This window comes from Alteromonas sp. RW2A1, assembly GCF_001886475.1.
Lineage (GTDB): Bacteria > Pseudomonadota > Gammaproteobacteria > Enterobacterales > Alteromonadaceae > Alteromonas > Alteromonas hispanica.
In genome coordinates this window covers 2,286,683-2,344,353 of sequence record NZ_CP018031.1, presented here as the reverse complement: position 1 = coordinate 2,344,353, position 57,671 = coordinate 2,286,683, and the positions used below count along the sequence as shown (strand labels likewise).

The window sequence follows — 57,671 nt, the reverse complement described above, 5'->3', positions numbered from 1 at the left end:
TTGAATCTATCGATTATGTTTTTCACACCCACAAAGATAACGATCACGCCGGGGGAAAGGCCACTGTAGCAAATTCAGATCTGGCTAGTCGTGCTCTTTGGTTTTCTCCTACTGAAGGCTGTGAACAAGGCAAAACAGAAAAGTGGCAAGGCTTACGCATCGATATTTTATGGCCATTACCGGGTAATTCCACAAACGATAATAATCATTCCTGCGTGATTAAAATAAGCGACGCATTTAATAGTATTTTATTGCCAGGCGATATTGAGCGAAGCACTGAATATGCTCTGTTAAATACAGTGAACGCAGCAACCACAAATCAGTCAGCAGAAGATGCGAATGCATCATTTAAGTCAGTTGCACCAACGTTAACTGTAGATGCAGATATCCTTATTGCTCCACATCACGGAAGCAACACCTCATCTACGTCAGTATTTGTCAGACAGGTTAACCCTAAAGCCATAATCATTACACAGGGGTTTGAGAACCGCTGGAAGTTTCCGGCACTTCCTGTAATACAGCGTTATGAAGCACTTGGTGTCCCTTACTATATGTCGAGTTACCATGGGTATATGAAAATAACGTTAGGGAGTTCCAAAGTTTGTATGTTGTCTAAATGGTTGAATAGTAGGTTTGAAAACGATTACTGTAACCACAATGTAGTTATTCAGTCTCAGCGTTTCGACTTAAACGAGCGTTGGTATTTGAAAGCAATCTATCCGTCCCATTTGTAGGCCATGCCAGACATTCAACTGTGTCAGCAAAAATGAAACCTTGTGAATATTAAAGCGCTGGAAGGTGAGATTTTAATCGAATTACCTGTGAAATTAGGGAATTATTATAATACCGAGTACAATATATCGCAGTAAAAACACAACAAAGTCTTGTGAGTTTATCAACGAATTTTAAGACGGGTGAACATAATTCATGCAGCAAACCGAAGCCTCGGATTTTCAAATTAAACGCTTTTTAAACTATCTAAAAGCATACAAAGTGCCTTTCGTTTTCGCCATCATAGGAATGATAGGTTACTCGGCAGTTGATACGTTTGTGTTTGCACAACTTCAGCCTATGATTGATGAATCGCTAGGCAAAAACGACCACGAATATTTAAGACTAGCAGCGTATGCCATAGTTCCGCTGTTTCTACTTAGAGGTATATTCAACTTTTTAGGTACCTACACGCTAAGTTGGATTGGTGCTCAAGTTGTTATGCGTATGCGACAGCAATTGTTCGACAAATATATTCATTTACCCGTTGAGTTTCACGACAATCATGCCGTAGGTGGTTTGATTAGTAAGGTCACTTACGATACGGAGCAAGTGGCTAACGCGTCGGGTAAAGCCTTACTTACGCTTATACGAGAGGGAGCTCTCGTTATTGGCCTATTAGGTGTTATGTTTTACTACTCGTGGCAGCTCTCGCTTATTTTTCTTCTCATTGGACCATTAGTTGCCGTTATAGTCGCGTTTGTTAGCAAGCGTTTTAGAGTGGTGAGTAAAAACATTCAGCATTCTATGGGCAATTTGACATCGTCAGTCGAGCAAGCAGTAAGAGGACACAAAGTGGTTCTCATGTTTGGTGGTCAAAAAATAGAGCAGGACAGATTTAAGCAAAAAAACAATCATAATCGCCAGCAAACCATGAAGCTGTCGGTAACGCAAATTCTCAGTGTGTCCTCTATTCAGGTAATTGCTTCAATTGCACTGGCGGTAGTTTTGTTTATTGCCAGCACCCCGGGCATGTTAGAGCAACTTACTGCCGGCGTATTTATTAACGTTGTGTTCTGTATGGTTATGTTGCTAAAGCCTTTGAAACAGCTCACCACCATCAACAATCAATTTCAGAAAGGAATGGCTGCATGTGCGAGTATTTTTGAGATACTCGACCAGCAAGATGAAGACGATTCAGGCTCGGAAAAGCTTGATCGTGCAGCAGGTAAATTAGAGTTTGATGATGTCACTTTTTATTACCCAGGCAAACAAACGCCAGCCTTATCGAACGTGTCATTCACTGCCAACCCTGGTCAGTCTATTGCCTTGGTAGGCCGTTCAGGCAGTGGGAAATCTACAATTTCTTCTCTGCTTACACGTTTTTACGTGCCTCAAGAAGGAGAAATTCGTCTTGATGATAAAGCGCTCAATAGTATTGACCTTAAATCTCTACGCGCCCAGTTTGCAGTGGTTTCTCAAAATGTCACACTATTTAACGACAGTATTGCCAATAATATTGCCTACGGCGCACAGGAAAGTGTTTCTCGCAAAGATATAGAGCATGCCGCCCAAATGGCACATGTAGACGAGTTCTTAGCGAATTTACCCGATGGCATGGACACGGTGATAGGTGAGAATGGCCTTATGCTCTCGGGTGGGCAACGACAGCGCATTGCCATTGCCAGAGCTATTTTGGCCGAGGCACCTATTCTTATTCTGGACGAGGCAACGTCTGCACTTGATACGGAGTCTGAGAAACTCATTCAAGATGCATTGGAAACACTGCAAAAACGTTGTACCAGTATTGTGGTGGCCCATAGATTATCAACCATTGAAAATGCTGATGCTATTATGGTGGTCGAACAAGGCAAAATTATTGAAAAGGGCAGTCATAGTGAGTTGCTGGCTAAAACGGGGCACTACGCCCAACTACATGCTTTGCAATTTGGTGATAGTAAGTGAGTGATATTGCAAAAAAGTGGTATCGCGGCCATCCCTTAGTGTGGTTGCTATCTCCGCTTGCCCTGCTTTTTTATCTGATTTCTGCGCTTCGCCGTTGGCTGTATGCTATTGGCGTTAAACAATCGGTAAAAGTAGACGTTCCCGTTATTGTCGTTGGAAATATATCAGTAGGGGGTAATGGCAAAACTCCCGTAGTGTTGGCACTCGCCGAATATTACAAAAATAAAGGTGTAAAGGTTGGTATTTTAAGTCGAGGTTATGGCGGTAAATCAGATTTTTATCCGCGAAAAGTAAGTGAAAACGACGAAGCGAAACACGTTGGTGATGAGCCCCGATTATTGGCCGGTCGCAGTGGTTGCGATGTGGTCATCGACCCTAACCGCGTGCGCGGAGCAACCTATCTTGTCGAACAATGTGAGAGCGACCTCATCATTTGCGATGATGGTCTACAGCACTATGCGTTATCACGAGACGTTGAATTAATAGTAATGGATGATAGGTTAGTGGGTAGCGGTTTTTTATTACCTATGGGACCTTTGCGTGAGGGGAAATGGCGTCTAGGAACTGTAGATGCAATTATACACAACAGCGCAGTTATGCCACAGTTATCTCAACCGTGTGCAGCGCAGTTTCTAATGTCCTTAGAACCAGGCAATTTGGTCAATGTTACAGATAGGCAGCGACAGATAACTTTAGACAGTTTTCGTGATAGCGCAGTGAGTGCACTTGCGGGAATAGGCTCGCCACAGCGCTTTTTTTCTCAGCTAGAGAATTTGGGTTTAAAGCTCGATTCTGCCCGTGCGTTTCCCGACCATCATGACTTTACTGTTGACGATATACCCACTGAAACAGTCATAATGACAGAGAAAGATGCGGTAAAGGTGTCGGCTTTTGCACATAAATACTGCTGGTTTTTGCCTGTAACAGCAAACATCGACAATCAATTTTTCAATCTGATTACAAATAAGCTGTTGAACTGCGGATTGACGGTTCAAAGCAATGAAAAGGAAAATGAGAATGGCATTTGATAAAAAGCTATTAGACGTTTTAGCATGCCCCGTGTGTAAGGGAAAGCTGGTATTAGATGAGTCTAATGCAAGGTTAGTCTGCCGTTTCGATCGCTTAGCGTACGACATTAAAGAAGGCATCCCCGTGCTTATTGAGAGCAAGGCTACAACCCTGTCATTAGAACAAGTAGACGAGACTCGCTAAGGTAAAACAATTATGGCTTTTACAGTAATTATTCCGGCAAGATATGGATCTAGTCGCTTTCCCGGTAAGCCATTAGCATTAATTAACGGTAAGCCTATGATTCAGCATGTCGTTGAGAGAGCCACAGAAGCAGGTGCAGAAAACGTTATCGTGGCAACTGACGATACTCGTATTGAAGAAGTGGCTAAAGCCTTCAGTACAGTATGCATGACATCAAGCGATCACCAATCAGGCACAGAAAGAATTGCCGAAGTGGTAGAGAAAATGGCGCTGAATGATGATGCCATTGTGGTGAACGTTCAAGGCGATGAGCCCTTTATACCCGCTGAAAATATTCGTCAGGTTGCCCTTAATCTTACAAACGCAACTCAGTGTGACATGGCTACACTGACAACGCCCGTAACCGCAACAGATGATGTGTTTAACCCCAATATTGTGAAAGTTGTAGTTAACACAAACGATGAAGCAATCTACTTCTCCCGCTCGCCTATACCTTTTGAGCGAGACAGAATGATGGCAAATAAAAACGATGCTAATACTTCGCTTTATCATCGTCATATCGGTATTTATGCTTACCGGGCACGATATATTCAGCAATACGTAAATTATAAACCAAGCGCGTTAGAGCAAATAGAGTCGTTAGAGCAACTGCGAGCCTTGTGGTATGGCGACAGCATCCACTGTCAACAGGCTGTCGCATCGCCACCCATTGGCATCGATACCCCAGAAGATCTCGAACGTTTACTTACAACATTAAACTGATGAGAAATAAGGGGGCGGCTTTTTAGTAACAATGTTTTACTTAAATTTACTTACGAGCACAGAGAAAAGCATACACCCAGCATTGATGAAATAAACATAAACAAATCACTGATATAAAACACATACACATTTAAGGAGCTATTATGAATGTTGTCATTACTGGCGGTAACAGAGGGATAGGGCTAGCGCTTGCAAAGCAGTACAAAGCTCAGGGTGCAAAAGTGTATGCGACATGTCGTAACAGTTGTGATGATCTGAACAGCGCAGGCGTGAACGTTATAAGTGGCGTTGACGTATCGCAACCAGACACGCTTGCGGAACAACTAGCGCCTCTTGCTGATGTGAACATTGATCTATTAATCAATAACGCAGGCGTTTTAGGTAGAGAGTCCATAGAAGACTGGGACCCAAATACCATCGATTATCAATTCAGAGTTAATGCTCTTGGCCCGCTTCTCGTTACTCAAACTCTACTTCCAAACCTAGCATCAGGTAGCAAGGTTGCGCTTATCACCAGCAGAATGGGGTCGATGGCTGACAATACCTCAGGCAACTACTATGGGTATAGAATGTCGAAAGCAGCGTTAAATGCCGCTGGCGTCTCCTTGGCTAACGACCTTAAGCCGAAAGGAATAGCGGTAGCGCTTTTACACCCAGGGTTTGTGCAAACTGAAATGGTGGGTGGTGCGGGCGATATAGACACCACCACTTGCGCCGAGCGACTTGTTGAAAGAATAGCAGAACTGTCGATTGAGACAACTGGACAGTTTGTGCATTCCAACGGTGAAATTTTACCCTGGTAGTTATCTTTGCTAGCTAGCTACACCCTTGGTGTGAGATAAACTGATATTAATAAGGCGCTTAAAAGCGCCTTATTTTTGTTTCTGTGTTAAGCAAGCTCTATTCAGTGTGCTCTTCATCTTGGTCTTCAGAGAGTACAGCCCAAACATCGTGTTCGTTTGCATGAATGACTTCTGCCCAGACTCTCTCGCCCGGTTTAACATCGTAAACGCCGTTAAGGTGCACTAATCCGTCAACTTCAGGCGCATCGGCATAGGTTCGTCCCACGGCTCCTTCGCTGTCTACAGAATCGATAACAACCTGATATTCATTGCCAATGCGTGCTTGTAAACGGGCAGCACTTATTTCGCCCTGAACTTCCATAAAACGAGCCAAACGCTGTTGTTTGATGTCTTCTGGAACTGGGTCGGGAAGATCATTGGCTCTTGCACCCTCGACAGGGGAGTATGCAAAAGCGCCCACGCGATCTAGCTGCGCTTCTCTTAGAAATTCGAGTAGTTCCTCAAACTCTTCTTCCGTTTCACCCGGGAACCCGACAATAAACGTGGAACGTATTACCAATGAAGGGCACTGTTCACGCCACTTTTTAACTCTTTCAAGTACACGTTCGGCACTGCCAGGACGCTTCATGAGGCGAAGAATACGCTTGTTTGCATGCTGAAACGGAATGTCGAGATAAGGAAGAATTTTTCCCTCATTCATTAGCGGGATAAGCTCATCGACATGAGGGTAGGGATATACGTAATGTAACCGTACCCAAATACCAATTTCGCCCAGCTTTTCGCAGAGTTGCTGCATGTGTGTTTTTACCGGCATTCCGTTCCAAAAGCCAGTTCTGTGCTTCACATCCACACCGTATGCACTGGTATCTTGCGAGATAACCAGCAACTCTTTTACACCGGCATCTTTCAAGCGCTTTGCTTCGTCAAGTACATTACCTACAGGACGGCTCACAAGGTCGCCGCGCATTGAAGGAATAATACAAAACGTGCATCTGTGATTGCAGCCTTCAGATATTTTCAGGTACGCATAATGACGTGGGGTCAGTTTCACACCGTGATCGGGTACAAGGTCTGCAAAAGGATTATGGGATGGCTTTGGTAGGTGTTCGTGTACTTGTTCCACCACAGTTTCATAAGCGTGTGGACCAGTGATAGCCAAAACATTAGGATGAACCTCACGTATTTCATCTTCTTTAATGCCTAAGCAACCGGTTACAATAACTTTACCATTTTCCTTAAGCGCCTCACCAATGGTATCGAGTGATTCTTCAACCGCAGCATCGATAAAGCCGCAGGTATTTACAATCACTAAGTCAGCATCGTTGTATGTGGGCACAACATCATAACCTTCAGTACGAAGTTGTGTAAGAATACGCTCTGAGTCAACTAGGTTCTTCGGACAACCTAACGAGACGAAACCGATGCGACTTCCATTACTGGTATTTTTTGGCGTTGATTCTTGCAACACCTTAACAGGCGTTTCAAGCGTTGTAGTGCTGTTGGTCACTTTATTCGGATTAAACGTTTCTACTGTCATCTAAAATTTCACCTAGCCAATGACTGTGCTCAAAATGGGCGCGAATTATACAGCAAGTCTTTTCATAACACAGTACAGAATGCCTCATTATTTAATTAATTTAGTAAACTGAGGTTAAGCATTAACGACAGTTTTACTGCTGAAAACAGATTCTCACAGATTTGTGCTTTGTTTTTGAGAAAATAACCCCACCTTGGCTTATCAAACGCGATTAAACACGGGCAAGCGGAAAAGCTCATCACGGGCAATAAAATGGAAATATTCGAGTATGTAACCACAACCTTTCGGTGATGCTATTACTTCTCAAATAAACACAACACTTTATAAGCCATAAGACATAAATCATATATCAAAAATAAAAAGGCCCGGACGAAAAATGCTAAAACTACCGCTTAAACACTACGATGAATCGGGACGCATTCTCGCTCCATCATGGTTATATTTTCTATTGTTACTGCTGTGCGTAGATTGGCTGGTGTTTATCTTCTCCGTGGTATCACGGTCACAAACCACAGAGTTGCTGGCATTTTTCTATCCACAAAAAGAAGCGCTTGGTCTTAACCTAGTAGCCAGTTTACCTGTACTAACAAGTTTAGTGCTAATAAGCCAACGAGAGCGTCTCTGGAAGCGGAATTGGCTAAGCTGGCGACATTTTGTGCTGCCTTTTATACAAGTTGGGGTTCTTGTGTTGCTGACAGGTCAGATGTATTACCTAATGCATCATCACTGGGGGTTTGAGTTGGTGACCGCATTAAAGATATTGCTTTATACAATAACACTTTATGTCGTTACCCGTAGTAGACATCTTAAGTGGATGATCGAAGATTGGGCCACACCTGAAGTGGGAAAAGATGAAAAGGATACACACAGTAAAGGTGAGGATAACAGTAGCGACGATGCACTAAAATAGACTAGCTGTAATTCTTGAATTAATGCTAGCTAGATCACACCAGCTAAATAAAAATCGCTAACTCACAATCTGAAAACTTACCAGCACGCCCTTGTAAGGAACTCACTAATAAGTTTTCATTAACGCTGCGTTAGTGCATGTGGTTTTCTAGCGCTTGCTCATAGTATGAATGGACACTCACTTGACTATCATTCACTAAGCGCTCGTAACAAATACCTGCAAGGGCGTACGTATTTGTTCCAACGCGTAAAAATACCGCCGGCGCTTGTGGATTTGATTGGTCATATATCCATTCGCCATCGAGCTGCGCTTTTAGGATCTCACCTACATAGGCCCCAAAGATATTACAGATAGTAAACACCGCCTCATCTTCCAGCGCCTGATCGTGAAATTTGTCTATAAAACTAAGTAAGATATCATCGACTGCCGAAATACTTTCTGGTGTGTCATCAAGCGTAACGTCAAACTCTGTTGATGCGACTACTTTAGCGTCGGCTGCACAATCAGCCATGAGTTTCTCGAGTTCTTCAGGTGACAAAGCTTTCTCCTTATTAACGATACAGCTAGTGGATGTATCATGTTCTTATCATTTGAAGCATATAATAGAAAAATATATCAGGTTGTGCGTAGTAACGTAACTTGATAATTCGTATTTATTTTTGACCTGTTAATCGATTAACCACGCTAGCAGCCGCAAACATACCAAACGTAGCGGTTACCGTTACCACCGCACCGAAGCCGCCTGCACAATCAAGACGGGTGCCGCCTTCCATTGCAGATTTACTGAAACATACCGAGCCGTCTGGCTGGGGGTAACGAAGCTGCTCTGTAGAATATATACATTCGACACCAAAACGACGTTTTGGGTTTTTACTGAAATTATAATTTCGCCGTAGCTCACTGCGTAACTTTGCGGCCAGAGGATCCTGCGTAGTTTTTGCTAAATCGCCGCGAGTAACTTGCGTTGGATCTATCTGCCCGCCAGCTCCACCAACAGTAACGATAGGAATTTTATTGCGTTTACAATGCGCTATCATCGCCGCTTTGGCGCGAATACTATCTGTAGCGTCTACCACCATGTGCATGTTCTTCGTGATCAGCTCTGGCGTATTATCTGGGGTAACAAAATCTTCGATGATATTTACACGGCACGATGGGTTTATTTGCTTAATTCGCGCTGCCATAACCTCCACTTTGGGCTCGCCAACTGTATTGTCTAATGCGTGAATCTGGCGATTAGTATTGGTGACACATACGTCATCTAAATCCACAAGTGTAATTGTGCCAATGCCCGAGCGGGCCAGTGCTTCTGCAGTCCAGCTGCCCACACCGCCAATGCCGACAACGGCAACGTGACTGTTAGCGAGAACATTTGTGTTTTCTGCACCATATAGACGAACAATGCCGCCAAGGCGAGGATCTTCAGACATGTTATTTCCAATAATAAAGATTAGTCGTGAAAGTGTTTTTAGCGCAAACCAAACGTGTTAATTACAATTAAAGACAATATGATTGGCCCCACCCACTTTTAAAGCCGAGCAAAATAAGCAAAACGACGTAAATTTGCAAGTTGCGTAGAATATTAACCAACGCTACAAACAAAAAAGTTGCGCCTTATAATATTGCAATACGCTTGGTTTTTACCTTTCTATTTTAGCTTTTTTCGAATAATAAATCCGTATTAAGTCAACATACGTTCTACTTAATACATGTAAAAATATGCGCTGTTAAGAATTGAAATCACAGAAAGGTATTGCAATGGGACTTTTAGTAGACGGTAAATGGCAAGACAAATGGTACGACACGGATAAAAGCGGCGGTAAATTTGAGCGTCAGGCGAGTAAATTTCGCGACCGTATTAGCGAAGACCATGACAAATTCCAACCTGAGAGTGGTCGTTATCATCTTTATGTATCTTTGGCGTGTCCGTGGGCACATAGAACGCTTATATTTCGCAAGCTAAAAGGGCTGGAATCCCATATAGACGTGTCTGTCGTACATCCTGAAATGTTGGATAAGGGCTGGGAGTTTGGCAACTACCCAGGCTCGACAAAAGACAAGCTGTTTGATTTCGACTTTGCTCACCAACTCTATACCCATGTTGATTCTACTATCACTACGCGAGTTACGGTTCCAATTCTTTGGGATACTAAGCACAACACCATTGTTAACAATGAGTCGGCAGATATCATCCGAATTTTAAACAGTGATTTTAATTCTCTGACGGGGAACACAGATGACTATTATCCAGAATCTCTCCGTACTGAAATTGATACCGTTAACGAGTTGGTTTACCACAATATCAACAACGGAGTGTATAAAACTGGCTTTGCGACCACGCAAGAGGCATACGAAGAAGCATTTAACGCGGTTTTCAATGCACTTGATGTGGTTGAAACTCGCTTAGCTGATTCACGTTACCTCGTAGGAGAGGCGATTACGGAAGCGGACTGGCGGCTGTTTACTACCCTGATTCGTTTCGATCCTGTCTATCACGGTCACTTTAAATGTAATAAAAAGCAGATAGCCGACTATCCCAATTTGTACGGTTATATGAAAGAGCTTTACCAAATACCCGGCATAGCTGAAACCGTAAACTTTGACCATATCAAACGTCACTATTATTACAGCCATACAATGATCAACCCAACTCAGGTTATTCCTGTAGGACCTTCGCAGGATTTGATGTCTGCCCACGGCAGAGAGAACGTTGGCAAATAAATAAGGGTGTATACGATATGAAATCAGATATTGAATCTCAAAGTGCTTCTGATATGCAACAAACTGATAATGTCCAACGGTCAATTGAGAAGAGGGTAAAGGGTGTGGCAACCAGCGATGGTGCCGGAGTTTCACTAACCCGTATTATCGGTCAGCCTATACTCCCCAGGCTCGATCCTTTTCTGATGTTAGATTTTTTTGGCTCTGATAAACCCTCTGAATACTTATCAGGGTTTCCCGCACACCCCCATAGAGGATTTCAGACTGTAACTTACATGCTGGCTGGCAAAATGCGTCACAAAGACTCGGTAGGTAATGAGGGGGTTATAGAGGCAGGCGGTATTCAATGGATGAATGCCGGTAAAGGAATAATTCACGAAGAAATGCCCGAGCAGGAAGAGGGGCTTCTGAAAGGTTTTCAGCTTTGGGTTAACTTGCCGTCGCATGAGAAAATGTCACCGCCAAATTACCAGGATATACCGCCATCAGATGTGCCTGAGGTAGAAAAGCCTGGGGTAAAAGTAAAAGTACTTGCAGGTGAGTTCGAAGGTATTAAAGGGCCCGTAAAAACCACTGCTGTTGCTCCTTCGTTTTATGATGTAGCGCTTGCGCCTGAAACTTCTAAATCGGCAACGGTATCTATAGATATAGAAAGTAACCACGAAGGCTTTATTTATGTTTATGAGGGTACCTTAACCGTGAATTGCGAGGCACCAAATACTAATAATGAACTTGGTAAAGGCGAGCTCGGAGTATTATCGCCAGCCCCTCTTGGTGACTCCACGTTAACATTAGAGGCCAAGAGAGGATGCAAATGTATTGTTGTTTTGGGAGAGCCTATTAAGGAGCCTGTAGTTCAGTATGGACCGTTTGTGATGAACACACAGCAGGAGATAATGGACGCCTTCGAAGCGTATAAAAACGGCTCGCTGACTAAATAAGCTGAATCCTGTTTAAATAAGCTTTTAGGGTAACAAAATTAAAGAACAGGGCGGCTAGCTTTCAAGTTAAAGCATGATCGCCTATAAGAAAAATACCGCTTCTGCATTGTGCAGGAGCGGTACTACTCATTAGGTTGCTATTTTTGTTATTAGTTGCCACTGACTAGGAAAGTAAAAGTATCATCCAAGCATGGCTTATTACCGCTACGGTAGTTAAACCCATTCGTAGTCCTATATAACTTACAATTTGGTCTTTTGGTAAACTTAGGGTGAATTTGTCGTATAGCAACACGGCTACATAGCTTATTGACAGTACGCCAAGCACTTTTACATCACTTGCAAACACTAGGCATAGCCATCCAACAATAGTGGGCAGCATGGCTATGTACATTTGTTTATCATATCGCTGATTGCTAATCGCATCCCACCAGTGGACACCACCAAAAAAAGAGAGCAACACAGCGGAATACTGAACAAAATATGTTGCGCTTTCTGATATTGAAAGAAGGTTAAGTTGATAGGCTAGCGGCATAGCTATAAACGGTATTAAACCTGCTATACCTAAGCCAAGGGCAGAATAGGGCATGGATACTCCTCTCGAAAGATACGCCGTAAACAAAAATAGCGCCAGACATGGCGCTATTTTTACAATCTAAAAAGACAGTTAGTTCAAACTACTTAATAGGTGTGTATTTTCTTTGGCTGTGACCAGTGTAAAGCTGACGAGGACGACCAATCTTTTGCTTGGGGTCGCTCATCATTTCATGCCAATGTGAAATCCAACCTACTGTGCGAGAAAGTGCAAAGATACACGTAAACATGTTAGTTGGAATACCAATAGCTTTAAGCACGATACCAGAGTAGAAATCTACGTTAGGGAACAATTTCTTTTCTGCGAAGTACGGGTCGCTCAACGCTATTTTTTCTAATTCCATTGCTACTTCTAACAAAGGATCTTTAACGTTCAACTCACTAAGAACTTCATGACAGCTCTCACGCATAACGGTAGCTCGAGGATCGTGATTTTTATAAACACGATGACCAAAGCCCATTAAACGGAACGGGTCAGACTTGTCTTTCGCTCGTGCGATAAACTCAGGAATGCGATCAACAGTACCAATTTCTTCTAGCATGTTAAGGCATGCTTCATTAGCACCACCGTGCGCAGGTCCCCAGAGTGATGCAACACCAGCTGCGATGCATGCATAAGGGTTAGCACCAGAAGAACCGGCTAAGCGAACTGTAGACGTAGAAGCATTTTGCTCGTGGTCAGCATGAAGCGTAAAGATACGGTCCATTGCACGTTCAACAGCAGGACTGATTTGGTACTCTTCAGCTGGTACAGAGAACATCATGTTTAAGAAGTTAGCTGCATAGCTTAAATCGTTACGAGGGTAAACGAATGGTTGACCAACGTTGTACTTGTAACACATTGCAACAAGTGTTGGCATTTTCGCAATTAAACGATGTGCACTGCGTACACGTTGTTCTTCGTTAGAAACGTCAAGGTCGCTATGGTAGAACGATGACATTGCACCAACGGTACCGCATAACATTGCCATAGGGTGGGCATCGTTACGGAAACCGTGGAAGAACATGTTAATTTGCTCGTGAACCATTGTATGACGAGTAATTGTTTCTTTAAATTCTTGGTATTGCTCTTTAGACGGTGCATCGCCATGTAGAAGCATATAGCACACTTCTAGATAGTCAGCATCACGTGCAAGTTCTTCAATGGGAAAACCACGGTGTAATAAAACACCTGCGGCACCGTCGATGTACGTAATGCTTGACTCGCAAGATCCTGTCGCCATAAAACCAGGGTCGTAAGTAAAATAACCGTGTTGTCCAACTGAACGGACATCGATTACGTCTTGTCCTTCTGTGCCAGACAAAATAGGAAGCTCTATTTCCTTGTCGCCGGCTTTAAGAATGGCTTTTTGATCTGCCATATAATGCTCTCCTCAGAATGGTTCTGTTTGCAGCAAAACGGACGAAAATGTCCGCTTTATTGGGAAAAGTGGGCGTATTTGTACTTTATAATGCACCAACAAGTCAATTTTATTGCATATATGTACAATAAATATTCTTTATCACTCATATTTCTGTTAGCAATTTTCTCACTCGAATTTTACCAAATGAATACAACCCTTTCTAATAGCATCAACATTTTTAATGACTTTTATTGAAAGGTAAATTGTTAAAACAGATTTTTTGTGTCGCTACTGGTTTAACAAATAAGCGCTTGATGTTGAATAATTAATCTACCACATTAAAAGAGCTTAATTTGCTGTTAGTTCACATAGTCATATAAGTGGGGTACTGATACCCTTAACACGCTACTACTACGCAGATACTAGCGGGTTAGGAGCAATTGTGATCTCTTTTTATTTAAAATAATTACCAATTGTGTGTAATTTCAGACTAAAGTCTTACTACGTCACAAAAAATTGTAATTATATACTACGCTGGATATACTCAGCGGTGCTTGAAATACAGAATAATTATTGCTTGAAATACAGAATAATTATTCTGTTACAAGCATTAAAGAATAGTTCACAAATTGTTAACAACTCAATGGATGAGGCAATTAACAGGTTAAAAGCGAATTCACTTGTACAGGACATAATAAATACAAGTAATTCTTATCCCTACGGATTAAACAGGCATACATTGTGAAAAAGCAAAGACCAGTAAATTTAGAACTCAATACTATTAAATTTCCGCCCTCTGCTATTTCGTCAATTCTCCATCGTGTAACCGGTGTTGCCATGTTCTTCGCGCTACTTTTCGTTATTTGGGCATGGGCAGTTTCTGTTCAATCGCCTGAAGGCTTTGCGAATGTTCAGGCAATCATGGACGGATTCTTTGGGAAATTTGTCGCAATTGGCACAGCTTCAGCGCTGACGTATCACATTCTAGGCGGCCTAAGACATGTCGTAATGGACTTGGGTCACTGGGAAGAATTAGAGTCGGGCAACACAAGTGCGAAAGCAACAATCGCTTTGTGGATTGTACTGACCGTAGTATTGGGAGTTGCATTATGGTAACCAACCAAGCAAGTATGAAGCGCGATGGTGTACAAGATTATGTATCACTTCGTGCGACAGCAGCAATTATTTTCGCGTACTCGATTTTCATGGCGTGGTACTTTATAACCAGCGGTAGCTTAAGTTACGTCGAATGGCGTGGGTTATTTTCTGGTTTAGCTATGAAAGTTTTCACATTGGCAGCACTAATCGCAGTGATGATCCACGTACGTATCGGCCTTTGGCAGGTGCTATCAGACTATGTTAAGTCATCAAGTCTGCGCGCGGGATTACAATATATACTAAATATCATCGCTTTTGGCTACGTAGCTGTCGGCCTATTTGTATTGTGGGGAGTGTAAGATGAGTTTACCCGTACACGAGTTTGATGCAGTAGTAATTGGTGCTGGTGGCGCAGGTATGCGTGCCGCGCTACAGATTTCACAGTCTGGTAAGTCATGTGCACTGTTATCAAAAGTTTTTCCAACCCGTTCTCATACTGTGTCTGCACAGGGTGGTATTACCGTTGCGCTAGGTAATTCACACGAAGACAACTGGGAATGGCACATGTATGACACTGTTAAAGGGTCAGATTACATCGGCGACCAAGATGCAATCGAGTATATGTGTAAGGAAGGTCCTGAAGCCATTATTGAAATGGAAAACATGGGTCTGCCGTTCTCACGTTTTGAAAACGGAAAAGTATACCAGCGTCCTTTTGGTGGGCAATCAAAAAACTTTGGTGGCGAACAGGCAGCACGTACAGCTGCGGCGGCTGACCGTACTGGTCACGCGCTTCTTCACCTTCTTTACCAACAGAACGTAAAAAACAAAACAAAAGTATTCTCTGAGTGGTACGCACTAGATTTAGTGAAAAACCAAGACGGCGACGTAGTAGGTTGTACAGCAATCGACATCGAATCTGGTGAGGTAGTTTACTTCAAGTCACGTGCCGTAGTTCTTGCCACTGGTGGTGCAGGTCGTATTTATGCGTCAACTACCAACGCGCACATCAATACCGGTGACGGTGTAGGTATGGCACTTCGCGCTGGTGTTGCAGTTCAAGACATGGAAATGTGGCAGTTCCACCCAACAGGTATCGCTGGTGCAGGAACATTGGTTACCGAAGGTTGTCGTGGTGAGGGTGGTTATCTACTCAACAAAGACGGCGAGCGATTCATGGAACGCTACGCACCAAATGCGAAAGACTTAGCAGGTCGTGACGTTGTTGCTCGTTCAATGATGACCGAAATTCGTGAAGGTCGTGGTTGTGAAGGCCCTTGGGGCACGCACATCAAACTTAAGCTAGATCACCTCGGTAAAGACGTACTTGAATCACGTTTGCCTGGTATTCTAGAGCTTTCTCGTACCTTTGCTCACGTTGACCCTGTAAAAGAGCCAATTCCAGTAATACCAACGTGTCACTACATGATGGGCGGTATTCCTACTAACGTAGACGGTCAGTGCTTAGCAGTAGACGAGAACGGCAACGATAAAGTTGTGAACGGTTTATTTGCTTGTGGTGAGATTGCTTGTGTATCTGTACACGGTGCAAACCGCCTAGGTGGTAACTCACTACTTGATTTGGTTGTGTTTGGTCGCGCAACGGGTATGCACCTTGGCAAGACTCTATCTGATATGGCGCCAAGTCGTGATGCGTCGGAGTCTGACCTTGAAGCAGCGATGGCACGATTCAATCGTTGGGAAAGTTCAGAAGCGGGTAAGGGCGAAGACCCGGTTCAAATCAAAAAAGACATGCAAGAATGCATGCAGCTTAACTTCTCAGTATTCCGTGAGGGTGAAGCAATGGCTGACGGCCTGAAAGAGCTTAGCGAAATTCGCGAACGCCTACAGAACGCACGCCTTGATGACAAGAGCTCAGACTTCAATACTCAACGTATCGAATGTTTAGAACTTGATAACCTAATGGAAACAGCGTACAGCACAGCAGTAGCAGCGAATTTCAGAACGGAAAGCCGTGGCGCGCACAGCCGCTTCGATTTCCCAGATCGTGATGATGACAACTGGCTATGCCACAGCATTTACGATCCGAACACTGAAAAAATGCTCAAACGTGATGTCAATATGGCGCCGAAAATTAGAGAGGCATTCCCTCCTAAAGCGCGTACGTATTAAGAGAGGTAACGATTATGAAATTAGAATTTTCGATATACCGTTATAACCCTGATGTTGATGCAAAGCCACGCATGCAAGACTATTCTCTAGAAGTAGAGGAAGGTCAGGACATGATGGTTCTAGATGCATTAATAGCACTGAAAGAAAAAGATCCATCGTTGTCTTTCCGCCGTTCATGTCGTGAAGGTGTATGTGGGTCTGATGGCGTTAATATGAATGGTAAGAATGGTCTTGCTTGTATTACACCGCTTTCAGCTTTAGGCAAAGGTAAAATTGTAGTTCGTCCACTTCCAGGTCTACCGGTAGTTCGAGACCTGGTTGTTGATATGACACAATTCTATACACAGTACGAAAAGATCAAGCCGTTCTTAATCAACGATGGCAAACAGCCGCCAGCGCGCGAGCATTTGCAGTCGCCTGAAGAACGTGCGAAGTTAGATGGTCTTTATGAGTGTATCCTGTGTGCATGTTGCTCAACATCGTGTCCGTCTTTCTGGTGGAATCCAGATAAGTTCATCGGACCAGCTGGTTTGCTTCACGCTTATCGCTTCTTAATTGATAGCCGAGATACTGCGACAGACGAGCGTTTGAATGAACTTGACGACGCGTTCAGCGTGTTCCGTTGTCACGGTATAATGAACTGTGTAAGCGTGTGCCCTAAAGGGCTAAACCCAACAAAAGCAATTGGTCAAATTAAGTCCATGCTTCTGTCTCGGGCTGTTTAGTTCGAATCTTACTAACCAAGTTAGTCACAGATTTTGATGTCTAAATAGCCATCCCCTAAGGATGGCTATTTTTTTATGTAATCATAGTGATAACACTTGGTTCTGTTGAGAATAGCCTTATAATAGTACTTGATTGTTAACTAGATTTTATAAAACGTAGCAAGGCAAATTAAATGCAAGAAAGCGTGATGAAAGCGTGGTGGGATTCCTCGCACATGGCAGGTGCCAACGCTGCCTATGTTGAAGAGTTGTATGAAGCTTATTTGGATGACCCGCAAAGTGTCTCTGATACATGGCGACAAATCTTCGATAACCTCCCCAATCTTGATGGCGTAGCGTTAGAAACTAATCATACAGCAATTAAAAATCAATTTAGGCAACTTGCTGCGTTAGGACCGACTGCGAGAATGTCCAGTTCATCGGCTCCTGCGTCAAGTGGCTCGGACGATAAGCAAGTTAAAGTTCTTCAACTTATCAACGCATTCCGTTTCCGTGGTCACCAACACGCTAATTTAGACCCACTCGGTCTTTGGAAGCAGCCAAGAGTTCGCGACCTAGAATTATCTCACCACAATCTCTCCGAAGACGATTTTGACTCGGTTTACAACGTCGGTTCTTATGCTATCGGCAAAGAGTCGCTTCCGTTAGGTGAGTTGTTTAAATCGTTGAACAGGACGTATTGTGGTTCTATCGGTGCCGAATATATGCACATCACCGATACTGACCAAAAGCGTTGGCTACAGCAAAAATTCGAATCTGTGCAAGCGAAGCCAGAAATCTCTCGCGATGAAAAGCTTAGTATCCTTAAAGGGCTTACTGCTGCAGATGGCATGGAAAAGTACCTTGGGTCAAAGTTCCCAGGTGCCAAGCGTTTCTCCCTTGAGGGTGGTGATGCTCTAGTTCCAATGCTTAAGGGACTGATCACAAAAGCTGGTACAGCGGGCACAAAAGAAGTTGTTATCGGAATGGCCCACCGCGGTCGTCTCAACGTGCTTGTAAACGTATTAGGTAAAAACCCGTCAGTATTATTTGACGAGTTTTCCGGTAAACATGACGACTCACTAGGTGCTGGTGATGTAAAATACCACGCAGGTTTCTCTTCAGATTTCGCTACACCAGGCGGAAATGTTCACCTTGCACTAGCGTTTAACCCTTCGCATTTGGAAATTGTGAACCCAGTTGTTATCGGCTCGGTTCGCGCCCGTTTATCTCGCCGAGATAACGACACGAATTCAGTGTTACCAATTACAATACACGGCGATTCTGCTATTGCGGGTCAGGGCGTTGTTCAAGAAACGTTCAATATGTCACAAACCCGCGGTTTTGCCGTTGGCGGGACAGTGCGCATTGTGGTTAATAACCAAGTTGGTTTTACGACATCGAAGACGGAAGACACTCGTTCAACGCAATATTGTACTGATATTGCAAAAATGGTTCAGGCTCCTATCTTCCACGTTAACTCTGACGACCCGGAAGCTGTTGCATTTGTCACCCAGCTTGCCTTGGAATATCGCCAGAAGTTTAAGCGTGATGTGGTTATTGACCTAGTTTGTTACCGTCGTCATGGCCACAACGAAGCTGACGAGCCAAACGCAACGCAGCCGTTAATGTATCAAAAAATCAAGAAGCATCCGGTTCCACGTGCTATTTATGCAGACCAGCTCATTGCTGAAGGCGTGATTGAGCAGCGTGATGCAGATCGCTATCTACAAGAGTATCGCGAAGCACTCGATCACGGCGCTTGTGTGGTAGAAGAATGGCGTCCTATGACAGAGCACAGCGTAGACTGGTCTCCGTATCTTGGTCACGATTGGGATACACCGTACGACGGTAGCGTAAGTGTAGAGAAGCTTAAAGAACTGGGTGAGTCTATTACGTCTTTCCCTGAAGAGCACAAGCTTCAGTCTCGTGTAAATAAACTTTACCAAGATAGAAAAGCAATGGTTGCTGGCGAAAAACCACTCGACTGGGGTATGGCAGAAAACTTAGCCTACGCAACACTCGTCGATGCTGGTGAAGATATCCGTATTACCGGTCAAGACAGTGGTCGCGGTACCTTCTTCCATCGCCACGCTGTACTTCATAATCAGACAGACGGCTCTACCTACCTTCCTCTGCAGCACATCAGAGAGGGTCAAGGTCAAATCGAAATTTACGACTCAGTTCTTTCAGAAGAAGCTGTTATGGCGTTTGAATATGGTTATGCCACTGCCGAACCAACATGTTTAACGATTTGGGAAGCGCAGTTTGGTGATTTTGCCAATGGTGCACAGGTTGTCTTCGACCAGTTCTTAAGTTCTGGTGAGGCAAAATGGGGTCGCCTTTGCGGTTTAACCGTTCTACTTCCACATGGCTATGAAGGTCAAGGCCCAGAGCACAGCTCTGCGCGTCTAGAGCGCTTCTTGCAGATGTGTGCAGACCATAACTGGCAAGTATGTGTGCCATCTACTCCAGCGCAAGTATTCAACATGCTTCGCCGCCAGGTAGTTCGCCCAATGCGCAAGCCACTAATTGTTATGTCGCCTAAGTCACTATTGCGTCACCCACTCGCTGTATCTTCACTAGAAGAATTAAGCGAAGGGAAGTTTCATAATGTTATTGGTGAAATAGATGACATTGATCCGAAAGACGTGAAGCGCGTGGTTATGTGCTCTGGTAAGGTTTACTACGACCTGTTAGATCAACGTCGTAAGAATGAACAAAATGATGTAGCAATTGTGCGTTTAGAGCAGCTTTACCCGTTCCCGCAAGAAGAATGTGCTAAAGTTGTTGCACAGTACAGCCATGTAAAAGATTGGGTTTGGTGCCAAGAAGAGCCGCAAAATCAGGGCGCTTGGTATTGTAGCCAGCATCACTTCTGGCAAGCAATTCCAGAAGGTGCAAAATTAACATATGCGGGTCGTGAAGCATCCTCGTCGCCTGCAGTAGGTTATGTATCCGTTCACAATCAGCAGCAGAAAGCACTGATTGAAGACGCACTCACTATTAAATAAGGAACAGAAATGACAATTGAGATAAAAGTTCCGGTTCTACCTGAGTCAGTTGCCGATGCCTCCATTGCAACCTGGCACGTTAAAGCCGGTGACGCAGTTAAACGAGACCAAAACCTGGTTGATATTGAAACTGATAAAGTAGTTCTAGAAGTTGTAGCTCCAGCGGACGGTACAATCGGTGAGATCTTGAACGAAGAGGGTGCGACGGTTTTAGGTGAGCAAGTTATTGCTAAGTTAGAAGAGGGCGGTGCTGCTGCGCCGGCTAAATCTGACGATTCTGATTCGAAAAAAGAATCAAAGCCAGCCGAAGCTGCTAAGTCTGACGACGCGCCAGCGGGCAAGTCGTCTGATGTTAAGGTACCTGTATTACCAGAGTCTGTTGCTGACGCTACTATTGCAACTTGGCACGTGGCTGTTGGCGAAGCAGTATCACGGGATCAGAACCTAGTCGATATCGAAACGGACAAAGTGGTTCTTGAAGTTGTTGCACCAGCAGACGGTTCACTGTCTGAGATTATCGCTGAAGAAGGCGCTACGGTAACAGCAGAAGAAGTCATCGCTAAATTCGTGGAAGGCGCCTCTGGCGGTGCATCTGCATCAACTTCAGCAAGCGAAAGTGAAGAAGCGGATGATAGCGGCAGCGATGCGTTAAGCCCATCGGTTCGTCGTTTACTCGCAGAGAAGGGTGTTGAAGCGTCTAGCGTTAAAGGCACGGGTAAAAATGGTCGCATTACGAAAGAAGATGTTGAGAAGCACCTGAAGGGTGGGGATAAAGCATCAGCGCCTTCTGCATCTGCACAGCCTGACACAGCAGAACTTCCAACTGGCAATCGCACTGAAAAACGCGTACCAATGACTCGTCTTCGCAAGACTATTGCCAACCGCCTACTTGACGCTAAGAACTCAACGGCAATGTTGACTACGTTTAACGAAGTTAACATGAAGCCAATCATGGATTTGCGTAAGCAATACCAAGAAAGTTTTGAAAAGCGTCATGGCATTCGTTTAGGTTTCATGTCTTTCTACGTGAAAGCCGTAACCGAAGCCCTTAAGCGTTTCCCAGAAGTAAATGCATCGATTGATGGCGATGATATCGTTTATCACAACTACTTCGATATTTCGATTGCAGTATCAACACCTCGTGGTTTGGTGACGCCTATTTTGAAGGACACAGACACACTTGGAATGGCTGGAATTGAGAAAGGAATCAAAGATCTAGCAATTAAAGGCCGTGACGGCAAGCTAGCGATGTCTGACCTTCAAGGTGGTAATTTCACCATCACGAATGGCGGTGTTTTTGGTTCACTTATGTCTACACCAATCATTAATCCTCCGCAAAGCGCTATCTTGGGTATGCATAAAATCCAAGATCGTCCAATGGCGGTTAATGGAAAAGTAGAAATTTTACCAATGATGTACCTAGCGCTTTCTTACGATCACAGAATTGTTGATGGTAAAGAGTCGGTTGGCTTCTTGGTAACCGTGAAAGAGATGCTCGAAGATCCTACACGTCTATTATTAGACGTATAAGACTTCAGTCTCACGTAATTGTGGTTAGGGGCAAGTGTGGTTTATGCTATATTTGCTTCTAACGCAACGCTGATATTTTTTAATATTAGCCAAACTAATCAAGTCGCTTTGGCGACTTTTGTCTTACTAAAAATCGGATAGAAACACCATGAATTTGCATGAATACCAAGGTAAGCAGCTATTCAAAGAATACGGCTTGCCTGTTTCTGAAGGATACGCAGCAGACACTCCTCAAAGTGCTGTAGAAGCCGCCGACCGCATTGGCGGAGAAGAGTGGGTAGTAAAATGTCAGGTACACGCGGGCGGCCGCGGAAAAGCTGGCGGTGTGAAGCTAGTCAAAACAAAAGACGAGATTCGCGCGTTTGCTGAAAACTGGCTTGGCAAAAATTTGGTGACTTTCCAGACTGACGAAAACGGTCAGCCTGTCAGCAAAATCCTAGTTGAATCTTGCACAGATATCGCAAACGAACTTTACCTTGGTGCAGTAGTTGACCGTACAACCCGTCGCGTTGTATTCATGGCTTCTACTGAAGGTGGCGTTGAGATTGAAACTGTTGCAGAAGAAACACCTGAAAAGATCCTTAAAGCTGAAATTGACCCTATCGTAGGTCCTCAGCCTTACCAAGCGCGCGAAATGGCGTTTAAACTTGGTCTTAGCGGTGTGCAAATCAAACAGTTTACTAAGATCTTCCTAGGTCTTGCTAAAATGTTTGAAGACTTAGATATCGCGCTCATTGAAATCAACCCGCTTGTTATCAAAGACGACGGTGACCTTCACTGCCTAGACGCAAAACTTGCGATCGACGGTAACGCGCTTTATCGCCAGCCTAAAGTAAAAGGCATGCAGGATCCTTCACAGGAAGATTCACGCGAAGCACATGCTGCTCAGTGGGAACTTAACTATGTTGCACTAGACGGTAATGTAGGTTGTATGGTTAACGGTGCAGGCCTTGCAATGGGTACTATGGACATCGTAAACCTACATGGCGGCAAGCCAGCTAACTTCCTAGATGTTGGTGGCGGCGCGACGAAAGAGCGTGTAGCTGAAGCATTCAAAATCATCCTTTCTGATGACAATGTTAAAGCGGTATTGGTAAACATCTTCGGTGGTATCGTACGCTGTGACATGATTGCTGAAGGTATTATCGGTGCGGTTAAAGAAGTTGGCGTAGAAGTACCAGTAGTTGTACGTCTTGAAGGTACCAATGCAGAGCTTGGCCGTGAAGTTCTAGCGAACTCTGGTCTTGATATCATTGCTGCTGAATCGCTAACTGATGCAGCACAGAAAGTTGTTGCTGCAGCGGAGGGCAAATAATGTCTGTATTAATTAATAAAGATACTAAAGTAATTTGTCAGGGTTTCACTGGCGGTCAGGGTACATTCCACTCTGAGCAAGCAATTGCTTACGGTACGCAAATGGTTGGTGGTGTAACACCAGGCAAAGGCGGTACTGAGCATTTAGGTCTTCCAGTATTCAATACTGTACGTGAAGCAGTAGAAGCAACTGGTGCAACTGCAACAGTTATCTACGTACCAGCGCCTTTCTGTAAAGATTCAATTGTTGAAGCTGCAGATGCGGGTATCGAGCTAATTGTATGTATCACTGAAGGTATCCCAACGCTAGACATGCTTTACGTTAAAGAATACGTTGAAGCAAAAGGCGTTCGCATGATTGGTCCTAACTGCCCAGGTGTTATCACTCCTGGAGAGTGTAAAATTGGTATCATGCCTGGTCATATTCACAAGCCTGGTAAAGTAGGTATTGTTTCTCGCTCTGGTACATTAACGTACGAAGCGGTTAAGCAAACTACTGATGAAGGTTTCGGCCAGTCTACCTGTGTTGGTATTGGTGGTGATCCTATTCCTGGTTCTAACTTCATCGACATTCTTGCAATGTTCCAAGATGACCCACAAACAGAAGCTATCGTTATGATCGGTGAGATCGGCGGTACTGCGGAAGAAGAAGCGGCTGCGTTCATCAAAGAGAACGTAACTAAGCCAGTTGTTTCTTACATTGCGGGTGTTACAGCCCCTCCAGGCAAGCGTATGGGTCACGCTGGTGCAATCATCGCAGGCGGTAAAGGTACTGCTGATGAGAAATTCAAAGCACTAGAAGACGCAGGCGTTAAAACTGTACGTTCACTTGCCGAAATCGGTAAAGCACTTCGTGAAACTACAGGTTGGTAAGCTAACGCTTATTCATACGTTTGAAAGCCCGCGTTAAGCGGGCTTTTTTTTGTTTGCCCAGCGAAGCTGGCAAACCCGTCAGGTTGAAAGAAACCTGAATCACCCTGACTGAGGGGAAGATAATCCGAATGGCAAGGGCGTTGCACTTAGCAAGTGATATGAAGTATGCAGGAGCCGTATACGAGGCCCGTACGTACGGTTCTGTGAGAGGGATGAGGCGCAAGCCTCACCCTACTCGATGCTTGTTTTAAAACCCCTGTCAAAAAGAAAGTCGTTTTGTTTATGATTCTATTAACAAATCGACTATTCCTCATGAAACAAAATTACAACAAACCCCTCTTTAAGCCGCTAAAATCATTGATTCTGGTGTTAAATTACTAGTTTGTTGTCTTTGGTCTATGTTAACGCTTTGTTTAAAAAGTTAATTGAATACGTATGCAGACAATTGTGCAATAAGTCGCACCGCTATAGCATTACGCTCAAGTAATCTATTGTCATTTCTTTGTCAAAATAACAAACAAATAGGCAAAAATTGGAACCTTACGGGACACACGTTTTATGAAACATTTTAAACCAAACCTTATTAAGACAGCGCTTATCGCTGGCGCCGTTGCTTCTGGTAGTGCTGCTGCACTAGTACAGCAGTAAGATTCATTACTTAAACAAAAGAGGCAAGTTAAGGTCCGAATTAGGTGTGGCAGTCCTAACTTGTCGACAATAATCAGAAATGGGACACCAATGAAAACATTCAAACCCAGTACAATAATGGCTGCTCTAATAAGTAGTGGAGTGGCATTTATGTCGCTTCCATCTTATGCACAGGACGTAGCTGAAAGCACACAAGATAGAAAAACGGACAAAGTCGACATTCCCCCAGAAGAAGTTGAGCGCATTGAAGTGCGGGGTTTTAGTACCAGCCTTATTCAATCGCTAAATCAAAAACGCTTCTCAGATACTGTATCTGAACAGATATCAGCTGATGATCTTGGCGGCCTTCCTGATGTTTCAATGGCCGATGCACTTACTCGTCTTCCTGGTATTTCGGCGGTTCGTACAGGTGGTCAAGCAGCGCAGATAAACATTCGCGGCCTTTCGGGCGATTTTGTATTTTCAACATTAAATGGCCGTGAGCAGGTTTCTACAAGCGGCAGCCGGGCCATTGAATTTGATCAGTACCCTTCGGAGTTAATCAGTGAAGCTGCGGTGTATAAATCACCAAAAGCCTCTCTTATCGAAGGTGGTATTGCGGGTACCGTTGAATTGAAAACTGCGTCCCCCCTTAAAATGCAGGAGCAACATAAATTCAGCGCCAATATGCGAGGAATGTATAACGATAGAGCATCAGAGATTTCCGACGCAGAAGAGTTCGGTCATCGTCTTAGCTTTTCCTATCAAGGCAAATTTTTAGATGACACCGTAGGTGTATCGCTGGGGTATGCGCGCTTATTTCAACCGAGTGTTTCAACCCAGTTTATAGGGCTTGCATACAACGGATTGGTGGATGTAGACGGCATTGAAGGTGACACTGATGGGCCTGACTCGTGTGTGGAATGTGAATACATTTCCGAAGGGTTCGAAATGCAGCACAAAGGGGGTGAAGAGACTCGCGATGGTTATGTGGCTGCCATTGAATGGGCACCAATCGACACCTTTACGCTAAAAGCCGATGCCTTTATTTCAAAGTTTGACTCTGAAGCGTTTGCAAGAGGCTTCCGAGTGAAACTTGGCGGTATCAACGCAGGGATCACTAACCCTACCATTGTGAATAACAGCGTGATTGGCGGCACGTTTTCACGCACAGACAATAGCTTTACTCGCATAGAACTCGTCAACGACGACAATCAAGATTTCGATAGCGTTGCAAACTTTGGTGTGAATGCCAATTGGGAAATTAGTGCCGACCTAGCGGTTCAGTTCGACATCTCTCGTTCTACCGCTGAAAGCGACTTTAGAAACGGTTTATTGTGGTCTTTAGTGGGCGAGGATGCCAATGCTGCCAACCCTGTTTTTGATGAGAATGTTCAAATATCGTATTTGCTCAATGGATTAGACCTACCTGACCTAGGTTTTAATCAAATGAGCGCATTCACCGACACCGACCGCGTGATGGTAAGCAAGTATGGTATTTACCCTTTTGAAAATAAAGACGAATTAGATGCCTACAGAATTGATTTTCAATATTTTATAGATTCATCCGTTATATCCGGCTTGGAATTTGGTTACCGCTATTCAGACAGAGAATATAACAACGATCGCTCTGTGTTTGAGTATGGAAACGACAGCGCCTTCTCAGTAAGCCAACCGCCGCTAAAACTAACCTCAGATATGGTGGAACAGGTAGACTGGAGCGGAGACTTTGGCTATTTCCCAAGTTATCTGTCGGTAGACTTGGATAGCGCACTTAACGCTTGGTTTCCAGATGGCAGACCTGTACCTGTTCAAACTTGGGGGCCAGGTGCTGCAGGGGTAATAAATGGCCCAGGCACAGGTCCTGCAACCGCATGGACGTTACAAGAGAGCGGTGATGTTTTTGAAACCGTGAATTCAGCCTACTTAATGGCGACTATAAATACGGAAATTGGGCGTCTTCCAGTAACCGGTAATGTGGGTGTGCGTTACGTAAAAAGTAAACAACGCTCAACCACGCTTCAGCGTGCCACTCAACTTATTACCGACTTAGAAACCGGTGCAACTGAAGAAGTTAGCGACCCAACTGCGGGCGCGCAAAACATTACTGATGATGTAGGTCTTATTAATAACTTTTACCGCCCTGCGCTATTGAGCCATGAATACAGTGATGTGTTGCCGTCAATCAACTTAAACTTTCAGCTTAACGACGATATGCAGTTACGTGTTGCTGCTGCAAAGGTAATGGGGAGGGCACCAATTAATCGTTTTGCCGCCAATGCCTCAACAAACGTAGAGGTAGTTACTGCGTTTCAAGACCGAGATTCTGGGGAAATAACCCTATCTACCCCGACAGCTCGGGTAAATGGCAACGCACGTAATAGTCCGTATTTAGAGCCATTTTATGCCACTCAATACGATGTGTCATGGGAGTACTATTTTAGCGAAACCGAAGGTGCATTAGTTATAGCTGGCTTCTACAAGGATATTGAATCGTTTGTCGAAGACATAGAAATAGACCCATACGACTTTGAAGCGAATGGCATTGTTACGCCAGACTCTGTACAAGTGCCGGTGTATTTAACGCCAGAGTTTACAGGCCAGGAATCAGAATTAGCAGTAGACGCTAATGGCGACCCTTTGTTTGTAACTGTGCCAACAGAAAACGGAAGCTACAGTACAGCAGTTAACAACGCTGAAGGTGGTTACATTAGAGGTATTGAAATTGCCTATACGCAAATTTACAGCATGTTACCTGGCTTTTGGTCTGGCCTAGGCATTAGCGCGAGCTATTCATATACAGAAAGCGAGATTCAGAGAACACTTGGCGATGGCATTTACGCAACGAGTTTGCCTGGTCTGTCTGAAAATGTGGCCACACTAACCGCATTTTGGGAATACGAGGGATTTGAAACCCGTCTTTCTACACGCTTTAGGGATTCGTTTGTTTCTCAACAAGTTGCGGTCAACGATCAGGTCGTAAACTTCGATTCTGAGCTCGTTGTTGATTATCAAGCATCTTACGAATTGAATGAGAATTGGAGCGTATTATTTCAGGTGAACAACCTTACCGATGAGCCCACTCGCAGCTACTTCTCGTCACAAGAGCAAACCGGCACTATCCAATTCTTTGGCACACAGTACTTCTTAGGGATGACATACCGATTATGATAGCTCTAGTCCTAAGCCGCGTTATCACTGTGATAAATGCCAAAAATATAAGAACAAATCAGGAGAACACTATGTTTACTAGCTTAAGAGTATGGCGGTTAGCTGTGCTGATAGTAGGCGCCCTTGTAATAGCAGGATGTGGGGGGGCAGATGTAGAGTCTGGCACCAACGAATTATTAACCTGTGAGGTGCCTAACGTACCCGATGAAACAGGAACTGAGTGCGTAGCGCCTCCACCTATCGCATGTGAAGCGCCAACCGTACCTAACGAAACCAATGACGCTTGTGTTGTAGGCGCTGATCCATCTCTGCCAATGCCAGTGTTTACCCCTGGTGATAACCAAGCTGTATTGTATTACAACCGTGCGGCGGTTGATGCCGATAACTCCAGCAGCGATCCAGCTTACGAAGGCTGGCGCTTGCATACATGGAATAATGATACCTGTGATGCGTATGCCGATGCAGATACAGACTGGGCTAATGGGCGTGTGCATAATGGAGTCGACCCTAATTACGGGGCCTATTGGATCTTAGATTTAAAAGACAACTATGGTGATTGTCATAACTTTATTATTCACAAAGGCACTGATGACGCAGGGAAAGAAATGGGCGGTGGTGATTTTCAAGCTTCACTTGTTCAAGACGATGAGACTTTCACGCGTATGAACTTTACCTTGTCTGGCGAGCCCACCCTTTTTGAATTCCCAATTATGTCGCTAGGACCCCAGCCAGTCGATATCGAAGGTTTTGGTGCTCACTGGCTCGATAGTAATACTATTTTATGGGATGTGCCTGAAGCGGTAGCCACTGTTAAGTTACATTATTCCGACACGGCTAGTTTAGAAAGCACTTTGGAAAATGGCATTAACGGCACAGCGGTAGAACTAATGGCTACGTCGTTAACTGAAGAACAAGTAGCGCAGGCTCCTCACCTTGGCGATATGACTGCGTGGGAAGGTACTTGGACCCTCGATGATGCAAAGACTGTATTAACAACGCAAACCGCGCTGGGTGGGTACGATGTCGATGGTAACTTAGTGGCAGCAACGGGAATTCAACTCGCAAACGCCATCGATGCTATTTACACTCGCGGTGAAAACGACGCTGATGAGGCCGAACTGGGCGGTATCTATCAAGAAAATGGTATTACCGCCGCTGTCTGGGCACCCACAGCATCCAACGTTGATCTGTTAATTTATAACGACAATAAAAGTTTGTCTGAACGTCTAGAGATGAGCCTAGATCCAACCTCTGGAGTTTGGCGCTACAATGGCGATATGTCTTTAGACAGACGATTATATCGTTATGAAATTACCGTGTTTCATCCGGTCACAGGTAATATTGAAACGCTTTTAGTAACAGACCCATACTCTGTTTCACTCACTACTAATGGCCGATTTTCCCGCTTTGTAAATCTATCCGACGAAGACCTTAAACCAGAAGGGTGGGATTCACACAACATTCCAACTATTGAGAATGTGGAAGATGCTGTGATTTACCAAGGTCATATACGTGATTTTAGTGTGTTAGATATGTCTACTTCTGAGGAAAATCGCGGTAAATACCTTGCCTTTACTGAAGAGGGAACAGCGCCAGTAGCGCATCTTCAAAAACTGGTTGATGCAGGGCTAAACTACTTTCATATTTTACCTGCCAACGACATTGCAACTATCGATGAAGATCCGACAAATACGATAGATTTATATGACACCGTAGGTGAACTATGTCGCTTAAACGATGATGCTGCAGTTTGCGATGAAGAAAGTGAAAATACGCTACTCATCGATGTTTATAACAGTTACGACCCACTTGCTGAAGCTGCAAAAGCGCAGCAGCTTACTAATGATCTTCGCGGTGTAGATACATTCAACTGGGGATATGATCCGCATCACTTTAACGCGCCAGAAGGAAGCTATGCATCGAGTGCAGAAGGGGTAGAACGCATTGTTGAAATGCGGGCAATGGTTCAGGCACTTCATGAAATGGGGCTGCGCGTGGCGCTAGATGTTGTTTACAATCATACTAATGCATCGGGTGTATTTTCAAAGTCTGTGTTGGATAAGACTGTTCCTGGTTATTACCACCGTTATGAAGTGGATACGGGCGCTATCGTTCGTGAGACTTGTTGTGATGATACTGAGCCACGCAACGTAATGATGGAAAAGTTCATGGAAGATTCTTTACTTATTTGGACTGAGCATTACAAATACGATGCTTTCCGTTTTGACATTATGAGTCAGGCAACGAAGGACACCATGGTGCGCTTACGCGAGGCTGTGCAAGCAATCGATGACGATAATTATTTTTACGGTGAAGGTTGGACAAAAATAGACCGCGGTTATGAGCAAGCCAATCAGTTAAATATGGCGGGTACTGAAATTGGTACTTATAACGACCGTATACGCGAAGCAATTCGACAAGGTAACATCTTTTCACCACAGTCAGACTCTCTGCTAAGCGATCAAGACCGCGTGAAGATGAGTATGGCGGGCACGCTTAAAGATTACATACTCGAAACCTCTGCAGGTAGCGCAGGGACCACCAGTAACTTAGGCGGCTATGCTGATGATCCGGCTGATATTATTAACTATGTATCAAAACACGATAATGAAACGCTTTGGGATCAGCTTAATTACACGCTTCCGCAAGACATTAGTTTACAAGAGCGAGTAAGAGCGCAAAATGTGGCTATGGGTATTACACTGGTTTCTCAAGGTATTCCATTTTTACAAATGGGCGGGGATATGCTGCGCTCTAAATCAATGGATAGAAACACTTACGACTCGGGTGATTGGTTTAATTATGTAGACTTTACCTATTCAACTAACAATTGGAATGTAGGCCTTCCGCTTGCACAAGACAATGAAGCGCGATGGGAAGAAATGGGCGAATTTATCTACGACCCTGAGCGCGCAGCCTCAAGTGCTGACATTATGTTCGCTTCCGACGTGTTTGCTGAGTTATTGTCAATTCGAATGTCTAGCCCTCTCTTTAGGTTAACGACTGCTGAAGACATAATAGATCGCGTGGGTTTTCACAATATTGGAAGCCGCCAGCAAAAGGGTCTCATCGCCATGAGTATAGATGACGGCGTGCCGCAAGACCCCGAGCAAAACCGCAATGATATCGACATGCTTAACGATGCCATTATGGTGCTTGTTAACACTGGCTATGAAGAAAAAGCGATAACGGTAAACACAGCCACAGGTTTTGTTCTTCATGCCACTCACGCGAACTCTGTTGATAGTCAGGTGCGAGCCGCCACTTTTGCAGAGAGCGAAGACGGAAATGGTACGTTCACCGTTCCTGCGCTCACAATCGCTGTTTTCGTGAAACCACAGTCGGGGTCACAAGGATATGGGTTATCAGCATTTGCAACATCAGGTGCCCCAGACGTTGTACCTTATGGTGACACGGTCGCCTATTTACGCGGTGATATGAATGGATGGTCATTAGACAATGCATTTACTTACCAAGGAGACGGCGTATACACAGTTGCGGTACCGCTTGAGGGCGGAACAACTTACGGGTTCAAGTTTGCTTCCGAAGATTGGGCTACCGTTAACTTTGGTGCGCTTGACGGTGATGACAGCAATGTTGTTGAAAACGAGGAAAAGGTTTTAGGACGAACAAACACCAACCTCATGTTTACGCCATCAATTGACGCAACTTATTTATTTATTATCGATGCGTCTGATAGCGAAGCACCAGCAATGTTAATTGAAAACGAAGAGCCCTATGTTGGCACATCAGTGTACCTGCGTGGTGCAATGAACGACTGGGGCACAGAAGAAGAGTTTAACTACCAAGGTGGGAGGCTTTACACATTTGCGCGCAATATGGAACCTGGAACCTACGAATTTAAAGTGGCTTCTGAAGATTGGAGTACAGTTAATTTAGGTGCACTTAGCAGCGCTGATAGTGACAGAAATCTGTTTGTTGGAGGGGCTCTAGCGCTGGCACCAACTAATGACAATCTCATACTTACTATTGATAACCCAGATCGCTATGTATTCGTGTTTGATGTATCTGATAAAGACGCTCCTACTATTGGCGTGTATAAAGAGGCGTTTTGGGGTGAAACTAACGTTTATGTCAGAGGCGGTATGAATGGTTGGGGGGCTGAAGATGTATTTTCTTATCTCGGAAACGGTGAATACGTGGCCGATGTAGAATTAAGTGCTGGCTCGGTTGAATTTAAAGTTGCATCAGAGGATTGGTCAACAGTGAACTTGGGTAACCCGAATGAATCAGCTACTAATGTGGTGGATATCGATAGGCCAAAAGTTCTTGGTAGTAGTAACAACAATCTAATGATGGATGTTCCTCAGTCAGGTCTATACCAATTTAGAGTGTCCGGGCCAAATGGCGCAGCGCCAACGTTAACGGTCACCTTAAAGTAATATCAAAGAAAAACATCGCAAACAATAAAACCGCAATTTTTATATTGCGGTTTTTTTTTGCAAAAAGCGGTTTGGAGATATCGTGCATATCTAGCTTTTTACTGGGCCTGTAAGAATATTGTGAGCAAATGGCGCAATACTTGTATCTCTCTAGAAGTAATAGCCATTACAAAAGGTTTTGGGTTGAGAGGGAGTTAACCATGCAACAAAAGTCGTTGAAAAAAGCACTAGTGGTAGAAGGTGGCGCTATGCGCGGCGTATTCGCTGCGGGCGTGTTAGACAAGTTTATGGAAAAGGGCTATTTCGACTTTGACTTTGCTATTGGTGTCTCAGCTGGAGCTACCAACCTCTCTACTTATGTCACCAATATGCAAGGGTTAAGTAAGCAGATCATTTTGAATTACGCGACTAAGCGAGAATTTTTTAGCCCCTTGCGGTTTGTAAAAGGTGGGCACATGACCGATGTCCATTGGCTGTGGCATCATTCCAAACAATCCCTTGGTATACCTTCACCAGAGGCGGGAAATTACATGCCTCTTTATGTAGGCGTGACGAACGTAGACTCTGGAGAATGTGAATACTTCAAGGCAACCAAAACCAATGTTGATGATTTAATGGTTGCCTCATGTGCATTGCCAACAGCATTCAGGGAACAACCTCGCATCGGCAATCATCGCTACGTCGACGGCGGTGTTGCAGACGCCATTCCGGTAAAACAAGCCTATGACATGGGGGCACGTGAGATAACCGTTATCCTTTCTCAACCACCAGGCTTCACTAAACCTGCAGTAAAGTCGGCATGGTTACTCGAAAAAGTGTATCGTGATCAACCTGAATTGCTTAAAAGCTTACTCAACCGACCTAAAATTTATAATGATACACTGCAATTTATCACTAATCCGCCTAAAGACTGTGTGGTGCATGTAATAGCGCCAGATGTTGGCTTTTGTGTAAAACGCCTCACCATGGACAAGAAAAAGCTTCTACGCGGTTACGCACAGGGTAGGCGCATGGGGCGGCGGTTTGTGCAGACCATTACTCAGCGTTTAGCGGGTTAATTACTTTGCTATAACTCACCTGTGAAACCTCATTTTTATCTTGCATGCCAATCCGTATCTGATTTGATACAGCAGCGCGTTTCTTGCTCTATTCCAACCCTCATTCCACTGCATACTTAATTAAAGTAAGAGTAAACAGTGCATTGCGCTGTATCTTTTCGCAGACATGCCAACCTACAAAGGTCTATCGTATCCTTACTTTCTATCTATCGAGCTAATCGAACTGTAATCAAAAGCATCTTCGCCATCTTGGACTTTTCACTTAACGTGTTGATTAATATTGCTATAGTATATTCGTGTAAGTTTTACATAATAAGCCGGGCATATTTTTCACAGGTGGTTCAGTTCTTGCTGAATGAGAAAGATACACGCATTTTTAAAAAAATTTTTGTTAGTGGTAATCGATGTCAGCTCTAACTTAAACGTGTAAAAAAAGCTGATACAAAAAGCATAAAAATTTATACCTTAGGCTAAATCTTAACGCCGTCATCTGGCAGGGCATCTTAAACCGTGGCAGTATCAGCGCTCACTAAAAAGTGTAAATAAAAATTAACGTATGCAACTAAAAAAACAAAAAACGTCACTTGGTCTAATTAACCCGAAAAATCCAGTGAATGTCGCGTCTATCTTAAGAGCGGCGGGATGCTATGGCGTTGCCTCGGTTTTTTATACCGGACAAAGATATAGATTAGCCAAAGAGTTTAATGCAGACACTAAAGCATTTCACAAAATAATACCCACAATTGGCGTTGAGAGTCTTAAAGACGCAGTGCCAAAAGGTGCAGAAGTCGTTTGTGTGGAGTTAGTAGAGGGCGCGGTTCCTTTACCGCATTTCGAACACCCTGAAAATGCGTTTTATATTCTTGGTCCAGAAGATGGCAGTGTGCCGCAGGATGTGTTGGCGTGGTGTGACCATGTTGTCTATATACCAACTTTTTCCTGCATGAATTTGGCCGCAACAGCAAATGTACTTTTATATGACAGGTTATCAAAATCAGACTTTATTAGCGGGGATGCGCTAATTCGCAGCAGCAGAGATACGAACAATACAACAAAAATCTAACTGTTTAGAAAGGCCGGGAAGCTAACTGAATACAAAAAGTGTGGGAGAGTTTTGCGTTGAAGATTAAAACAAAAAAAGCAATGCGAGCACTAAAAAGCTCAGTAACGGAAAAAATGAAAAGAATTCCTTCGTTTTTACCTCGCGTATTGTTAAAAGAAACTTCTCTTGATGAGGAGATAGTGCGGTTCTTCTTCAGCCGTTATCAACTTGTTGTGGCTAATGATGATGACGAAAAAGAGGTTTCTTTTAAAACTCGCCATAAAGTTTATTGTGAAGAAATGAAGTTTGAGCAAACCACAGCTTCTTCACTAGAAATAGACCAGTATGATGACAGAGCGATTAACTGTTACATCAAGCACCTTCCCACAGGAGAATGTGCTGGCACTATCAGGCTTGTTTTGCCAAAGGAAGAAGACGGTTCGCTACCATTAGAAGAAAAGTTCTCTGATGCATTTAGCAGCTCCTCATTGTTGCCATCAAGTTTAACTAGCGAAGGAGTATGTGAAATCTCACGTCTAGCGGTACCACGAGAGTTTCGCGTGCGACAGTTCAAATCCAAAGTCTTCCCAAGAAAAAAACTTAATAAAATAAAGCAATCCAAAAACTTGGACTTTAACTTAGAACACTTTCCCTATTTGTCCATTGCGCTTTATCTGATGGCCACAAGTGTTTGTCTTCATTTAAATATGTCTCATGCCTACGTACTCATGGAGCCAAAGCTGGCGAGGCGAATGAGAGCATTTGGCATTCATTTTAATGAAGTTGGTGAAGCAATAAGTTTTAAAGGTAAGCGAGTACCTTATCGTCTATCGCCACTAGACTTTGTGAATGACTTATCCAAAACCTTAAAAAGGTTTCAGCGAGAGGTGCACGATACTATGCAGCCGAGTCTGCAAAAGATGTCATTGGGTATGAGCATGCTAGATAATAAAGTGGATTATGCAAACATTGACTACAATTCCGCAGTGTTTCAACGTGTTGGCGATAGTAAGGTATCGAGAGCGGCTTAAAAAAACCTACTCTTCGGATTTTTACGCTTTGAATACGTATGCATGTTTTTTAACAATACGTTAACGCGTATCCTATCGGCATTCACTGACAACTAAAGATGCACGAATGCCGACTATCACACCTTCATCTGCTAAATCTTTCGCAATTGCTGTTATGCTAACGAGTATTTTCGCGTGTTCAGATACGAATGTTATTAGCAACAACAATATTAGCAACAAAATTAGCAACAAAAATGCCAATAAACAGGGCGATAATCAAATCTCAATCCACACTAATGAACATGAAACGAGTGACTCATTAAACCAAGGCAAGCCGGTGGTTTATCAGCTTTTTACTCGCCTATACGGTAACAAAAATACCGCCAATGTGCCTTGGGGGACCATTGATGAAAATGGTGTTGGAAAGTTTAATGATATAACAGATACGGCCCTTGCCAGTATAAAAGCGCTGGGTACAAGTCATGTGTGGTATACCGGCGTTCCTCATCATGCAGTGATTAACGACTATACCGAGTTTGGGATTTCCAATGATGATCCAGATGTTGTAAAAGGCCGCGCAGGTTCACCTTACGCTGTTAAAGATTATTACAACGTTAATCCCGACCTTGCCGAAGATCCAAACCAGCGTTTAGAGGAATTCGAAGCCCTTATTTCCCGAACGCATGAAGCGGGAATGAAAGTTATTATTGATATCGTTCCTAACCATGTGGCTAGGCGCTATGAGTCATTGTCGATGCCAGAAGGCCATAGTAACTTTGGAGAGAACGACGATACAACAGTCACTTATGCACGTGATAATAATTTTTATTATGTTGTAGATGAACCGTTTCAAGTCCCAACTTCACCAGATTATAAACCGCTAGGCGGAGAGCAACACGCTCTATTAGACGGGAAGTTCGAGGAATTTCCTGCTAAATGGACCGGTAACGGAGCGCGGGCACCTAAGCCTGATATAAACGATTGGTATGAAACGGTTAAAATTAACTATGGTGTAAAACCCGACGGTAGCTACGACTTTCCAACACTTCCAGCTGAATATGCAAATTTGTCATACCAACAGCACGCCGCGTTTTGGGCAGATAAATCGCTTCCTAATTCTTGGTACAAATTTCGAGACATTGCGCACTATTGGTTAGATAAAGGTGTTGACGGGTTTCGTTATGATATGGCTGAAATGGTTCCCGTAGAATTTTGGTCGTTTTTAAATAGTAGTATAAAGCAGAAGCGACCAGACGCATTTTTATTGGCAGAGGTATATCAGCCCAGCAAATATCGCGACTATTTACATTCAGGGAAGATGGACTATCTATACGATAAGGTAGGTTTTTACGATACGTTAAAAGCCATCATGCAGGGAAGGGGAAAGGTGAGCGATCTCGTTTCTGTCCATGACGATGTTGCTGATATTGCATCGCATATGCTGCATTTTTTAGAAAACCACGATGAACAGCGCATAGCAAGCCCAGACTTTGCGGGAGACGCTGAAAAAGGAAAACCTGCACTAGCCGTGAGTGCACTAATTAGTAGCGCTCCAACCTTACTTTATTTTGGGCAAGATGTTGGCGAAGACGGCAGCGAAGAGACCGGTTTTGGTGATCCAACGCGCACAACAATTTTTGACTATGCTGGTGTACCAGCACATCAGCGTTTTATGAATAACGGCAAATTTGATGCGGGGCAATTAACAGAAGAAGAAAAAGCGCTGCACAGCTTTTACAAAGATGTCATGAACATTGCCGCAACACACAGTGCTATCAATGGTCGTTATAAAAGTCTACATGCCCTGAACCTGAGCGAAAAAGACTCTGCCTACTCTGAACAGCAGTTTGCATTCGTGCGAGAGGAGAACGATCAGGGCTTCATTGTGATTGCTAACTTTAGCGACAACGCTACAGGCCCTATTTCACTTATAGTGCCTGCCTCGGCAATAAAAGCGTCAAGCAACAACCTTGCGCTTAAACCTTTACTCTCCCACAAGGGGATAACCCTTGAGCAGGAAGGTGTTAACTACCGTGCCATTATAACCTTAGATGCCCTTGAAACTAAGGTGTTTGCTTTTTAAGCAGCACCTTTCTTTGCACAGGTCCGGTGCAGGCATTTGACGATGAAGGCTATGACTGTCGCACCTATTTTTTCACTTATCCTTCTTATGGCTTGTATCACTTGTTTTGCCACTTATTTTATCTAGCCCTTCGTGAATACGTATGCAGAGCGTTGGTATGAATAAGTGTACAAGGTAGTATCTCGATATGATTCTGTACTTAACGTATTATTAACATTGGTGTTCATGTGTTTAATTTTAACAGCGTAAGCCATGCTTTCCTTCTAAATCGCTATCGCGCATTGCCGTTGCTTCTCACTTCGGTTGTATCATTGGTGGCAGCGCCGGTTAACGCATTACAACAAAGTGAACTTGAAGTGTATCCCCCTAACTGGTGGGCGGGCATGCAACATCCTGAAGTGGAGTTGATGATTTACGGTGAAGGTGTAGCTGATGACACTGTTTCTATTGATAAAGGTAAAGCAACAATTAGTCGAGTTAACGCATTAGATAGTGAAAACTATCTTTTTGTAACGCTCGATATTTCGGCGGCTCGAGCGCAAGATCTTACGCTTACGTTGACCGACAATGATGGGAGCTATCGAAGGCTTCATTACTCGCTTGATAAACGCAAAGAAGGCTCTGCGTCGAGAAAAGGCTTTGGGCCAAAAGACGCTATCTACCTGATTGCACCTGACCGCTTTGCAAATGGCAATACCGCAAATGATAACGTTGACGGTTATCAAGATAAAGTAGACCGCCAATTAAAAGGTGGCCGTCATGGCGGCGATATCCAAGGTATTGTGGACAACCTCGATTACATTAAAAGCATGGGCTTCACGCAGATTTGGACAATGCCTTTGCTTGAAAATGCGATGGATAAGTACAGCTACCACGGCTATTCAACCACAGATTACTACAACATTGACCCGCGCTTTGGCTCTAATGACGCCTTTATAGAGTTCAGTGAGCAAGCAAAATCCGAAGGGGTTGGCGTTATCATGGATATGGTGCTTAATCACATCGGTAGTAATCATAAGTGGATGGAAGATACGCCATCAAAAGATTGGATCAATAATGAAGGAAAATTCGTCGCCACCACCCACAAACGAGAGTCTTTGCACGACCCTCATGCCATAGAAAGCGATATCAAAAGGTTTAGCGATGGGTGGTTTGTGCCTACCATGCCAGATTTAAATCAACGTAATCCACACTTGGCCAATTATTTAGTTCAAAATGCTATTTGGTGGGTAGAGACTGCAGGTTTAAGCGGTATTCGTGTAGATACATACTCTTATCCAGATAAAGTATTTCTAAGTGAATGGACAAATCGCTTAATGGACGAATACCCTAACTTTAATATCGTGGGTGAAGAATGGTCTGTAAACCCTGCAATCACGGCCTACTGGCAAGCGGGTAGTCAGCGCCACGATGACTATGATAGCGCCCTTCCATCAGTGATGGATTTTCCATTGCAGGCTGCCGTTGTTAAAGCATTAAACGGCGATGAAAGTTGGAACTCTGGTTTTATTACGGTTTATGAAACCCTGGCTACCGACTTTTTATATGGCGACCCGAACAATTTGGTTATTTTTCCCGATAACCACGATATGAGCAGAATCTATACGCAACTTGGACACGATAAAGCCAAGTGGAATATGGCGATGACTTTATTGCTTACAACCCGAGGGATCCCACAGGTATTTTACGGAACGGAAATTCTAATGGGTAACGAAGGCAGTAATGACCACGGTATTATACGCTCTGACTTCCCAGGCGGGTGGCCTTCAGATAGTGATAAAAACGCCTTTACGGGTAAAGGGCTCAATAGCGATGAACGTTGGGCTCAGCAGCGCATTAAAGCCTTATTAAAGCTGCGTCAAACATACCCGCAACTATTTCAAGGCAAGTTAAAACACTATGCGCCCGTTGACGGTGTTTACACCTATTTCCGCACCGCTGATAGCACGGATAAGAATTCTGAAAAAATCATGGTGGCTCTCAGTAAAGAATCTGTAGACTTATCTTCAACATCTTACACAGAGATGCTGAAAGAAGGACAAACCTTAACTCGAGTGAGTGACGGTAAGACATTTGAAGCAACAGACACGATTAGCTTACCGGCTATGTCTGCAAGCGTATTCATTGTGAAATGATCGTATTCAATTAATTTAAAAACAATAAATAGAGCAAACTATGCAAGTAACTCAACCTCGCCTTTCTTTTTGGCAAATTTGGAATGTCAGCTTCGGCTTCCTTGGTGTTCAATTTGGTTTTGCCCTGCAAAACGCAAATGTTAGTAGAATCCTTTCAGACCTAGGCGCCGATCTCCACTCCCTTTCTCTGTTCTGGCTAGTGGCGCCTATTATGGGCCTTATAGTGCAACCTATTGTTGGTTCTGCATCAGATAGAACGTGGAATCGTCTAGGGAGACGCCGCCCATTTATTCTTGCTGGTGCTATTGCAGCAGTATTGGGGATGATTTTGTTACCTAACGCCCCGTTATTCGTGGCGTTTCTCGCACCCATGTTGATGGGGGCGTTGATGGTGGCACTCATGGATGCGTCGTTTAATGTATGCTTTCAGCCGTTTAGATCGCTAGTCTCCGACATGGTACCGCCCTCGCAACGCAACGTAGGGTATTCTATTCAGTCTTTGCTAATTAATATTGGTGCAGTAATTGGGTCTATTCTTCCTTTTGTTCTCACCAACGTGGTTGGGCTAGAAAATACAGCGCAAATGGGGCAGGTTGCTCCCTCAGTAATGTGGGCGTTCTACATTGGTGCGACTGTATTATTAGGCACGGTAATTTGGACGGTAATAAGAACCAAAGAATACTCGCCAGAGCAATATAATCAGTATAAAGGCTTAGCGGTAGAACAAACTCCTATTCAAGAGAAAAAAGCGCCTTTAAGCCAGCGCCTGGCGGAATTCTTCAAGCTAGTGGCCACTATGCCTAAAACTATGAAACAACTTGCAGTGGTGCAATTCTTTTCATGGTTTGCTTTATTTATTATGTGGGTATACACCACACCAGCTATTACTCAACATATCTGGAATGTAGACAAACAGTGGTTTGACCCAGCATATATTGCGGCCGCACCTATGGTGCCCGAAGCTATCGTAATGGCCAAAGGTGCCGCAGGCGATTGGGTGGGTATTTTATTTGCTGCCTACTCTGTATTTGCCGCTATTTTTTCAATTTTCCTTGCCAAACTTGCTGATAAATTCGGACGTAAAACCATCTATGCAGGCGCTCTTGCATTAGGTGGATTAAGTTACATCAGCTTTTTATTTTTCCAAGACTTAACCATGGTAAACGTAAACTTATTGATCACAGAAGTTACCGTGCCTCTCGGTGCAGTTAAGCTATTGATTCCTATGGTAGGTGTCGGTATTGCCTGGGCGGCTATTCTTGCCATGCCATATGCCATGTTAGCAGGTGCGTTACCTGCAGATAAAACAGGGGTTTATATGGGCATTTTCAACTTTACCGTAGCGGCTCCTCAAATTGTTTCAGGGTTAACAGCAGGTTGGATATTAAGTAGCGTATTCGACAACGATGCCAAATACATTATCGTGGTAGCAGGTATTTCAATGATGATAGGCGCGTTATCGGTATTTTTTGTCAAAGAAGCTGATACCAGTGATATTGCGCAAGAAGAGGGAGTTATTACCGATGGCGTTTAAACCAAATATTGTTGCTCTTACATTAACTGCACTATTTGTTACTGGGTGTTCTAACAATAGTATGGTGAACAGTGATGTTGTTACGACTCATGCCGGTGCGCATTCAAAGAGCATTAACACTTCAAGCAGCGACGAAAGCTCTTTCATTGCGGGCACAACAACACCATTTGCGAGCGAGGCCGTATATTTCGTTGTTACTGATCGTTTTGTCGATGGTGACAAAACAAATAATTATGAAAATCAGGGCGGTGAGCACCCCACGTGGCAACTTCCCCTCGAAGGCCCTGATGGTAAAAAAGCCTATGTTGGTTATATGGGCGGCGATTTAAAGGGCATAGTCAAAAACGCGGAGTATATTGCCAATATGGGCTTCACCGCGGTTTGGATGACACCTGTTCACGATAATCCAGATTATGCATTTAATGGTGATGAGCAAATAACTTACGGCGGGGCGTTTAAAGACGGAGGAAAAACCGGTTATCACGGTTATTGGGCGTCCAACTTCTATAAACCAGACGAACACTTGGTAAGCGATGACCTGAGCGTAAAAGAGTATACATCTCAAATGCGTAAGCTGGGTTTGAAGTCAGTGTTTGATATCGTTGCAAATCATGGCTCGCCAAGTTTTACCATGGACGAGGATTTGCCGGGTTATGGTGAACTTTATGACAAAGACGGAAGGCTTGTGGCCGATCATCAAAACCTTAATCCAGAGCAGCTTGACCCAGAAAACAACCCTTTGCACAGTTTTTTCCATGACTACCCAGACTTGGTTAAATTATCTAATTTAGATGATGAAAACCCAGCGGTAAGAGACTATTTAATAAATAGTTACCTTTACTGGATTTCCCAAGGCGCAGATGCTTTTCGCATAGATACAATAAGACACGTACCGCATGCATTTTGGCGTGAAGCATCAGATAGGATCCGCAGCGAGCGCCCAGACTTTTTTATGTTTGGGGAGAGTTTTGATTACTCCGCGAATAATATTGCCCAGCATACTCTGGACAAAAATGGTGCTATCAGCGTTCTCGATTTCCCGATGCAAAAAGCCATGCTATCGGTGTTTGAAAACCCACTCGACAGTGATTTTTCAGAAATGGAAGAGGTATTACATCTCACCCATGGCCCTTACAAAAATGTTTATGACTTAACTACGTTTTATGATAATCACGATATGGCTCGTATGAATGCCACTGATGAAGGGTTCATCAATGCCCACAATTGGCTATTTACCGTGCGAGGTATTCCTGTGGTTTACATGGGATCTGAGATAGGGTTTATGAGAGGCACTGCAGAACATGCCGGTAATCGAAACTATTTCGGCCAGAAGCGAATAGAAGCAGCAAAGGCGCACCCAATCAAACAAGCATTAACCACTATTGCTAATGTGCGTAAGCAAACCCCTGCATTGCAGCGAGGTTTGCAAGTGAACGTTTCGCTTTCTGGTCACCAAGCATCATTCTATCGAGTTCTTAACACCGATGAGGTTCAACAAACTGCACTCGTTTTGCTTAACAAAGGCAATAGACCCAGCGTGTTCAATGTTAAAAAGTTTATACAAAAAGGCGATTGGCATGAGCAAATAAGCGGTGAGCGTAAACGCGTAGAAAAAGGTGAGTCTTTATCGACAACTGTTGAGCCTAATGGCGTTCAAGTATGGGTGTTAGACGAGATGATTACGCAGCCTGAACTGTTAAAAGCAGCCTCATTCCAAATGTCTAGGCAGTAAGTTTTACTCTCAGTAATCTTGTCTTTAAGAATTTATAAACAAAATAAAATGGCGCTTGATTAAGCGCCATTTTCGTTTCCACACGATTGTCGAATTATCACTTCTGCAGGCATCAGGTAATCTTCAACCCGCTCGTTGTTAATGGCTTTTAACAACGTATCGACAAGTAATTCGCCTGCTAACTTTGTATTTTGTTGCACGGTTGAGAGTGCGGGGGTGGTGTATGCAGAAACGGCAATATTGTCATAGCCCACTACGGCAACATCATTAGGCACAGAGATGTTAGCTCGCCGCAGCGCTCGAAGAGCCCCCATGGCAATTAAGTCTGAGGCACACACAATTGCTTCGGGAAGTTCATCGCACTCAATAAGCGATTTAACTGCATCTGAACCGTCGTCTTCGGTAGAAATCGCATTTCTTTGAACGCTACACTCATTTAAATTATGTTGTTTTAGCGCGTCTTCATAACCTTTATAACGAGCCATAAATTCAGGTGCGTGCTCGCCATTGTCGCCAATAAACGCGAAGGTTTTTTTACCCAACGATATGAGGTGCTCGGTAATGCTGTGACCGCCTTGGTAATTGTCGCAGCCAATACTCACGCCAGGGTGGGCCTTGTCGGGAGCGCCCCAACGAACAAAATGGGTGCCTTGTGACTCTAGTTGTGCCACCTTTGTCTGATAATCGGTGTAATTGCCGTAGCCCAGCAAAATAATGCCGTCGGCCTTGTTGGAATCTTCGTATTCTGCGTGCCAATCGTCTTCTAAGTTTTGGAATGACACTAAAAGATCGTAATTAGCTTTAGCGCAGGCACGTGTAATGCTTCCTAGCATCGAAAGAAAAAAGGGATTGATCATTGAATCATCTGACGTTGGATCTTCAAACAATAACAATGCAATAGTACTGCTCTTTTGTTTTCTTAAATTGCTCGCATTTTTGTCAACTTTATAGTTGAGCTCTTGTGCTATCCGCTGCACGCGCTCCCGTGTCTCTAGGTTCACAAGAGGGCTGTTATTGAGCGCTCTTGATACCGTCGATTGTGACACGCCTGCTAGGTGAGCAATATCAAAAGAGGTGGCTTTTTCTTTCATAAACATCTTTTCTCGCTGGAACGACATTGTTGTCGCTAATTTCAGACTACCACACTTTTTCGGATTGTTTGGTTTCTGAATTTTTTTTTGTACGTTTTGTAATGTTGAAAGAGTGAGATTGCAAGCGTTTATACGTCTTTTAACTATTAACTAAACATCAAAGACTTAATGAAAATAAGTGGTCACAATAAAAAGTACACTCATTTTGTGAAAGTGGCGGGTGTGAAAGAATTTGTTGTCAGAGTATTTGCACAGACAAAGTTTCGGTGCATATTCGACCAGTTGTCAGTGTTAATTCAATAAAACGTGGTTGAAGCAATTGTGTCAGTGGTATACTCACGTCATTATTACAATTACTTGTGCATAAGGGGAACATGCGAATGGCCGAGACTGAGCATCGTCCGACCAATTTTATCCGACAAATCATTGATAAAGATCTTGCCAGTGGTTTGCATGACTCAATAAAAACGCGGTTTCCGCCAGAGCCTAATGGCTTTCTTCATATTGGTCATGCGAAATCCATTTGCTTGAACTTCGGAATTGCGAAGGATTACACGGGTACCTGTAATCTCCGTTTTGACGACACGAACCCAGCAAAAGAAGATATTTCGTTTGTTAATTCTATAAAAGAAGACGTTAAGTGGCTTGGTTTTACATGGAGCGGTGAGGAGCGTTATTCCTCCAACTACTTCGACCAACTACACGGCTTTGCAAACGAATTGATCGACAAAGGTTTAGCCTACGTCGATTTTTCTAGTCAAGACATTATGCGAGAAATGCGCGGTACATTGAAAGAGCCGGGCAAAAATAGCGAATATCGCGATACGGATGTTGAGACTAATAAACGTGAATTCGCAAAAATGACAGCCGGCGAATATGCCGAAGGCGAGTGCAGCCTGCGCGCAAAGATTGATATGACGTCACCGTTCATGTGCATGCGCGACCCTGTTATCTACAGAGTAAAGCACGCCCACCATCATCAAACTGGTGATAAGTGGTGTGTGTACCCAATGTACGACTTTACTCACTGTATATCAGATGCTATCGAGGGCATTACGCATTCGTTGTGTACACTGGAATTTCAAGATAACCGCCGTTTATACGACTGGGTAATTGAAAATATCTCTATCGATTGCAGTCCTAAGCAGTATGAGTTCTCTCGTCTTAACTTGGAATACACGGTACTAAGTAAACGCCGCCTTATTCAATTGGTTGATGAGAAGCACGTTCATGGGTGGGACGACCCACGCATGCCAACCATAGCTGGCTTGCGACGCCGGGGCTATACGCCTGGCTCAATTGTCGAATTTTGTAAGCGCATTGGCGTAACAAAAATGGACAACATGGTAGAAATGTCCATGTTAGAAGCCTGTATCCGCGATGACTTAAATGTGAATGCCCCTCGTGCTATGGCCGTTCTCGATCCCATTAAGGTCGTTATTGAAAATTACGAAGAGGGGGCGACAGAGACTCTGGCGGCTCCTAATCATCCTAACGATGAATCAATGGATACGCGTAACATCACGTTTAGCCGTGAAGTGTGGATTGAAGCTGAAGATTTCCGTGAATCGGCGAACAAGAAATTTAAACGACTCGTTCTCGATAAAGAAGTTCGACTTCGTAATGCCTATGTGATTAAAGCTAATCGTATAGAAAAAGACGAAAACGATAACGTAACCACAGTGTACTGTACTTACGACCCGGATACGCTTGGCAAAGACCCTGCTGATGGCCGTAAAGTAAAAGGTGTCATTCACTGGGTTGACGCTGCAACCGCAAAGGCCGCTGAATTTAGGCTCTATGACCGTTTATTCAATGTACCTAACCCGGCTGCAGAAGAAGATTTTACCGACGCGATTAACCCAGAATCATTGGAGATAAAACGTGGTTGGGCTGAAGCTGGTCTGAGTGAGAATGTGCCTGCAGTGGGTGCGTGGCAGTTTGAACGCACAGGATATTTTTGTTTAGACAGCGACAGCACACCAGAGAAACCGGTATTCAACCGCACTGTTGGATTGCGAGATACCTGGGCAAAAATAGAAGGTTAGCCCTTCTAAGGAAAATTGGCGCTAAATTCGCGCTCATTGGTACTCGGGCCAACTGAAAAATGACTGCCCTAAAAAACTAAGCCGCGTTAATACGCGGCTTATTTGTGTGTGGCGCTTTAGGCGCCTATTTCGGCTGACAGTCTAGCGATTCGCCATTAACCTCTGCACTTTCATCGCCCATGAGATATAGATAAGTGGGCATTATATCTTCAGGTGTTTTCAGTGCATTTGGATCTTCTGCTGGAAACGCCTGTGCGCGCATGTTTGTCCTGGTTCCACCTGGATTTATGCAATTAAAGCGTACGTTCTTGGTCTTGTACTCGTCAGCTAGCGTTTGCATTACGCCCTCAGTGGCAAATTTTGATACGGCATAAGTACCCCAAAAAGCACGCCCTTTACGGCCCACACTTGACGTTGTGAAAACCACAGAAGCGTTTTCGGCTTTGAGTAACGCCGGAATAAGTGCCTGGGTCATGAATACCATGCCGTTGAGGTTTATTTGCATCACATCTTGCCATTCCTGAGGGTCAATATCCTTAAAGGCGCTTAAATGACCGAGAATAGATGCATTGTGCAGCAGGCCGTCCAAGCGACCGAACTGATCAATAATAGTTTGCGCCATTTGCTGATAGTGATTAGGAGTAGCACCTTTGATATCCAGCGGAACTATGGCGGGTTCGGCATGCCCAGCGTTCACAATGTCATCGTATACTGCTTCGAGTTTCGAGACTGTTCTACCAAGCAATATACACGTTGCACCGTGTGCAGCGTAAGTCTTAGCCGCTTGCGCACCTATACCGTCTCCGGCACCGGTAATAAGTATTACTTTATTCTCAAGTAGATTACGAGGGGCGTGATAGTCGTTCATTAAATTCCTTAAGTGCACCGAATCTTGTCGGCATAATAATATGTCGCGGTAAGGTGCTTGATCATACTGATACTGACGAACAAGTAAAGAAGGCGATATGCATGCATAGTGATAAAAAAGTGCGTAAATATATATAAAAAAACCGATATCAAATGCTGATATCGGTTTTTAATTCTTTATATGAATAACCAATGAAGTTGGTCACTCACTATGACATTAGTTGTTATTAGTTGGCCACTACTGACTCGTCAAAAATAACTACAGTTTCGCCACCAGTAGAGATAAACGCTGCCGCGCCGCGCTGCATCTCTGTTGTCGCACCCGCACTCGGGCTAGGGTTTAACAATGAAGAGTGTGAACCTTCAATAAAGCGTACTAAACTATTTCCCTGCGTCGTTGTTGATACTCCCGCAACACCTGCAAACTTAGCCAGCGGCTCTGTACCTGCAAACGTTGGTGCATTCACTGTAGAGTTAGGAATAACCTGATCAGGCAATGCCGTGCTGCCGTCATCATTTGTACCACCGCCGATAACTTCGTGTATCACGAAGTCTGAGTTTTCAGCAAGCAAACCAGCAAAGTTATTTGGATCAGACGAGTCGGTAATCGTTTGAGCGGCAAAAGCAAATTGTGCAAATGTAGCATCGACACTGGCTTTGGTTGTAGCATCCAGACTTGCGTAGAACTCCACGAAAGCAGGGACCAGTGCTTGTTCAGCGGTAAGTTCATTTGCTTGGGCATACTGACCGACAAAGGCTACGAAGTCCTCAGAAGACGAAGCGAGTAGGTTTGCCTTGATTAAGTTACCAAATGCAACTGATTCTAGTAAGAATGCCGCAGTGCCGCCACCCGGCACACTGAATACCGCACTATTAAATGCAAACATATTATCGAAGTTTGCAAGCGGGTTACCCTCACCAAATGATTCATTTGACATTGCAACGCTGCTTATTCCAGTAATTGACCCTAAGCTTTGACCTACAAACGATACGTCGTTAGCGTTAAGTTTTACCGAACCACCCGTTGTATCAACAACAGCGTTCAAACCAAGACGAAGCCCCATTACATCGACAATACTCTGACGATTGTTATCACGTGTGGTCAGCAATGACGCTAAGTTAAGGTAATCCGTAGGATCGCCATTAACCGCCGCTGATGCATTGACCATTTCGCCGTCGATCATGAAGCCACGACTACCGTGAAGTGGGTGATCGATAGCAACCGTTGCGTATCCTGCTAGTGATAATGCCCCTGTAATCGCTAAGAAGTCTTCTTTGCGCGAGGTGATACCATGTTGCAAGATAACAACTGGCCAGCCGGCCTCAGGAACAGCTGCGATAGGGCTAACACCTGATGCTGGGTTTGCAGCAACAATATTGATAATGTTGATATCAGGCACGGTAATTTGAACATCAAGTGTTTCAGTACCGTCAGGGTTACTGCCTTTACGTGCAGGGATTGGGCTGTAGCGCGTTACGTGACGCAAATCGTTAATACCTAGGTTTGTAAGGTCTAAGTCCAATAACGTCCCACCACTTGCTTGTTGGCATAATTCATTATTTGGACCTGTTGTAATTGTACCGTCAGCAAGCAGTGCACCAATGTTTTCTGCACCAATGGTTTGCAGTGCTAAACCGTTAGTACATGCTGCAGACCAACGACCATTAAGTGGATCTTCTGCATCAAGGTAATAGGGTAAGTCGATGCTACCTTGTTTCATTGAGGCGGCACAAAATGGCGCTACCTGAGAGAAAACCTCAGTTGCCGTAGGGTTTAACGGTGACGCAGGATTCAATACTGCAGATACAAGGCCTGAACACGTATTTAGGCCAACTGCTTGGAGTTGTGCCAACGTCGCACTACCTAATAGCGTTGGTGCCAATACGTCAAACGCAGTGTCGACTGCCGCTTCACCAATTGGAAGTACCGGCAATGTGCCTGCTGCAACAGCTTGTGCTGGCGTTGCACCTTGTGAAAGCGCAGTCGCAAATGGCGCGATCGCGAGTGATTTAACAGTCTCAATAATCTCAGTAGTCGATTGCGTTGTGAACGTGTAACTGAATACAAGCGAATCGCTACTTACACCAGCTTGTGAGGTAAGCACACCTTCATAGGAATTAATAAGGCCTTGCAAGCTAAGTTGTGACTCAGTTGAAAGAGGGAAGTTATTAATGTCCTGGCGTAAGCTCTCGTAAGCCGTGGAAGGCTTAATTGATTGGCCATCACTTGCTTTGAGTCCATCGGTAACCGCCACGTAGTAAGTGGTTGACCCTTTAAGTGGCTTAAGCGGAATTACCGCAACATCGTTGCCGCTAGCCTGAGTAATGAAATCTACGCCGAATGTTAGTTCTTCATATATTTTACAGCCCGAGATTGGCGGTGCAGTTGTACAGTCAGAGTCATTCAAATCGCCGCCAATAGCCCCTTCAAATAGACGTACCGAACCAGGCGCTGCCGCTGAGGCTTCGTCTAGTGTGATACCGGCAGGGTGGGAGGTAGAGAAAGTAAATGGATGCTGTGTAGACCAACCATCAAGCGCGCCTAAAGCTGCTGAGGGGTTGCTAAAGTCAGGTATTCCATTTGCTGCTTGACCTGCTACCTCATCAGGCATTTCTAATGTTCCATCATCTGTCTGCTCTACCAGAGCAAAAAACAAATCGCTTGGTACATTAAGTACGCTACCGGCAGGGTCAAACAAAATTCGTGAGGCAGGACGCTCTATAGCGGTTTCCGCTTGAATTGTTTCTAAGTCATCTCCGCCACCGCAACCAGCGAGCACAAATGCTGCAGAGATACTTGTGCTGATTAACAGTTTTTTCATTCTTTCTCCCAAGATACTAAGGTGAGTTGTCAACTCGATTGTTTCTTCGCACAATAATTGGTGGACAATCACTGTTCGAACAGACTATTAACAAGTATGACCAGTTATTATTCGTCTTATAGTATTGACTTTGTTATCTATTTGCAAAGGTTTGTTAAGTATTTGTTAGGGATATCTATCAATACTTTGAAAAATCATATTACAGTGAAAAGCAGAAGAGTACTTATTGGCTCTTAGCAAAGTAAATGTAGAGCGCATCACTTCAACAATATAGACCGATTTAATTACAATATACTTTAAACAATAGTACAAAGTTAGATGAAGATATGAATGCTTAAATGTATGATACGCATAAATGTAAGTCTTGTGTTTTATCAACGTGTTGATAATTCAACGCTTGTTGGCTTTGAGAAGATATTATCTAGGAGTAAGGTTTGGAGTTTTTGTACGAATATGGCTTATTTGTGGCCAAAGCGATAACGCTGGTCGTTGCGGTTGTCGTTGTTGTTGCAACAATTGTTGGTGTGGCAAACAAACAGAAGCACGGTAAAGGTCAGTTAGAGATCACATCAATCTCAGACCAACTCAAAGACATTACTAACTATGCAAAGCAAGTACTGCTAGACAAGAACTCTGCGAAAAAGCTAGCGAAACAGCAAAAGAAAGAAGAAAAAGCAAAGTGTAAACAAAAAGACGACGAAGAAAAGTCTCCAAGGTTATATGTTATTGACTTTAAGGGCTCTATGGATGCTGGAGAAGTCGATAATTTGAGAGAAGAGATTACGGCAATCTTGTGTGTAGCGGATAAAGACGATGAAGTATTAGTTCGCTTAGAAAGCGGCGGCGGTGTTGTTCATGGTTACGGTCTTGCAGCATCTCAGCTTCAGCGCATAAAGCAAAAAGGGCTTAAGCTAACAGTAGCGGTAGATAAGGTTGCTGCCAGTGGCGGCTATATGATGGCCTGTGTCGCAGACACGCTATTGGCGTCACAATTCGCTTACATTGGTAGCATTGGCGTGCTAGCACAGCTGCCAAACTTTCATAAGCTGTTAAAGAAAAACGATATCGAATTTGAACAACACACAGCGGGCGAATTCAAACGAACCTTAACGATCTTTGGCGAGAACAATGATGAGGGGCGAGCAAAATTTAAAGAAGAAATAGAAGAAATCCACGTTTTATTTAAAGACTTCGTTCATAGCCAACGCCCAGAAATGAATATTGATAAAGTCGCTACTGGTGAGTACTGGCCTGGAATAAAGGCAAAAGAACTTGGGCTTATCGACGATATAACGACGTCCGATGACTACATTCTTTCTCACTACCCAAAAAGAGAGATCTTTAGCGTAAAATATTCGGTTAAAAAGAATGTTGCCGAAAAGCTTGGAATGTCTGCTGCATCTGTGGCTGAGCGTGTTCTGATGAAATCGTGGAGCAAAGCCAGACACTGGTTTTAAATTGCTCGTTTAAGTGAGAGGCCAACAAGGCCTCTATTGCTCTGCGCAAAGATAATAAAAATGGCAAAAAACACTAAAAATGACATTTTAGATACAGCGGAATACTTGTTTTCTCAACAGGGTTTTACTCAAACCTCTATGAGAGAAATTACTGCACGGGCAGGGGTTAATTTAGCGTCTGTAAATTATCATTTCGGCAGTAAGAAGAACCTGATCCAAGCAGTATTTAAACGATATTTTGATCATCTCATGCCTCACATCGATACATGCCTGAAGGACCTCGAACCTAAAAAAGGCGCAGCAGGTGTTGAGCATTTGCTGTATACATTAACTCCTCCTATGCTGGAATTAAATGTAGTTAGCGAACAGGGCACTGCCACTTTTGTGAAGTTGCTAGGGAGAGGCTACAACGAGACGCAAGGTCATCTTCGGCGTTTCATCATGAGTCATTATGGAACCACCATTAGATCACTGGTTAACGCAATTCAACTTTGCCTTCCACACGTACCCGAAGAGGAATTGTTTTGGAGGCTGCATTTTGCGATTGGTAGTTTTGTTTTCTCTATGGCGTCAAGCCAAGCGTTAACAGAAATTGTTGAGTCTGACTTTCAAAAACATGTTGATATTGCAGAAGTTATCTCTCATCTTATCCCGTTTGTGGCGCAGGGAGTAGCAGGTAACTAAATCTGTTACAATGCGCAAAAAGTAAAGCGTACATGAATTACTGCTCAAAGTTACAAGCCTGTATACGGCTTAATGTCACTCTATCGAAAAGAACTGCAACAAGGTGATAAAGCTAAATGGTTTTGTCGCTCAATCCTACCTTTCAAAGGAGTTTATGTGTCTGTAAATAATCAAGACTTAAAGGTTTATTTAGACGGCCTGCTGCGCGTTAATGAAATTAGCGATTATTGTCCCAATGGAATGCAAGTTGAGGGCGTAAAAGACATCGCCAATATTGTCACTGGTGTCACGGCGAGCCAGGCACTTATCGACGAAGCCATTCTGCGCAAAGCGGATGCAATTGTGGTTCACCATGGTTACTTTTGGAAGGGCGAGTCTCAGTGTATTACCGGTATGAAAAGGCAGCGTTTAAAGTCGTTAATTGAGAATGACATAAACATGTATGCTTATCACCTTCCACTCGATGTTCATCCTGAATTAGGAAACAATCGCCAATTAGCAGATTTACTTGATATCGAAAATGTTGCTGCACTATCTTCGGTAAAGCCCATTGGCGTTGTTATGCAGGGCGAATTCCCCGTTGCAATTACCGCCGCTGAATTAAAAGATCGGCTTAAAGCGGTTCTAGGTCGCTCTATTTTGCTTGAGGGTGCTGAAGAGCGTGAAATTAAAACCCTGGCCTGGTGCACTGGTGGTGGCCAAGGTTTCATAGAGCAAGCGGCCGATTTAGGAGCAGATGCATTTATTACCGGCGAGGTGTCTGAGCAAACTATTCATATAGCCAGAGAGCAAAATATTGCTTTTTATGCCGCTGGGCACCACGCGACAGAGCGGTATGGCGCAAAAGCATTAGGTGAGCACATTGCTTCTCAGTTTGATGTTACTGTTGATTTTGTCGACATCAACAATCCGGCTTAACTCATAATAAGTGTTTAAAAATTAATGAGAGACGATCATGTATTTGACGGCATCGCGGATAAGTTTGCCAAGAATATCTATGGAACGACAAAAGGTAAGTTAAGGCATACCTTATTGTGTGACGTGCTTACCCCTCACTTACCTAACCACGCTCACGTTCTTGAAATAGGTGGCGGAACGGGTGTTATGACAGCGTACTTGGCGTCCATGGGTCACAAAATTGTGCTCACAGACGCATCAAAAGATGTATTGGTTCAAGCAGAAGAACTGTTTTCCCAAAGTGCCAATGCGAGTTTTCGCGATAATATAGAAATTCGTCAGCAGTTTTTGCAGGACATCAACGATTTTACACCATTCAACGTTGTAGTGTGCCATGCGGTGCTTGAATGGCTTGATGAACCCTACGAGGCCTTGTCGATGCTTTATGATCGCATGGCGGCAGGCACTACATTAAGCCTAAGCTTTTTCAATTACGATGCGAATTTGTTTGCGAATGCTATTTATGGCAACTTTGACTATATTGCCAAGGGGATGAGGGCGAAAAAGCAGGTTCGTTTAAACCCTAAAAAGCCGCTTTCGGCTTTAAAAGTACTGGAATACTGCGAATCACTTGGTTTTTCAATCGTCGAAAAAGCAGGGGTGCGTTGCTTCCATGATTATATGCGTGATATATCGCATCAGGCATCAAAATATGATGAATTGCTAGCGCTTGAGAGGCAGTACCATAAGCAGGCTCCCTACATGTGGTTAGGTAAATACTTTCACATTATTGTTAAAAAGTAGCTGTATAAACGTCGCATTGGATTAAAGCTGTTAATCGAGTACAACAGTATTGTTCTCGTTAATGATATTATCTAACGTTACATGGGCAATTTCGTTCAACGCTTCTGCAGTGAAAAAGCCCTGATGGCCCGTTACCAAAACATTGGGAAAAGTGATAAGGCGCTGAAAATTATCATCCTGTATAATTTCATGAGAGCGGTCGGTAAAGAACAACTCAGACTCTCTCTCGTATACGTCTAAGCCGAGATGGCCGATTTTTCGGCGCTTGAGTCCATTAATGAGAGCGGTGTCATCCACCAATCCGCCTCGCGACGTATTAATTAACATCACTCCGTCTTGCATTTTTTGAAGTGACGCTTCGTTAATCATATGGTTGCTGTCCTCAGTGAGAGGGCAATGAAGCGAAATAATTGTACTTTCAGAAAATAGCGTTTCTATATCGACATAAGACGCGCCTAGGTCTTTTACCGTTTCGTCTTCGAAGGGGTCACAGCAAAGTACTTTGCAGCCAAATCCGCGCAGAATTCGAATAACCGCTTTACCAATTTTTCCTGTACCTACAATACCTACCGTTTTATTGTGAAGCGTGAATCCCATTAAACCGTTTAACTGAAAGTTACCTTCTCGCACTCTGTTATACGCTTTATGCGTTTTACGATTAAGAGTCAGAATTAGTGCGATAGTATGTTCAGCAACGGTTTCAGGGCTATAAGCTGGAACTCGGCTAACCCGAATATTGGCTGCCTCGGCAGCGCTGATGTCCACGTTGTTGAATCCAGCACACCGTAAAGCAATGTGTTTTACTTTGCAGCTGGCAAGTATTTCAATGGTTTTAGCGTTTAAGTCATCATTAACAAACGCAACAACAACGTCGAAGCCTTGGCATAAAGGCGCGGTAGAAGCGCATAGCGTATGCTCAAAATAAGTGATGTCCATGTCTTTCTTTTGGTTTGAGACGCTGCTCTTTAACGCTGCATCAAAAACATGGCGGTCATAGTCTTGGGTACTGAAAAACGCTATTTTCTTTTTCATAATCATCCTTTATTGAGGTGTGTTAACCGTTATTGTTGAGAAAGCAGAGACTCAATATCTTTTGCTATATCGCCTGGCTTCATTGTTGGCGCATAACGCTTTACTACATCGCCTTGGCGGTTTACCAAAAACTTTGTGAAATTCCACTTAATGCGTTTGGTTCCTAGTAATCCAGGCGCTTTCTCTTTTAGTTGTTCGAACACGGCGCTCGCGTTCGGTCCATTAACCTCAACTTTTTTGAAAAGGGGGAAAGAAACACCGAAATTCACTTCACAAAATTCGGCAATATCTTCATCTGACCCAGGCTCTTGGTGACCAAATTGGTCGCATGGAAAACCTAGAACCTCAAATCCACGCTCTTTATATTTATTGTAAAGTGTTTCTAGCCCTTTGTACTGGGGCGTAAATCCACATTTGCTGGCGGTATTAACAATAAGCAATACCTTTCCTTTATATTGCTCAAGGTGAATGTTGTTACCGCTATTTGTTATTACCGTATGCTGATAAATAGTCAATTTGCATCCTTTATGTTTTTGTTGTTGTGAATTCTGATATTCTCATCATATTCGCGGCTGAACAGTATCTATATTCGAGTAAGTGTTTTTGTTTTTCTAAGATAGCTTAATTCTACTTAACTATTAAGCCAGTCTTTGTTGATAACGCATACTGTGTATTTGATATGTCCTCGGTCAGCGCTTCATTTATCGCAAATAACAAGAGAGTACTTTGCATGTCAGATTTAAAGGTAAGCTTTTTAGGACTCGGTGTCATGGGTTTTCCTATGGCAGGGCACCTTGCAAAGGCTGGGTATAAAGTCACCGTTTATAATCGAACCAAAGAAAAAGCAGAGAACTGGTTGAAAAAGTACGCCGGTGCTTTGGCCACATCTCCCGAGCAAGCTGCGGAAGAGGCAGACATTGTTTTTATGTGCGTGGGAAACGATAATGATGTAATGGAGATTGGCACCCGTGCGCTTAGCGCAATGAAACCTAACTCTGTGCTAGTCGATCACACAACAGCCTCTGCCGATGCAGCAAGAGAATTGAATAAACATTGTGCCGACAAAGGTGTGCACTTTTTAGATGCGCCGGTGTCAGGTGGGCAAGCAGGTGCAGAAAATGGGCAACTTACCATTATGGTAGGCGGTGAAGATCAGATTTTCTCACGCGTCCAACCTGTTATTGATGTTTATGCACGCCATAGTCAATTACTGGGACAGTGCGGTAGTGGCCAATTGGCCAAAATGATGAATCAAATTTGCATTGCCGGCATCGTACAAGGTTTATCAGAGGCACTGCACTTTGGTCAAAAAGCGGGCTTAGACTGCAATGCAGTGGTCGATGTAATAAGCAAAGGTGCTGCACAATCGTGGCAAATGGAAAATCGCGCAAGTACTATGCTAACCAACACTTACGATTTTGGTTTTGCGGTAGATTGGATGCGTAAAGATTTAGGCATTGCCCTTGATGAAGCTAAACGCAATGGTTCCACGCTAGCATTGACCGCCTTGGTCGACCAGTATTATGCCGATGTGCAAAAGCTTGGTGGCGGGCGGTGGGATACATCGAGTTTATTAACGCGCTTAAAATAACGAAATAACTTTTAACTATTTTCTTGCACTAAAAGCGTAAGCTGCTCTAGGCGCCCTCGATTTGTTTCACTTAGTGGCAGTTCAGATAGGGTGTCGAGTAGCTTGTGAATGCCATAACGCCGATAGACAGCGGTGTCTGCTTCAATCATGCATTGAAGTAAATTAAGCCCAAAGGCAGCGGTTTCTGGTGATAGCTGAAATGCGTCATAGAAGTGTTTCATGGCCTGGCTAAACAGACCTTCAATAAACAGCTGTGTACCCGTATCATTTATGGCTATCGCCTGTTCATGATTGAGCCCTAAACGTTCACCACCTGAGAAGATGGACTCGTCGTTCATCACTTGCTCAGAAATACCTTGAACGTCGCTGTTCTTTTGCTTTGCCATAAGCAATAATTCACCCGCTTTGCGCTCATCGCCAAGGCTGTGGTGTACTTTTGCCGCTATAACAAGGGTTGCGGGCTCAGTCCTTAAATGGTTTTCCATATAGTCAGCATCTAAAAAGTGTGCTGCTTTTTCCAAATCATCATCGAGAACTGAAGAAAAAGCGAGTAGGTAATCTCTTTTTTGTAAAACTTGGCTATCAGATTGATTACGGCCTGCTATGCCCACTAACTTTCGTGCCTGAGACAGGCTTTCTTCTCGGTTACTTTGTGGTGAGTCTTCTGCGAGCAATAGGTAAAACTCTGCTAATTCAAATGTAAAATCATTGAATCTGTCTTTTGCTGAACGATGGAGAGCACGTTTCTTTTGTAGCAGATCGATAGCTTCTACTACCTTATCTTGCTTTTGAAACGCTAGGCTTTTAAGTTTTGCAGCGGGCAGGCTAAGTTCACTAAATTTTATTTGCTCCAAGTATTTTTCAACGTCTTCATAAGAATGCTGTTCAAAGGATAAGGAGGCCAGCCATTCAAAGGCTTCGTCTCTAGCAAGGCTTGAGTTAACCATTGAGCTTAACTGCTCTTTACATTCAGGCCACTGCCCAGCGGAATACTGACACTTTATTTTACCCCACTGCGCCCATAATACTTTATCCGAGCGACTAAGAATGTCGTCATAAATACTGAGTGCTCGCTGTATTTCACCGTTTTCATACAATAAGCGAGCGTATAATTTGCGAATATCTGATACCAACCGAGGGGGGATGCCTTCCTTTATTTTGCTTCTTATTACCCCTATCGCACGCTCTAATTGTTTATTATCTAATGCCTGCAATACATTTTTTACAAAGTCACGGTAATGTAAATAATGCTTTATTTGGCGGGAAAGGGAGGCAATGGTGTAGGGTTTAATAAGCAAGATATCGGGCTGTAAATCCATGATACGACCAATAACTTGACCGCTTCTATCAGAAGTCAGAAATATTACGCCGGTGCTAGGTTTTATATAGCCTGCTTCTTTTAAGCTTTGGAGCCATTCAAC

General features: G+C 43.8%; 43 protein-coding genes (2 of these 43 running past the window's edge). 32 read left to right on the top strand and 11 right to left on the bottom strand.

The features are described 5' to 3' along the window. The 6 genes from BM528_RS10550 to BM528_RS10525 all read left to right on the top strand — a co-directional run. Nucleotides 1-734, top strand: the final stretch of a protein-coding gene (locus tag BM528_RS10550) for a DNA internalization-related competence protein ComEC/Rec2 (RefSeq protein ID WP_083595262.1). Its footprint begins 2,113 nt before the window's first position; 734 of the gene's 2,847 nt are visible here — the last part of the coding sequence; its start codon lies beyond the left edge, outside the window; it ends in the stop codon at nucleotides 732-734. Between the two features lie 193 nt (nucleotides 735-927). Continuing rightward, nucleotides 928-2,676: a lipid A export permease/ATP-binding protein MsbA gene (msbA, locus tag BM528_RS10545; RefSeq protein WP_071979770.1), complete on the top strand. Its 1,749-nt coding sequence runs from the start codon at nucleotides 928-930 to the stop codon at nucleotides 2,674-2,676. After that, nucleotides 2,673-3,704, top strand: a complete 1,032-nt coding sequence (lpxK, locus tag BM528_RS10540; protein WP_071979769.1) for a tetraacyldisaccharide 4'-kinase — start codon at nucleotides 2,673-2,675, stop codon at nucleotides 3,702-3,704. Before msbA ends, lpxK begins: the two co-directional genes overlap by 4 nt. Next, the gene (locus tag BM528_RS10535; protein ID WP_071979768.1) at nucleotides 3,694-3,888 is read left to right on the top strand and encodes a Trm112 family protein; all 195 of its coding nucleotides are present in this window, start codon (nucleotides 3,694-3,696) and stop codon (nucleotides 3,886-3,888) included. The genes lpxK and BM528_RS10535 overlap by 11 nt, the downstream gene beginning before the upstream one ends. A 12-nt stretch (nucleotides 3,889-3,900) precedes the next feature. Next, nucleotides 3,901-4,650 (top strand): 3-deoxy-manno-octulosonate cytidylyltransferase, encoded by a 750-nt coding sequence (gene kdsB, locus BM528_RS10530; RefSeq protein ID WP_071979767.1) that lies wholly within the window; start codon nucleotides 3,901-3,903, stop codon nucleotides 4,648-4,650. A 143-nt stretch (nucleotides 4,651-4,793) separates the two neighbouring features. Further along, nucleotides 4,794-5,453, top strand: a complete 660-nt coding sequence (locus BM528_RS10525; protein ID WP_071979766.1) for an SDR family oxidoreductase — start codon at nucleotides 4,794-4,796, stop codon at nucleotides 5,451-5,453. A 97-nt stretch (nucleotides 5,454-5,550) separates the two neighbouring features. On the opposite strand, the gene rimO is transcribed toward BM528_RS10525, so the two are convergent. Then, a complete protein-coding gene (gene rimO, locus BM528_RS10520) occupies nucleotides 5,551-6,990 on the bottom strand; it encodes a 30S ribosomal protein S12 methylthiotransferase RimO (protein WP_071979765.1) in 1,440 nt (479 codons plus the stop codon). Between the two features lie 376 nt (nucleotides 6,991-7,366). Between rimO and BM528_RS10515 the strand changes: the two genes are divergently transcribed. After that, the gene (locus tag BM528_RS10515; protein WP_071979764.1) at nucleotides 7,367-7,900 is read left to right on the top strand and encodes a DUF2919 family protein; all 534 of its coding nucleotides are present in this window, start codon (nucleotides 7,367-7,369) and stop codon (nucleotides 7,898-7,900) included. Between the two features lie 130 nt (nucleotides 7,901-8,030). Here the strand turns inward: BM528_RS10515 and BM528_RS10510 are convergent, their stop codons facing one another. Beyond that, nucleotides 8,031-8,438: a hypothetical protein gene (locus tag BM528_RS10510; protein WP_083595261.1), complete on the bottom strand. Its 408-nt coding sequence runs from the start codon at nucleotides 8,436-8,438 to the stop codon at nucleotides 8,031-8,033. Nucleotides 8,439-8,553: 115 nt separating this feature from the next. Next, the gene (gene tcdA / locus BM528_RS10505) at nucleotides 8,554-9,330 is read right to left on the bottom strand and encodes a tRNA cyclic N6-threonylcarbamoyladenosine(37) synthase TcdA (RefSeq protein WP_071979763.1); all 777 of its coding nucleotides are present in this window, start codon (nucleotides 9,328-9,330) and stop codon (nucleotides 8,554-8,556) included. A 328-nt stretch (nucleotides 9,331-9,658) separates the two neighbouring features. Between tcdA and BM528_RS10500 the strand changes: the two genes are divergently transcribed. Continuing rightward, nucleotides 9,659-10,621: a glutathione S-transferase family protein gene (locus BM528_RS10500; protein ID WP_071979762.1), complete on the top strand. Its 963-nt coding sequence runs from the start codon at nucleotides 9,659-9,661 to the stop codon at nucleotides 10,619-10,621. Between the two features lie 53 nt (nucleotides 10,622-10,674). Continuing rightward, nucleotides 10,675-11,562 (top strand): pirin family protein, encoded by an 888-nt coding sequence (locus tag BM528_RS10495; RefSeq protein WP_071981261.1) that lies wholly within the window; start codon nucleotides 10,675-10,677, stop codon nucleotides 11,560-11,562. A 163-nt stretch (nucleotides 11,563-11,725) separates the two neighbouring features. Here BM528_RS10495 and BM528_RS10490 read toward each other — a convergent pair whose 3' ends face one another. Next, entirely contained in the window at nucleotides 11,726-12,148 is a 423-nt protein-coding gene (locus tag BM528_RS10490; RefSeq protein ID WP_071979761.1) for a DUF3429 domain-containing protein, read from the bottom strand. Nucleotides 12,149-12,236: 88 nt separating this feature from the next. Beyond that, nucleotides 12,237-13,514, bottom strand: coding sequence for a citrate synthase (locus tag BM528_RS10485; RefSeq protein ID WP_071979760.1), 1,278 nt, complete (start codon nucleotides 13,512-13,514; stop codon nucleotides 12,237-12,239). A gap of 723 nt (nucleotides 13,515-14,237) precedes the next feature. Here BM528_RS10485 and sdhC point away from each other — a divergent pair. The 17 genes from sdhC (at nucleotide 14,238) to BM528_RS10395 (ending at nucleotide 42,957) form a co-directional block, all read left to right on the top strand. Next, nucleotides 14,238-14,612 (top strand): succinate dehydrogenase, cytochrome b556 subunit, encoded by a 375-nt coding sequence (gene sdhC / locus BM528_RS10480; RefSeq protein WP_071979759.1) that lies wholly within the window; start codon nucleotides 14,238-14,240, stop codon nucleotides 14,610-14,612. Then, nucleotides 14,606-14,953 (top strand): succinate dehydrogenase, hydrophobic membrane anchor protein, encoded by a 348-nt coding sequence (gene sdhD / locus BM528_RS10475; RefSeq protein ID WP_071979758.1) that lies wholly within the window; start codon nucleotides 14,606-14,608, stop codon nucleotides 14,951-14,953. The genes sdhC and sdhD overlap by 7 nt, the downstream gene beginning before the upstream one ends. 1 nt (nucleotide 14,954) lies before the next feature. Beyond that, nucleotides 14,955-16,727, top strand: a complete 1,773-nt coding sequence (sdhA, locus tag BM528_RS10470; RefSeq protein WP_071979757.1) for a succinate dehydrogenase flavoprotein subunit — start codon at nucleotides 14,955-14,957, stop codon at nucleotides 16,725-16,727. 14 nt (nucleotides 16,728-16,741) lie between these two features. Beyond that, on the top strand, nucleotides 16,742-17,452 hold the full coding sequence (locus BM528_RS10465) for a succinate dehydrogenase iron-sulfur subunit (protein ID WP_071979756.1): 711 nt from the start codon (nucleotides 16,742-16,744) through the stop codon (nucleotides 17,450-17,452). A gap of 173 nt (nucleotides 17,453-17,625) precedes the next feature. Continuing rightward, nucleotides 17,626-20,445 (top strand): 2-oxoglutarate dehydrogenase E1 component, encoded by a 2,820-nt coding sequence (gene sucA / locus BM528_RS10460; RefSeq protein ID WP_071979755.1) that lies wholly within the window; start codon nucleotides 17,626-17,628, stop codon nucleotides 20,443-20,445. 9 nt (nucleotides 20,446-20,454) lie between these two features. Continuing rightward, nucleotides 20,455-21,975 (top strand): 2-oxoglutarate dehydrogenase complex dihydrolipoyllysine-residue succinyltransferase, encoded by a 1,521-nt coding sequence (odhB, locus tag BM528_RS10455; protein ID WP_071979754.1) that lies wholly within the window; start codon nucleotides 20,455-20,457, stop codon nucleotides 21,973-21,975. Between the two features lie 148 nt (nucleotides 21,976-22,123). Then, nucleotides 22,124-23,290, top strand: a complete 1,167-nt coding sequence (gene sucC, locus BM528_RS10450) for an ADP-forming succinate--CoA ligase subunit beta (protein WP_071979753.1) — start codon at nucleotides 22,124-22,126, stop codon at nucleotides 23,288-23,290. Continuing rightward, entirely contained in the window at nucleotides 23,290-24,162 is an 873-nt protein-coding gene (sucD, locus tag BM528_RS10445; RefSeq protein ID WP_071979752.1) for a succinate--CoA ligase subunit alpha, read from the top strand. The genes sucC and sucD overlap by 1 nt, the downstream gene beginning before the upstream one ends. A gap of 738 nt (nucleotides 24,163-24,900) precedes the next feature. Beyond that, nucleotides 24,901-27,960, top strand: a complete 3,060-nt coding sequence (locus BM528_RS10435; RefSeq protein ID WP_071979750.1) for a TonB-dependent receptor — start codon at nucleotides 24,901-24,903, stop codon at nucleotides 27,958-27,960. Nucleotides 27,961-28,031: 71 nt separating this feature from the next. Further along, complete coding sequence (locus tag BM528_RS10430; protein WP_071979749.1) at nucleotides 28,032-32,363, top strand: alpha-1,6-glucosidase domain-containing protein; 4,332 nt, start codon at nucleotides 28,032-28,034, stop codon at nucleotides 32,361-32,363. 215 nt (nucleotides 32,364-32,578) lie between these two features. Then, nucleotides 32,579-33,421 (top strand): patatin-like phospholipase family protein, encoded by an 843-nt coding sequence (locus tag BM528_RS10425; RefSeq protein ID WP_083595390.1) that lies wholly within the window; start codon nucleotides 32,579-32,581, stop codon nucleotides 33,419-33,421. 556 nt (nucleotides 33,422-33,977) lie between these two features. After that, the gene (locus BM528_RS10420) at nucleotides 33,978-34,484 is read left to right on the top strand and encodes an RNA methyltransferase (RefSeq protein ID WP_071979747.1); all 507 of its coding nucleotides are present in this window, start codon (nucleotides 33,978-33,980) and stop codon (nucleotides 34,482-34,484) included. A gap of 113 nt (nucleotides 34,485-34,597) precedes the next feature. Further along, the gene (locus BM528_RS10415; RefSeq protein WP_232230468.1) at nucleotides 34,598-35,494 is read left to right on the top strand and encodes a PEP-CTERM/exosortase system-associated acyltransferase; all 897 of its coding nucleotides are present in this window, start codon (nucleotides 34,598-34,600) and stop codon (nucleotides 35,492-35,494) included. A 106-nt stretch (nucleotides 35,495-35,600) separates the two neighbouring features. Continuing rightward, nucleotides 35,601-37,556 carry an alpha-amylase family protein gene (locus BM528_RS10410; protein ID WP_071979745.1) on the top strand — a complete coding sequence of 652 codons (1,956 nt, stop codon included), beginning with the start codon at nucleotides 35,601-35,603 and terminating at the stop codon, nucleotides 37,554-37,556. A gap of 227 nt (nucleotides 37,557-37,783) precedes the next feature. Beyond that, nucleotides 37,784-39,691: a glycoside hydrolase family 13 protein gene (locus BM528_RS10405; RefSeq protein ID WP_071979744.1), complete on the top strand. Its 1,908-nt coding sequence runs from the start codon at nucleotides 37,784-37,786 to the stop codon at nucleotides 39,689-39,691. Nucleotides 39,692-39,731: 40 nt separating this feature from the next. Beyond that, nucleotides 39,732-41,225: an MFS transporter gene (locus tag BM528_RS10400; RefSeq protein ID WP_071979743.1), complete on the top strand. Its 1,494-nt coding sequence runs from the start codon at nucleotides 39,732-39,734 to the stop codon at nucleotides 41,223-41,225. Continuing rightward, nucleotides 41,215-42,957, top strand: a complete 1,743-nt coding sequence (locus BM528_RS10395; RefSeq protein ID WP_071979742.1) for an alpha-amylase family glycosyl hydrolase — start codon at nucleotides 41,215-41,217, stop codon at nucleotides 42,955-42,957. Before BM528_RS10400 ends, BM528_RS10395 begins: the two co-directional genes overlap by 11 nt. A 59-nt stretch (nucleotides 42,958-43,016) precedes the next feature. Here the strand turns inward: BM528_RS10395 and BM528_RS10390 are convergent, their stop codons facing one another. Then, the gene (locus BM528_RS10390; protein WP_071981260.1) at nucleotides 43,017-44,048 is read right to left on the bottom strand and encodes a LacI family DNA-binding transcriptional regulator; all 1,032 of its coding nucleotides are present in this window, start codon (nucleotides 44,046-44,048) and stop codon (nucleotides 43,017-43,019) included. A gap of 380 nt (nucleotides 44,049-44,428) precedes the next feature. Here BM528_RS10390 and glnS point away from each other — a divergent pair, with 380 nt between their 5' ends. Further along, the gene (gene glnS / locus BM528_RS10385) at nucleotides 44,429-46,096 is read left to right on the top strand and encodes a glutamine--tRNA ligase (RefSeq protein ID WP_071979741.1); all 1,668 of its coding nucleotides are present in this window, start codon (nucleotides 44,429-44,431) and stop codon (nucleotides 46,094-46,096) included. Nucleotides 46,097-46,220: 124 nt separating this feature from the next. Here the strand turns inward: glnS and BM528_RS10380 are convergent, their stop codons facing one another. Beyond that, nucleotides 46,221-46,964, bottom strand: coding sequence for a YciK family oxidoreductase (locus BM528_RS10380; protein ID WP_071979740.1), 744 nt, complete (start codon nucleotides 46,962-46,964; stop codon nucleotides 46,221-46,223). A 226-nt stretch (nucleotides 46,965-47,190) separates the two neighbouring features. Continuing rightward, nucleotides 47,191-49,785, bottom strand: a complete 2,595-nt coding sequence (locus tag BM528_RS10375) for a VolA/Pla-1 family phospholipase (protein WP_071979739.1) — start codon at nucleotides 49,783-49,785, stop codon at nucleotides 47,191-47,193. 434 nt (nucleotides 49,786-50,219) lie between these two features. Here BM528_RS10375 and sohB point away from each other — a divergent pair, with 434 nt between their 5' ends. From sohB to BM528_RS10355, 4 genes are all read left to right on the top strand, one after another. Further along, entirely contained in the window at nucleotides 50,220-51,242 is a 1,023-nt protein-coding gene (gene sohB, locus BM528_RS10370) for a protease SohB (protein WP_071979738.1), read from the top strand. 60 nt (nucleotides 51,243-51,302) lie between these two features. Beyond that, the gene (locus tag BM528_RS10365) at nucleotides 51,303-51,926 is read left to right on the top strand and encodes a TetR/AcrR family transcriptional regulator (RefSeq protein WP_071979737.1); all 624 of its coding nucleotides are present in this window, start codon (nucleotides 51,303-51,305) and stop codon (nucleotides 51,924-51,926) included. A gap of 156 nt (nucleotides 51,927-52,082) precedes the next feature. Further along, a complete protein-coding gene (locus tag BM528_RS10360) occupies nucleotides 52,083-52,844 on the top strand; it encodes a Nif3-like dinuclear metal center hexameric protein (protein ID WP_071979736.1) in 762 nt (253 codons plus the stop codon). 24 nt (nucleotides 52,845-52,868) lie between these two features. Continuing rightward, nucleotides 52,869-53,627, top strand: coding sequence for a methyltransferase (locus BM528_RS10355; protein WP_071979735.1), 759 nt, complete (start codon nucleotides 52,869-52,871; stop codon nucleotides 53,625-53,627). Nucleotides 53,628-53,657: 30 nt separating this feature from the next. Here BM528_RS10355 and BM528_RS10350 read toward each other — a convergent pair whose 3' ends face one another. Next, nucleotides 53,658-54,659 carry a 2-hydroxyacid dehydrogenase gene (locus BM528_RS10350; protein ID WP_071979734.1) on the bottom strand — a complete coding sequence of 334 codons (1,002 nt, stop codon included), beginning with the start codon at nucleotides 54,657-54,659 and terminating at the stop codon, nucleotides 53,658-53,660. Nucleotides 54,660-54,688: 29 nt separating this feature from the next. Further along, nucleotides 54,689-55,174, bottom strand: a complete 486-nt coding sequence (locus BM528_RS10345) for a glutathione peroxidase (protein ID WP_071979733.1) — start codon at nucleotides 55,172-55,174, stop codon at nucleotides 54,689-54,691. Nucleotides 55,175-55,389: 215 nt separating this feature from the next. Here BM528_RS10345 and BM528_RS10340 point away from each other — a divergent pair, with 215 nt between their 5' ends. After that, a complete protein-coding gene (locus tag BM528_RS10340; RefSeq protein ID WP_071979732.1) occupies nucleotides 55,390-56,250 on the top strand; it encodes an NAD(P)-dependent oxidoreductase in 861 nt (286 codons plus the stop codon). Nucleotides 56,251-56,261: 11 nt separating this feature from the next. On the opposite strand, the gene BM528_RS10335 is transcribed toward BM528_RS10340, so the two are convergent. Continuing rightward, a protein-coding gene (locus BM528_RS10335) for a response regulator (RefSeq protein WP_071981259.1) crosses the window boundary here: on the bottom strand, nucleotides 56,262-57,671 show its 3' portion. Its footprint extends 168 nt past the window's final position; only the last 1,410 of its 1,578 coding nucleotides appear in the window; the start codon falls outside the window, past its right edge; it ends in the stop codon at nucleotides 56,262-56,264.

What these genes read in the sequence shown, in the direction of transcription:
- msbA (WP_071979770.1), top strand. Translation starts at nt 928, where the DNA reads ATGCAGCAAACCGAAGCCTCGGATTTTCAAATTAAACGCTTTTTAAAC.
- BM528_RS10535 (WP_071979768.1), top strand. Translation starts at nt 3,694, where the DNA reads ATGGCATTTGATAAAAAGCTATTAGACGTTTTAGCATGCCCCGTGTGT.
- kdsB (WP_071979767.1), top strand. Translation starts at nt 3,901, where the DNA reads ATGGCTTTTACAGTAATTATTCCGGCAAGATATGGATCTAGTCGCTTT.
- BM528_RS10525 (WP_071979766.1), top strand. Translation starts at nt 4,794, where the DNA reads ATGAATGTTGTCATTACTGGCGGTAACAGAGGGATAGGGCTAGCGCTT.
- rimO (WP_071979765.1), bottom strand. Translation starts at nt 6,990, where the DNA reads ATGACAGTAGAAACGTTTAATCCGAATAAAGTGACCAACAGCACTACA.
- BM528_RS10515 (WP_071979764.1), top strand. Translation starts at nt 7,367, where the DNA reads ATGCTAAAACTACCGCTTAAACACTACGATGAATCGGGACGCATTCTC.
- tcdA (WP_071979763.1), bottom strand. Translation starts at nt 9,330, where the DNA reads ATGTCTGAAGATCCTCGCCTTGGCGGCATTGTTCGTCTATATGGTGCA.
- BM528_RS10500 (WP_071979762.1), top strand. Translation starts at nt 9,659, where the DNA reads ATGGGACTTTTAGTAGACGGTAAATGGCAAGACAAATGGTACGACACG.
- BM528_RS10495 (WP_071981261.1), top strand. Translation starts at nt 10,675, where the DNA reads ATGCAACAAACTGATAATGTCCAACGGTCAATTGAGAAGAGGGTAAAG.
- BM528_RS10490 (WP_071979761.1), bottom strand. Translation starts at nt 12,148, where the DNA reads ATGCCCTATTCTGCCCTTGGCTTAGGTATAGCAGGTTTAATACCGTTT.
- BM528_RS10485 (WP_071979760.1), bottom strand. Translation starts at nt 13,514, where the DNA reads ATGGCAGATCAAAAAGCCATTCTTAAAGCCGGCGACAAGGAAATAGAG.
- sdhD (WP_071979758.1), top strand. Translation starts at nt 14,606, where the DNA reads ATGGTAACCAACCAAGCAAGTATGAAGCGCGATGGTGTACAAGATTAT.
- sdhA (WP_071979757.1), top strand. Translation starts at nt 14,955, where the DNA reads ATGAGTTTACCCGTACACGAGTTTGATGCAGTAGTAATTGGTGCTGGT.
- BM528_RS10465 (WP_071979756.1), top strand. Translation starts at nt 16,742, where the DNA reads ATGAAATTAGAATTTTCGATATACCGTTATAACCCTGATGTTGATGCA.
- sucA (WP_071979755.1), top strand. Translation starts at nt 17,626, where the DNA reads ATGCAAGAAAGCGTGATGAAAGCGTGGTGGGATTCCTCGCACATGGCA.
- odhB (WP_071979754.1), top strand. Translation starts at nt 20,455, where the DNA reads ATGACAATTGAGATAAAAGTTCCGGTTCTACCTGAGTCAGTTGCCGAT.
- sucC (WP_071979753.1), top strand. Translation starts at nt 22,124, where the DNA reads ATGAATTTGCATGAATACCAAGGTAAGCAGCTATTCAAAGAATACGGC.
- sucD (WP_071979752.1), top strand. Translation starts at nt 23,290, where the DNA reads ATGTCTGTATTAATTAATAAAGATACTAAAGTAATTTGTCAGGGTTTC.
- BM528_RS10435 (WP_071979750.1), top strand. Translation starts at nt 24,901, where the DNA reads ATGAAAACATTCAAACCCAGTACAATAATGGCTGCTCTAATAAGTAGT.
- BM528_RS10430 (WP_071979749.1), top strand. Translation starts at nt 28,032, where the DNA reads ATGTTTACTAGCTTAAGAGTATGGCGGTTAGCTGTGCTGATAGTAGGC.
- BM528_RS10420 (WP_071979747.1), top strand. Translation starts at nt 33,978, where the DNA reads ATGCAACTAAAAAAACAAAAAACGTCACTTGGTCTAATTAACCCGAAA.
- BM528_RS10415 (WP_232230468.1), top strand. Translation starts at nt 34,598, where the DNA reads ATGAAAAGAATTCCTTCGTTTTTACCTCGCGTATTGTTAAAAGAAACT.
- BM528_RS10410 (WP_071979745.1), top strand. Translation starts at nt 35,601, where the DNA reads ATGCCGACTATCACACCTTCATCTGCTAAATCTTTCGCAATTGCTGTT.
- BM528_RS10400 (WP_071979743.1), top strand. Translation starts at nt 39,732, where the DNA reads ATGCAAGTAACTCAACCTCGCCTTTCTTTTTGGCAAATTTGGAATGTC.
- BM528_RS10395 (WP_071979742.1), top strand. Translation starts at nt 41,215, where the DNA reads ATGGCGTTTAAACCAAATATTGTTGCTCTTACATTAACTGCACTATTT.
- BM528_RS10390 (WP_071981260.1), bottom strand. Translation starts at nt 44,048, where the DNA reads ATGAAAGAAAAAGCCACCTCTTTTGATATTGCTCACCTAGCAGGCGTG.
- glnS (WP_071979741.1), top strand. Translation starts at nt 44,429, where the DNA reads ATGGCCGAGACTGAGCATCGTCCGACCAATTTTATCCGACAAATCATT.
- BM528_RS10380 (WP_071979740.1), bottom strand. Translation starts at nt 46,964, where the DNA reads ATGAACGACTATCACGCCCCTCGTAATCTACTTGAGAATAAAGTAATA.
- BM528_RS10375 (WP_071979739.1), bottom strand. Translation starts at nt 49,785, where the DNA reads ATGAAAAAACTGTTAATCAGCACAAGTATCTCTGCAGCATTTGTGCTC.
- BM528_RS10365 (WP_071979737.1), top strand. Translation starts at nt 51,303, where the DNA reads ATGGCAAAAAACACTAAAAATGACATTTTAGATACAGCGGAATACTTG.
- BM528_RS10355 (WP_071979735.1), top strand. Translation starts at nt 52,869, where the DNA reads ATGAGAGACGATCATGTATTTGACGGCATCGCGGATAAGTTTGCCAAG.
- BM528_RS10350 (WP_071979734.1), bottom strand. Translation starts at nt 54,659, where the DNA reads ATGAAAAAGAAAATAGCGTTTTTCAGTACCCAAGACTATGACCGCCAT.
- BM528_RS10340 (WP_071979732.1), top strand. Translation starts at nt 55,390, where the DNA reads ATGTCAGATTTAAAGGTAAGCTTTTTAGGACTCGGTGTCATGGGTTTT.